This is a genomic window from Streptomyces sp. NPDC001663 (assembly GCF_042893105.1).
GTDB lineage: Bacteria > Actinomycetota > Actinomycetes > Streptomycetales > Streptomycetaceae > Streptomyces.
Window position 1 is genome coordinate 624052 of record NZ_JBIAUR010000003.1, and the last position, 54954, is coordinate 679005.

At 71.0% G+C, this 54954-nt stretch carries 57 protein-coding genes and 1 tRNA gene (2 of these 58 cut by a window edge); 31 read left to right on the forward strand and 27 right to left on the reverse strand.

Going from position 1 to position 54954, the window contains the following annotated elements:
- The 3 genes in view from ACFY1L_RS13390 to ACFY1L_RS13400 are tightly spaced (at most 32 nt apart) and all read left to right on the forward strand, a layout consistent with a single transcriptional unit that may run on beyond the window.
- Positions 1-1077: the 3' portion of an HpcH/HpaI aldolase/citrate lyase family protein gene (locus ACFY1L_RS13390; RefSeq protein WP_388822670.1), read on the forward strand. It extends 90 nt beyond the left edge of the window; 1077 of the gene's 1167 nt are visible here — the last part of the coding sequence; its start codon lies off the left edge, out of view; the stop codon is at positions 1075-1077.
- Positions 1078-1109: 32 nt separating this feature from the next.
- Positions 1110-3707, forward strand: coding sequence for a phosphoribosyltransferase (locus ACFY1L_RS13395; protein WP_388822672.1), 2598 nt, complete (start codon positions 1110-1112; stop codon positions 3705-3707).
- Positions 3707-4522, forward strand: coding sequence for an HAD family hydrolase (locus ACFY1L_RS13400; protein WP_388822674.1), 816 nt, complete (start codon positions 3707-3709; stop codon positions 4520-4522). The genes ACFY1L_RS13395 and ACFY1L_RS13400 overlap by 1 nt, the downstream gene beginning before the upstream one ends.
- Positions 4523-4536: 14 nt before the next feature.
- Here ACFY1L_RS13400 and ACFY1L_RS13405 read toward each other — a convergent pair whose 3' ends face one another.
- Positions 4537-4764: a zinc ribbon domain-containing protein gene (locus ACFY1L_RS13405; RefSeq protein ID WP_388822676.1), complete on the reverse strand. Its 228-nt coding sequence runs from the start codon at positions 4762-4764 to the stop codon at positions 4537-4539.
- A gap of 140 nt (positions 4765-4904) precedes the next feature.
- On the opposite strand from ACFY1L_RS13405, the gene ACFY1L_RS13410 reads away from it, so the two are divergent.
- From ACFY1L_RS13410 to ACFY1L_RS13420, 3 genes are all read left to right on the forward strand, one after another.
- Positions 4905-6923 (forward strand): transglycosylase domain-containing protein, encoded by a 2019-nt coding sequence (locus ACFY1L_RS13410; RefSeq protein WP_388822678.1) that lies wholly within the window; start codon positions 4905-4907, stop codon positions 6921-6923.
- Between the two features lie 54 nt (positions 6924-6977).
- Complete coding sequence (locus ACFY1L_RS13415) at positions 6978-8276, forward strand: hypothetical protein (protein WP_388822680.1); 1299 nt, start codon at positions 6978-6980, stop codon at positions 8274-8276.
- A gap of 83 nt (positions 8277-8359) precedes the next feature.
- On the forward strand, positions 8360-9460 hold the full coding sequence (locus ACFY1L_RS13420; RefSeq protein ID WP_388822928.1) for an amidase domain-containing protein: 1101 nt from the start codon (positions 8360-8362) through the stop codon (positions 9458-9460).
- 26 nt (positions 9461-9486) lie between these two features.
- Here the strand turns inward: ACFY1L_RS13420 and ACFY1L_RS13425 are convergent, their stop codons facing one another.
- Entirely contained in the window at positions 9487-10881 is a 1395-nt protein-coding gene (locus tag ACFY1L_RS13425) for a hypothetical protein (RefSeq protein WP_388822682.1), read from the reverse strand.
- An 81-nt stretch (positions 10882-10962) separates the two neighbouring features.
- Entirely contained in the window at positions 10963-11763 is an 801-nt protein-coding gene (locus ACFY1L_RS13430) for a DUF4097 family beta strand repeat-containing protein (RefSeq protein WP_388822684.1), read from the reverse strand.
- 200 nt (positions 11764-11963) lie between these two features.
- Here ACFY1L_RS13430 and ACFY1L_RS13435 point away from each other — a divergent pair.
- Positions 11964-12035: transfer RNA gene (locus tag ACFY1L_RS13435), tRNA-Val, on the forward strand.
- A gap of 45 nt (positions 12036-12080) precedes the next feature.
- On the opposite strand, the gene ACFY1L_RS13440 is transcribed toward ACFY1L_RS13435, so the two are convergent.
- Positions 12081-12407, reverse strand: a complete 327-nt coding sequence (locus tag ACFY1L_RS13440; RefSeq protein ID WP_388822686.1) for a hypothetical protein — start codon at positions 12405-12407, stop codon at positions 12081-12083.
- Positions 12408-12601: 194 nt separating this feature from the next.
- Here ACFY1L_RS13440 and ACFY1L_RS13445 point away from each other — a divergent pair, with 194 nt between their 5' ends.
- Both ACFY1L_RS13445 and ACFY1L_RS13450 read left to right on the forward strand, forming a co-directional pair.
- The gene (locus ACFY1L_RS13445) at positions 12602-13075 is read left to right on the forward strand and encodes a carboxymuconolactone decarboxylase family protein (protein WP_388822688.1); all 474 of its coding nucleotides are present in this window, start codon (positions 12602-12604) and stop codon (positions 13073-13075) included.
- A 54-nt stretch (positions 13076-13129) separates the two neighbouring features.
- Positions 13130-13645 carry a GNAT family N-acetyltransferase gene (locus ACFY1L_RS13450; protein WP_388822690.1) on the forward strand — a complete coding sequence of 172 codons (516 nt, stop codon included), beginning with the start codon at positions 13130-13132 and terminating at the stop codon, positions 13643-13645.
- A gap of 45 nt (positions 13646-13690) precedes the next feature.
- On the opposite strand, the gene ACFY1L_RS13455 is transcribed toward ACFY1L_RS13450, so the two are convergent.
- On the reverse strand, positions 13691-14599 hold the full coding sequence (locus ACFY1L_RS13455; protein WP_388822692.1) for a ketopantoate reductase family protein: 909 nt from the start codon (positions 14597-14599) through the stop codon (positions 13691-13693).
- A gap of 93 nt (positions 14600-14692) precedes the next feature.
- On the opposite strand from ACFY1L_RS13455, the gene ACFY1L_RS13460 reads away from it, so the two are divergent.
- Complete coding sequence (locus ACFY1L_RS13460; RefSeq protein WP_388822694.1) at positions 14693-14923, forward strand: DUF2277 domain-containing protein; 231 nt, start codon at positions 14693-14695, stop codon at positions 14921-14923.
- Between the two features lie 45 nt (positions 14924-14968).
- On the opposite strand, the gene ACFY1L_RS13465 is transcribed toward ACFY1L_RS13460, so the two are convergent.
- The 5 genes from ACFY1L_RS13465 to ACFY1L_RS13485 all read right to left on the reverse strand — a co-directional run bounded on the left by ACFY1L_RS13465 (position 14969) and on the right by ACFY1L_RS13485 (position 20794).
- On the reverse strand, positions 14969-15580 hold the full coding sequence (locus tag ACFY1L_RS13465; RefSeq protein ID WP_388822696.1) for a DedA family protein: 612 nt from the start codon (positions 15578-15580) through the stop codon (positions 14969-14971).
- 257 nt (positions 15581-15837) lie between these two features.
- Entirely contained in the window at positions 15838-16293 is a 456-nt protein-coding gene (locus ACFY1L_RS13470; protein ID WP_388822698.1) for a DoxX family protein, read from the reverse strand.
- Positions 16294-16386: 93 nt separating this feature from the next.
- Positions 16387-18276, reverse strand: a complete 1890-nt coding sequence (locus ACFY1L_RS13475; protein ID WP_388822700.1) for an FAD/NAD(P)-binding protein — start codon at positions 18274-18276, stop codon at positions 16387-16389.
- 158 nt (positions 18277-18434) lie between these two features.
- A complete protein-coding gene (locus ACFY1L_RS13480) occupies positions 18435-20063 on the reverse strand; it encodes an alkaline phosphatase D family protein (RefSeq protein WP_388822702.1) in 1629 nt (542 codons plus the stop codon).
- 86 nt (positions 20064-20149) lie between these two features.
- Positions 20150-20794 (reverse strand): HNH endonuclease family protein, encoded by a 645-nt coding sequence (locus tag ACFY1L_RS13485; protein ID WP_388822703.1) that lies wholly within the window; start codon positions 20792-20794, stop codon positions 20150-20152.
- Between the two features lie 384 nt (positions 20795-21178).
- Here ACFY1L_RS13485 and ACFY1L_RS13490 point away from each other — a divergent pair, with 384 nt between their 5' ends.
- Positions 21179-21760: a TMEM165/GDT1 family protein gene (locus tag ACFY1L_RS13490; protein ID WP_388822705.1), complete on the forward strand. Its 582-nt coding sequence runs from the start codon at positions 21179-21181 to the stop codon at positions 21758-21760.
- 190 nt (positions 21761-21950) lie between these two features.
- Positions 21951-22619 (forward strand): HAD-IA family hydrolase, encoded by a 669-nt coding sequence (locus ACFY1L_RS13495; protein WP_388822707.1) that lies wholly within the window; start codon positions 21951-21953, stop codon positions 22617-22619.
- Between the two features lie 39 nt (positions 22620-22658).
- Here the strand turns inward: ACFY1L_RS13495 and ACFY1L_RS13500 are convergent, their stop codons facing one another.
- Complete coding sequence (locus ACFY1L_RS13500) at positions 22659-23606, reverse strand: peptidoglycan-binding domain-containing protein (RefSeq protein ID WP_388822709.1); 948 nt, start codon at positions 23604-23606, stop codon at positions 22659-22661.
- Positions 23607-23786: 180 nt separating this feature from the next.
- Between ACFY1L_RS13500 and ACFY1L_RS13505 the strand changes: the two genes are divergently transcribed.
- The gene (locus ACFY1L_RS13505) at positions 23787-25886 is read left to right on the forward strand and encodes a DHA2 family efflux MFS transporter permease subunit (RefSeq protein WP_388822711.1); all 2100 of its coding nucleotides are present in this window, start codon (positions 23787-23789) and stop codon (positions 25884-25886) included.
- 42 nt (positions 25887-25928) lie between these two features.
- Here ACFY1L_RS13505 and ACFY1L_RS13510 read toward each other — a convergent pair whose 3' ends face one another.
- Positions 25929-26561 carry a dihydrofolate reductase family protein gene (locus tag ACFY1L_RS13510; RefSeq protein ID WP_388822713.1) on the reverse strand — a complete coding sequence of 211 codons (633 nt, stop codon included), beginning with the start codon at positions 26559-26561 and terminating at the stop codon, positions 25929-25931.
- Positions 26562-26662: 101 nt separating this feature from the next.
- Here ACFY1L_RS13510 and ACFY1L_RS13515 point away from each other — a divergent pair, with 101 nt between their 5' ends.
- From ACFY1L_RS13515 to ACFY1L_RS13530, 4 genes are all read left to right on the forward strand, one after another.
- Positions 26663-27382 (forward strand): helix-turn-helix transcriptional regulator, encoded by a 720-nt coding sequence (locus ACFY1L_RS13515; RefSeq protein ID WP_388822715.1) that lies wholly within the window; start codon positions 26663-26665, stop codon positions 27380-27382.
- 84 nt (positions 27383-27466) lie between these two features.
- Positions 27467-27871 (forward strand): nuclear transport factor 2 family protein, encoded by a 405-nt coding sequence (locus tag ACFY1L_RS13520; RefSeq protein WP_388822717.1) that lies wholly within the window; start codon positions 27467-27469, stop codon positions 27869-27871.
- 107 nt (positions 27872-27978) lie between these two features.
- Complete coding sequence (locus ACFY1L_RS13525) at positions 27979-28641, forward strand: hypothetical protein (protein WP_388822719.1); 663 nt, start codon at positions 27979-27981, stop codon at positions 28639-28641.
- A gap of 5 nt (positions 28642-28646) precedes the next feature.
- Positions 28647-29183, forward strand: a complete 537-nt coding sequence (locus ACFY1L_RS13530) for a hypothetical protein (protein ID WP_388822721.1) — start codon at positions 28647-28649, stop codon at positions 29181-29183.
- On the opposite strand, the gene ACFY1L_RS13535 is transcribed toward ACFY1L_RS13530, so the two are convergent.
- The gene (locus tag ACFY1L_RS13535; protein ID WP_388822723.1) at positions 29169-29600 is read right to left on the reverse strand and encodes a DUF1992 domain-containing protein; all 432 of its coding nucleotides are present in this window, start codon (positions 29598-29600) and stop codon (positions 29169-29171) included. The genes ACFY1L_RS13530 and ACFY1L_RS13535 overlap by 15 nt on opposite strands.
- Positions 29601-29680: 80 nt before the next feature.
- Between ACFY1L_RS13535 and ACFY1L_RS13540 the strand changes: the two genes are divergently transcribed.
- Complete coding sequence (locus tag ACFY1L_RS13540) at positions 29681-30073, forward strand: hypothetical protein (protein ID WP_388822725.1); 393 nt, start codon at positions 29681-29683, stop codon at positions 30071-30073.
- 21 nt (positions 30074-30094) lie between these two features.
- Here the strand turns inward: ACFY1L_RS13540 and ACFY1L_RS13545 are convergent, their stop codons facing one another.
- From ACFY1L_RS13545 to proP, 3 genes are all read right to left on the reverse strand, one after another.
- Positions 30095-30766 (reverse strand): O-methyltransferase, encoded by a 672-nt coding sequence (locus ACFY1L_RS13545; RefSeq protein WP_388822727.1) that lies wholly within the window; start codon positions 30764-30766, stop codon positions 30095-30097.
- A 30-nt stretch (positions 30767-30796) separates the two neighbouring features.
- The gene (locus ACFY1L_RS13550; protein WP_388822729.1) at positions 30797-31921 is read right to left on the reverse strand and encodes a DUF2330 domain-containing protein; all 1125 of its coding nucleotides are present in this window, start codon (positions 31919-31921) and stop codon (positions 30797-30799) included.
- Positions 31922-32255: 334 nt separating this feature from the next.
- Entirely contained in the window at positions 32256-33620 is a 1365-nt protein-coding gene (gene proP / locus ACFY1L_RS13555) for a glycine betaine/L-proline transporter ProP (protein ID WP_388822731.1), read from the reverse strand.
- A 277-nt stretch (positions 33621-33897) separates the two neighbouring features.
- On the opposite strand from proP, the gene ACFY1L_RS13560 reads away from it, so the two are divergent.
- From ACFY1L_RS13560 to ACFY1L_RS13580, 5 genes are all read left to right on the forward strand, one after another.
- On the forward strand, positions 33898-35943 hold the full coding sequence (locus ACFY1L_RS13560) for a bifunctional glycosyltransferase 87/phosphatase PAP2 family protein (RefSeq protein WP_388822733.1): 2046 nt from the start codon (positions 33898-33900) through the stop codon (positions 35941-35943).
- Positions 35944-36114: 171 nt separating this feature from the next.
- Positions 36115-37629 (forward strand): glycosyltransferase family 39 protein, encoded by a 1515-nt coding sequence (locus ACFY1L_RS13565; RefSeq protein WP_388822735.1) that lies wholly within the window; start codon positions 36115-36117, stop codon positions 37627-37629.
- Between the two features lie 70 nt (positions 37630-37699).
- Positions 37700-39358: a LuxR C-terminal-related transcriptional regulator gene (locus ACFY1L_RS13570; RefSeq protein WP_388822737.1), complete on the forward strand. Its 1659-nt coding sequence runs from the start codon at positions 37700-37702 to the stop codon at positions 39356-39358.
- Positions 39359-39460: 102 nt separating this feature from the next.
- Positions 39461-39784, forward strand: a complete 324-nt coding sequence (locus ACFY1L_RS13575) for a tetratricopeptide repeat protein (RefSeq protein WP_388822739.1) — start codon at positions 39461-39463, stop codon at positions 39782-39784.
- A complete protein-coding gene (locus ACFY1L_RS13580; protein WP_388822741.1) occupies positions 39688-40815 on the forward strand; it encodes a flavin-containing monooxygenase in 1128 nt (375 codons plus the stop codon). The genes ACFY1L_RS13575 and ACFY1L_RS13580 overlap by 97 nt, the downstream gene beginning before the upstream one ends.
- Before the next feature lie 69 nt (positions 40816-40884).
- On the opposite strand, the gene ACFY1L_RS13585 is transcribed toward ACFY1L_RS13580, so the two are convergent.
- Entirely contained in the window at positions 40885-42120 is a 1236-nt protein-coding gene (locus tag ACFY1L_RS13585; protein WP_388822743.1) for a cytochrome P450, read from the reverse strand.
- 279 nt (positions 42121-42399) lie between these two features.
- Between ACFY1L_RS13585 and ACFY1L_RS13590 the strand changes: the two genes are divergently transcribed.
- Positions 42400-43569 (forward strand): steroid 3-ketoacyl-CoA thiolase, encoded by a 1170-nt coding sequence (locus ACFY1L_RS13590; protein ID WP_388822745.1) that lies wholly within the window; start codon positions 42400-42402, stop codon positions 43567-43569.
- A 44-nt stretch (positions 43570-43613) separates the two neighbouring features.
- Complete coding sequence (locus ACFY1L_RS13595) at positions 43614-43853, forward strand: hypothetical protein (RefSeq protein ID WP_388822747.1); 240 nt, start codon at positions 43614-43616, stop codon at positions 43851-43853.
- On the opposite strand, the gene ACFY1L_RS13600 is transcribed toward ACFY1L_RS13595, so the two are convergent.
- Entirely contained in the window at positions 43837-44034 is a 198-nt protein-coding gene (locus ACFY1L_RS13600; RefSeq protein WP_388822749.1) for a DUF397 domain-containing protein, read from the reverse strand. The two genes, ACFY1L_RS13595 and ACFY1L_RS13600, sit on opposite strands and share 17 nt — an antisense overlap.
- Positions 44006-44842, reverse strand: coding sequence for a helix-turn-helix transcriptional regulator (locus ACFY1L_RS13605; protein WP_388822751.1), 837 nt, complete (start codon positions 44840-44842; stop codon positions 44006-44008). Before ACFY1L_RS13605 ends, ACFY1L_RS13600 begins: the two co-directional genes overlap by 29 nt.
- Positions 44843-44938: 96 nt before the next feature.
- Between ACFY1L_RS13605 and ACFY1L_RS13610 the strand changes: the two genes are divergently transcribed.
- A complete protein-coding gene (locus tag ACFY1L_RS13610) occupies positions 44939-45370 on the forward strand; it encodes an ATP-binding protein (protein ID WP_388822753.1) in 432 nt (143 codons plus the stop codon).
- 70 nt (positions 45371-45440) lie between these two features.
- The gene (locus tag ACFY1L_RS13615) at positions 45441-46028 is read left to right on the forward strand and encodes a GNAT family N-acetyltransferase (RefSeq protein WP_388822755.1); all 588 of its coding nucleotides are present in this window, start codon (positions 45441-45443) and stop codon (positions 46026-46028) included.
- A 47-nt stretch (positions 46029-46075) separates the two neighbouring features.
- Here ACFY1L_RS13615 and ACFY1L_RS13620 read toward each other — a convergent pair whose 3' ends face one another.
- Positions 46076-46534: a nitroreductase family deazaflavin-dependent oxidoreductase gene (locus ACFY1L_RS13620; RefSeq protein ID WP_388822757.1), complete on the reverse strand. Its 459-nt coding sequence runs from the start codon at positions 46532-46534 to the stop codon at positions 46076-46078.
- Between the two features lie 193 nt (positions 46535-46727).
- Here ACFY1L_RS13620 and ACFY1L_RS13625 point away from each other — a divergent pair, with 193 nt between their 5' ends.
- Positions 46728-47264, forward strand: a complete 537-nt coding sequence (locus ACFY1L_RS13625; protein ID WP_388822759.1) for a DinB family protein — start codon at positions 46728-46730, stop codon at positions 47262-47264.
- A 73-nt stretch (positions 47265-47337) separates the two neighbouring features.
- Here the strand turns inward: ACFY1L_RS13625 and ACFY1L_RS13630 are convergent, their stop codons facing one another.
- Entirely contained in the window at positions 47338-47559 is a 222-nt protein-coding gene (locus ACFY1L_RS13630; RefSeq protein ID WP_388822761.1) for a hypothetical protein, read from the reverse strand.
- A 123-nt stretch (positions 47560-47682) separates the two neighbouring features.
- Here ACFY1L_RS13630 and ACFY1L_RS13635 point away from each other — a divergent pair, with 123 nt between their 5' ends.
- On the forward strand, positions 47683-48162 hold the full coding sequence (locus ACFY1L_RS13635; protein ID WP_388822763.1) for a hypothetical protein: 480 nt from the start codon (positions 47683-47685) through the stop codon (positions 48160-48162).
- Complete coding sequence (locus tag ACFY1L_RS13640; RefSeq protein ID WP_388822765.1) at positions 48149-48607, forward strand: pyridoxamine 5'-phosphate oxidase family protein; 459 nt, start codon at positions 48149-48151, stop codon at positions 48605-48607. The genes ACFY1L_RS13635 and ACFY1L_RS13640 overlap by 14 nt, the downstream gene beginning before the upstream one ends.
- 10 nt (positions 48608-48617) lie before the next feature.
- On the opposite strand, the gene ACFY1L_RS13645 is transcribed toward ACFY1L_RS13640, so the two are convergent.
- Positions 48618-49286: a YoaK family protein gene (locus ACFY1L_RS13645; protein ID WP_388822767.1), complete on the reverse strand. Its 669-nt coding sequence runs from the start codon at positions 49284-49286 to the stop codon at positions 48618-48620.
- 111 nt (positions 49287-49397) lie between these two features.
- Between ACFY1L_RS13645 and ACFY1L_RS13650 the strand changes: the two genes are divergently transcribed.
- Positions 49398-50645, forward strand: coding sequence for an alpha/beta hydrolase family protein (locus tag ACFY1L_RS13650; RefSeq protein ID WP_388822769.1), 1248 nt, complete (start codon positions 49398-49400; stop codon positions 50643-50645).
- A gap of 30 nt (positions 50646-50675) precedes the next feature.
- On the opposite strand, the gene ACFY1L_RS13655 is transcribed toward ACFY1L_RS13650, so the two are convergent.
- From ACFY1L_RS13655 to ACFY1L_RS13675, 5 genes are all read right to left on the reverse strand, one after another.
- Positions 50676-51095: a transglycosylase SLT domain-containing protein gene (locus ACFY1L_RS13655; RefSeq protein ID WP_388822771.1), complete on the reverse strand. Its 420-nt coding sequence runs from the start codon at positions 51093-51095 to the stop codon at positions 50676-50678.
- Positions 51096-51375: 280 nt separating this feature from the next.
- Positions 51376-52206: an ECF transporter S component gene (locus ACFY1L_RS13660; RefSeq protein ID WP_388822773.1), complete on the reverse strand. Its 831-nt coding sequence runs from the start codon at positions 52204-52206 to the stop codon at positions 51376-51378.
- Entirely contained in the window at positions 52203-53873 is a 1671-nt protein-coding gene (locus ACFY1L_RS13665; RefSeq protein WP_388822775.1) for an ABC transporter ATP-binding protein, read from the reverse strand. Before ACFY1L_RS13665 ends, ACFY1L_RS13660 begins: the two co-directional genes overlap by 4 nt.
- Positions 53870-54940, reverse strand: a complete 1071-nt coding sequence (locus ACFY1L_RS13670) for a CbiQ family ECF transporter T component (protein WP_388822777.1) — start codon at positions 54938-54940, stop codon at positions 53870-53872. The genes ACFY1L_RS13665 and ACFY1L_RS13670 overlap by 4 nt, the downstream gene beginning before the upstream one ends.
- Positions 54933-54954, reverse strand: partial view of an SCO2322 family protein gene (locus ACFY1L_RS13675; protein WP_388822779.1) — the 3' portion only. Its footprint extends 617 nt past the window's final position; the window shows 22 of its 639 coding nt (coding positions 618-639); the start codon falls outside the window, past its right edge; its stop codon occupies positions 54933-54935. Before ACFY1L_RS13675 ends, ACFY1L_RS13670 begins: the two co-directional genes overlap by 8 nt.

A 54954-nucleotide genomic window follows, 5' to 3' on the forward strand; every position in this document is an offset into this window, starting at 1 on the left:
CTGCTCTCCGCGGCCCTGGGCGCCACGCTCTACAGTCCGGCCACCCGGCCGCGGCTCGCCGACGACATCGTCAAGCAGGCCGGACTCGGCGTGGTCTCGATGGTGCTGTGCCTGGAGGACTCGATCGACGACGCGGACGTGCCGGCGGGGGAGGAGAACCTCGTCCGCCAGTTCGCCGACCTGGACGCGAGAGCCGGCGCCGGCCTGCCGCTGCTGTTCATCCGGGTGCGGACGCCCGAGCAGATCCCCGACCTCGTGGCGCGCCTCGGGGCGACCGTACGGCTGCTGTCCGGATTCGTGTTCCCCAAGTTCACCGAGGAGCGCGGCATCCCCTTCCTGGAGGCCCTGGCGGCCGCCGAGACCGCGAGCGGACGGCGGCTGTTCGCCATGCCGGTGCTGGAGTCGCCCGAGCTGCTCTACCGCGAGTCGCGCGTGGAGAGCCTGGAGGGCATCGCCCGAGCCGTCGACAAGTACCGCGACCGCGTGCTCGCGCTGCGCCTCGGCGTGACCGACTTCTGCTCCTCGTACGGCCTGCGCCGGGCCCCCGACATGACGGCCTACGACGTCCATGTCGTCGCCTCGGTGATCTCCGACGTGGTGAACCTGCTGGGGCGGGCCGACGGCACCGGGTTCACGGTGACGGGGCCGGTGTGGGAGTACTTCCGGGTGCCGGAGCGCATGTTCAAGCCGATGCTGCGGACCAGTCCCTTCCTCGAGGGGCAGGCCGTCGAGCTGCGCGAGAAACTGATTGAGCACGCCATGGACGGGCTGCTGCGGGAGATCTCCCTGGACCAGGCCAACGGCCTGCTGGGCAAGACCTGCATCCACCCCTCCCACGTACTGCCCGTGCACGCGCTGTCCGTTGTCAGTCACGAGGAGTTCGGCGACGCCGCGGACATCCTGCGGCCCGAGCGCGGCGGCGGGGGTGTGTTGAGGTCGGCGTACACGAACAAGATGAACGAGGTGAAGCCGCACCGCGCATGGGCCGAGCGGACCATGCTGCGGGCCGAGGTGTTCGGCGTCGCGCGCGAGGACGTCAGCTTCGTGGACCTGCTCGCCGCGGGTATTCCCGGCTGAGCCGCATTATTCGGGCCTCTCTTTAGGGACACATGATCAACGCAGTGAACGACCGGGTCTGGTCCGGCAGCTGGGTCGCCGAGCGGCTCGGCGTCGAACTCCTGGGCGACGACAAGCTGACCGAGCTGCTGGGGCTGGCGTTGCGCCGCAACCCCAAGCGGGCGCATCTGCTCGTGTCCAACGTGCTCGGCAAGCATGTGCCGCAGTCGCCGTCCGTGGTGTACGGGTATGGCTTCGCCCTTGGCCGACGGGTACGGGAGCTCTTGGGTGCCGAGGAGGCGGGCCGCGCGGTCGTCCTCGGGTACGCGGAGACGGCGACGGGGCTGGGGCATTCCGTGGCCGACGGTCTGGGCCTCGCTCCCTATCTGCACTCCACCCGGCGTCCCGTCGCGGGTGTTGCGGCGGCGGGCGGTTTCGAGGAGTCCCATTCGCACGCCACGTCTCATCTGCTGCTGCCGGAGGATCCCGCGCTGCTTGTCGGTGACGGGCCGCTGGTCCTGGTCGACGACGAGTTCTCGACGGGCAACACGGTGCTCAACACGATCCGGGATCTTCACGAGCGGTATCCGCGGCGGCGGTACGTCGTGGTGGCGCTGGTCGACATGCGGTCTGCCGCGGATGCCGGGCGGCTTGAGGAGTTCGCGCGGGAGATCGGTGCGCGGGTGGATCTGGTGGCTGCGGCCTCGGGGACGGTGCGGTTGCCCTCCGGGGTGCTGGAGAAGGGGCAGGAGCTGGTTGCGCGGTACGAGGCCGAGAGTGCGGCGAGCGGTAGTTCGTCGTCTGCGGCTGAGTGGGGGCTGGTCGCGCAGTTCCCCGCGCCCCTGAAAGACAAGGGCGTTGCAGCCACCCCAGGGGCGCGGGGAACTGCGCGACCGGCCACAACGGACCCGCACCCGGAAGACGACCGCGCCCGGCAGACGCGCCCCCGCGGCCGCATCAGCCGCGTAGAACTGTTCTGGCCCCATGGCCTACCCGACGGCGGTCGCCACGGCTTCACGCCCGCGCACCGAACGCGCCTTGAGAACGCCCTCCCCGCCATGGCGGCGCGCCTTGCCGAGGCCCTGCCGGAAGACGCGCGCCGCGTGCACATCCTCGGCTTCGAGGAGCTGATGTACGCGCCGCTCAGGCTGGCCCGGGAGCTGGAGCAGGTCGTCGACGCCGAGGTGCGGTACTCCACGACCACCCGGTCACCCGTCCTCGCGGTCGACGACCCCGGGTACGCGATACGCAGCCGCATCGTCTTCCCCGCCCACGACGACCCCGCCGACGGCCCCGGCGAGCGCTACGCCTACAACGTCGCCGGCGCCGGATTCGACGCGGTCGTCGCCGTCGTCGACACCGTCGCCGACACCCCCGAACTGCACGCGCCGGACGGCCTGTTGGCCCGGCTGGCCGCGCACACCCCGCACGTCCTGCTCGCCGTCGTGCCCTCGTACGTGCCCGAGCCCCTGTACGTTCCCGAAAGGCCCCCCATGCTGCCCGAGCCCCTCCGCGGCCCCGCCTTCTCCTCGTATCCGCCCGAGGAGGTCGGCTGGCTGCTGCAGGACCTCTCGGACGTGACGCTGGAGGCGCCGACCGAGGAGCGCGAGGAGGCCATTCAGAGCGGGGGCGCGCACTACGCCGAGTCGCTGCCCGTCGAGTACCAGCCGAGCGAGCAGTACCAGGAGCTGTTCCACGCGGCACTGCGGGAGTCGTCGGCGCGGATCGCGCAGGCGGTCGGCGCGGTCACCGAGCTCGTGCTCGCCGAGCGGTCGCCGCGGCCGGTCCTCGTCTCGCTCGCCCGTGCGGGCACCCCGGTCGGCGTCCTGATGCGCCGCTGGGCGCAGTTCCGGCACGGACTCGACCTTCCGCACTACGCCGTCTCGATCGTCCGCGGCCGCGGCATCGACGCCAACGCGCTGCGCTGGCTGGCCGCGCACCACGACCCGTCCGACGTCGTGTTCGTCGACGGCTGGACCGGCAAGGGCGCCATCACCCGCGAACTCGCCGACGCCATCAAGGAGTTCGAGACCTCCGACGGCGTCACCGGCTTCGACCCGGAGATCGCGGTGCTGGCCGACCCGGGCTCGTGCGTGCGGACGTACGGCACGCGGGAGGACTTCCTCATACCCTCCGCCTGCCTCAACTCCACCGTCTCCGGCCTGATTTCGCGGACCGTCCTGCGCGCCGACCTCGTCGGGCCGAACGACTTCCACGGCGCGAAGTTCTACCGCGAACTCGCCGGCACCGACGTCTCGGTGGACTTCCTGGACGCCGTCGCCGCCCGCTTCCCGGAGGTCACGGACGCCGTCGACGCACAGGCCAAGGAGCTGCTGTCCGGTGACCGCGAGCCGACCTGGGAGGGCTGGGCGGCGGTCGAGCGGATCAGCGAGGAGTACGGCATCCACGACGTGAACCTCGTCAAGCCGGGCGTCGGCGAGACCACCCGTGTGCTGCTGCGCCGGGTGCCCTGGAAGATCCTGGCGCGCCAAGGTGCCGGCGCCGACCTGGACCATGTACGACTGCTCGCCGAGCAGCGGGGCGTACCGGTCGAGGAGGTCGGCGAACTGCCGTACACCTGCGTCGGGTTGATCCACCCCCGCTTCACCCGCGGTGCGACCGGTGCCGACGGCAAGGCGGTGAACGTCTGATGCCGGTGCTGGTGGCGAGCGACCTCGACCGTACGCTCATCTACTCCTCGGCGGCCCTCGCGCTGACCATGCCGGACGCGCGGGCGCCCCGGCTGCTCTGTGTCGAGGTGCACGAGAGCAGGCCGCTGTCGTTCATGACGGAGACGGCGGCCGGGCTGCTGACCGACCTCGGGGACGCGGCGGTCTTCGTGCCGACGACGACCCGGACGCGCAAGCAGTACCAGCGCATCAACCTGCCGGGCCCGGCACCGAAGTACGCGATCTGCGCCAACGGCGGCCACCTGCTGGTGGACGGCGTCTCCGACCTCGACTGGCACGCGCGCGTGACGGCCCGGCTGGCCGAGGAGTGCGCACCGCTGGACGAGGTGCGCGAGCACCTGCTGGCGACGGCGGACCCGGAGTGGGTGCGCAAGCACCGCGTCGCCGAGGACCTCTTCGCCTACCTGGTCGTGGAGCGCGAGCTGCTGCCCGAGGAGTGGGTGAAGGAACTCGCCGTCTGGGCGGAGAACCGCGGCTGGACGGTCTCCCTCCAGGGCCGCAAGATCTACGCCGTCCCGAAGCCGTTGACGAAGAGCGCTGCGATGCGGGAGGTGGCGCTGCGCACGGGCGCGGAGCTGACGCTGGCCGCCGGCGACTCACTGCTGGACGCCGACCTGTTGCTGGCGGCGGACCGAGGCTGGCGCCCCGGTCACGGCGAACTGGCGGACGCGGACTGGGCGGCCCCGCAGATCAGCGCACTGCCGGAGCGGGGTGCACTGGCGGGTGAGCGAATCCTGCGGGAGTTCCTGAAGGCAACCAGCACGGCAGCTTCGTAGGGACGCGGGTCGACCTAACCGCAGCACCCTCCACCACAACAACCGCCCCCGCCCCCGCCGCCGCCCCCTCGAGGAGCCGCAGCGGGGGCGGACGCCGTTTTGCCCACGGCCACCGTCGACAGAAGCTTCACCGTGTCCCCGTGCCCGGCAGGGCAGTCGGCGGGGGCGGAGGACTCCGCCATCGGTCGGCTCAGTTCAAACGTGTCGCCGCACGTCCGGCAGCGGTACTCATAGCGAGGCATGCGACCAGGTTAGCGGCGGTACGGAGCAGCGAGTGTGACCCAAGTCACGCGTCCATCATGTTATCTACTGCTCGGTATGTGATCGTTCCTGTCGGATTCTTATGTGGAGAAGCTGCGAAGATCGTTGATATTTTCCGGTGGTGACCGGGACAGCACAGCGCAGTGGCCGGCCGGCTGACCACCGCCGTCCACGCCGCCGACGCGCGGCACCGAAGTGGTTTCCCCGGGCGGCGTTACGCCGCTTACGCCCCGACTACCCCCGCCCCGGCCACACCGGCTGGCGCCGCTGGCTGCCCTCCTGGCGCCAGTGGCTGGGCGGCTTCCTGGGGGCCGTGGGCCTGAGCGGCCTCTTCCTGGTCGTGGCCTACGCCGTCACGGACATCCCGGAGAACCTCAACTCCTACGCCACCCAGCAGGACAACGTTTTCTACTGGTCCGACGGCACCCCCATGGCCCGCACCGGCTGGGTGCAGCGGCAGGCGATGCCGCTCAAGGACATTCCCGAGGACGTCCGCTGGGCGGTGCTGGCCGCCGAGAACGAGAGCTTCTACTCCGACCCCGGCATCTCCTTCAAGGGCCTGACCCGCGCACTGTGGCGCACCGTCGGCGAGGGGGACACCGAGGGCGGCTCGACGATCACCCAGCAGTACGTCAAGAACGTCTATCTGACGCAGAACCAGACGGTGAGCCGCAAGTTCACCGAGGCGATGATCTCCCTCAAGCTCGACAACCGGATGAGCAAGGACCAGATCCTCGAGGGATATCTGAACACCAGCTGGTTCGGCCGGGGGACCTACGGCATCCAGCGCGCCGCCCAGGCCTACTACGGCAAGGACGTCACGCATCTGAATGCCAGTCAGGCGGCTTTCCTGGCCTCCTTGTTGAAGGGCGCCGGACTCTACGACCCCACCCTCTCCAAGGCCAACCACAAGCGTGCCGTGGAGCGTTGGTCCTGGACCCTCGACCGCATGGTCAAGATCGGCAGACTGTCGCCGGCCGAGCGCGCCCAGTACAAGAAGTTCCCCGAACCGCTCAAGTCCGCCCGCGTCTACGACACCGGCAGGCAGAGCGACTACCTGGTGGAACTGGCGCAGCAGTACGCCAAGAAGGCCGCGCACATCTCGGACAAGCAGTTCGACCTCGGCGGCTACCAGATCTACACGACCTTCGACCGCAAACGGGAGACCGACCTCACCGACGCCGTCGCCAACGCCCGGAAGCAGGCGAAGAAAAACCAGCCCAAGGCCGCGAAGACCGTGCACTACGGCGCCGCCTCCGTCGCCACCGACGGCCGGATCCTCGCCGTCTACGGCGGCCCCGACCACCGTACGCAGGGCTACAACGAGTCCAACTCCAGTACCGTGCAGGCCGGTTCGGCCTTCCTGCCGTTCGTGTACGCGGCCGGCCTGGAGCACGGCGTGCGCAAGACACGCGGCGGGCCCACGACCCGGGTCACCCCACAGACCGTGTACGACGGCGACGACGGCATCCCGGTCACCACCCCCGAGGGGCCGTACTGGGACCGCAGCGGCAAACAGGTCCTCGCGCACAACGACGACGGCAGGTCCTACGGGCGGATCGGCCTCGGCAAGGCGCTCGCCGAGTCCGTGAACACGCCGTTCATGCAGCTCGGCATGGACACCGGCCTGGACAAGGTGCGCGACACGGCGGTGGCCGCCGGGCTGCTCTCCTCCAGCCTGGGACCGCAGGTGCCGGCGCTGTCGCTGGGCAGTTCGACGCCGAGCGCGATCCGGATGGCCGGCGGGTACGCCACCTTCGCCGCCGAGGGCATGCACACCGAGCCGTACTCGGTGCGCCGTATCACCCGCAACGGCTCGAAGGTCGCGCTGAGCACACCCATCGCCCGCCGCGCCGTCGACGCCCAGGTGGCCGAGGAGGTCTCCCAGGCGCTGACGGACTCCCTGCGCGCCGCCCACCCCACCGTCTCCGCCCTGAGGGCGACCGGGAAGTCCGGCACCACCGCGGACGACACCGCCGCCTGGTACGCCGGCACCGCCGACTCCGTGTCGACCGCGGTCGTCGTCTACCGCATGGACCTGGCCAGGTCCCTGGAGCCACTGCCGCTCAAGGGCCTCGCCGGCCCGACCGCCGACAGCGTCCCGTACGCCGTCTGGTCGGGCGCCATGGGCTTCGGCTGACCTACCGAGGCTCCTGGCACCAACCCCCCACCCCCCTCGCAGAATGAGCACCGCATGCCCCGCACCATGCAGCGCAAAGGACCCAACGGCCGTCGCAGGAAAGCGCGTGCCCCCCGCCGACCCGCCCGCCCCGAAGTCCGCACCCTGACCGCCCTCCTCGTCGTGGCCTCGGTCGTCGGCGGCTTTCTCGTCCTGACCCGCCAGGACCACACCCAGCCCACCGCCGTCGCCTCGAAACGTCCCGGCAGCGCCTCGACGAAGAGCACCGAGGAACCCGCCGGGGACGCAGAGATCAAGACTTTCGGAGACGGCTCCACGTCCTACACCGGCCCGCAGAAAGGCGAGTTGAAGGCCAAGCCGCTCAAACCCGGTGAGAAACCACCCCAGTTCGTCGTCTTCTCCTGGGACGGCGCGCTGGAGGGCAGCGACCATCTCTTCTCCCACTACCGGGAGTTGGCGAAGAAATACGACGCCCACATGACGTTCTTCCTCACCGGCATCTACCTCCTGCCCAAGAACAAGAAGACCCTCTACCACCCGCCGCAGCACAAGCCCGGCGCCGCCGCGATCGACTACCCCACCGACGAGCACATCCGCACCACGCTGGAGCAACTGCGCCTGGCCTACAACGAGGGCAACGAGATCGGCACCCACTTCAACGGCCACTTCTGCGACACCAGGACCAGCGGCAAGTACTGGAGCGTCGACGACTGGAAGCAGGAGATCGACCAGTTCTACTCCCTGGTCGAGAACTGGAAGACCAACACCGGCTTCAAGGACGTCCCCGCCCTGCCTTTCGACTTCAAGAAGGAGGTCGCCGGCGGCCGCGCCCCCTGCCTGGAAGGCCAGAAGAACCTCCTGAAGGCCATCAAGGGCCTCGACTGGAAGTACGACGCCAGCTCCCCGGGCGACTTCCAGATCTGGCCGTCGAAGAAGAACGGCATCTGGAACTTCCCGCTCCAACTGGTCCCGTACTCCGCCGACAACCAGGCCCTGTCGATGGACTTCAACTTCCTCTACAACCAGACCGGCGGCGAGGTCCAGGGCAACCCGGCGAACTACGCCCAGTGGGAGAAGCAGACCGTCAACTCCTACATGAACGGCTTCAACCGCGTCTACTACGGCAGCCGCGCCCCGCTGTTCATCGGCAACCACTTCGAGGACTGGAACGGCGGCATCTACATGAAGGCCGTCGACCGGATCGTCAAGAACGTCTGCACGAAGAAGGGCGTCAAGTGCGTGTCCTTCAAGGAACTGGCCGACTGGCTGGACGTGCAGAAACCGGAGACCTTGGCGCGACTGCGCGGCCTTGACCCCGCACAGGCGCCCGACTGGTCGACGGTCGTGAAATGAACCACCCCCCACCGCAAGGAGAAACCCCAGTGAGACCCAGCAAGTCCGGTGCGAGCAGAGGCCGTTGCACCGTCGTCGCCGCCATGTCCCTCTCGGCCGCCCTGCTCCCGCTCTCCGCCGCCCACGCGGCCGACAAGCCCGCCACCCCCGCCGTGACCGCGGCCACCACCGACGCCTTCGGCCGCATCGCCGACGCCGTCCTCACCGACCGCACGGCCGCCCTGGTCGAAGGGTCCACCAAGGCCCGTACGGCTTTGAAGGCGACCGCAGGCGTCCAACTGGCCACCGCCCAGGCCAAGTCCGAGACCGCCACCCTGACCGCCCTGCACGGCACCCGCTCCCGGCTCGCCGCGCTCGGCGAGGCCTACACCGGCGCCGACACGAAGGCGCACGTCGACAGCACCCGCCTGCGGGGCCGCACCGCCACGGTCCGCGTCACCGAGACCACCACACTGACGTACGCGAAAATACGCGGCGACGAACCCGCCACCACGGGCTTCACCGCCCACCACCAACTCACCTTCACCGCAGGCCCGGACGGCACCTGGCAGCTCACCCGCGAACGCCTCACCGACCAGGGCCCCCGCCCGGTCAACGCGCCCGCCCCGGCCGCCCCCGCGACCCCGGTCCGCCCGAGCGCCGTCATCGACGCGCCCCGCTCGGCCACCACCTACCCCGCCCCCGCCAACCCCAAGAACCTCGGCTCCGGGACGACGTACAACTACACGGCGATGGCGACGTACGCCGAGAAATACTGGAAGAACTACAACACCGCCTACCGCCGCTACAACAGCGCGGGCGGCGACTGCACCAACTACCTGAGCCAGTCGCTGTATGCCGGCGGCTGGAAGCAGGTCACCAACTCGGCCGAGGACTACGACACCTGGTATTCCAAGACCTCGGGGGAGTCCGACACCTGGATCGGCGTCAACGAATGGTCGTGGTTCACGCAGACCACCAAGCGGACGAAGGCACTGGCCAACGCGTACCAGATGGACGTCGGTGACGTGCTGCAGATGGACTTCGACAAGGACGGGTCGAAGGACCACTCGATGATGACGACGTTCCGGAGTTCGAGTGGGGTGCCGTATCTGACGTACCACGACGCGGACACGTACCGGCGGTCGCTGTCGAGCCTCATCGCGTCGTACCCGAACTCGGCGTACTACGCCTACCGCAGCTAGCGAACCGGCCGCGTGGGGGCGGCAGTTCAGTGACCGCCTCCACGCTCCTCGCGAATCTGCGAGACGACCCGCCCCACCGTCTGCCGCACCGCCTCGGTCTCCGTCAGGAAATGCCAGTAGTCCGGGTGGCGGCCCTCCAGGCCGGCGATCGCCTGCTCCAGCCTTGCCACCGAGTCGTCCAGCGGCCGGGCATGCCGCGGATCGGGCGTCGTCCGCCCCGTCATCGCCAGCCGCTGCGCGTCCCGGATCGCGAAACGCGTGCGGTCGATCTCCTGCTGGGGGTCCTTCTGCACGGCGTTGAGCCGCTGCAGCCGATCCCGCGCCGCCGACACGGACTCGTCCGTCGTGTTCAACAGCGCCCGTACCGTCGACAGCAGCGCCGTCGCGTCCGGCCAGCGCTGGGCATCCCGAGCCGCCTGCGCCTCCTTCAGCTTCAGCTCGGCCTGCCGGACGTTCTCCTCGGCCTGGTCCGGTACGTGCTGCAGGTCCTGCCAGCAGGCCGCCGCGAACCGGCGACGCAGCTCGCTCAGCACCGGCTCGACCTGCCCGGCACGGGTGGTCAGCGCCTGCGCGCGCGTGCGCAGCGACACCAGCCGGTGGTCGATCTCGGCCGCCTTCTCCGGCAGCCGCTCGGCCTCCACCCGGACCGCCTCGGCCTCGCGCGCCACCCGCTCGGCCCGCTCCAGGGTCTGCGGCACACCGTGCTGCCCGGCGCCCTGGTTGAGCTTGGTCAGCTCGGGACCGAGGGCGGCCAGACGGGCCGCGAGGTCGTCCGCCTTCAGCTTCGTCTGCCGTACGGCATCCAGGGCGTTCGAGGCGGCGAGCAGCCCTTGGCGCGCCCGCTCCACGGCGGGGGCGAGGCGGGCCAGCTGGGTCTCCGCCTTGCCGAGCAGCGGCCCGAGGCCGTCGCCGAAACGGTCCAGCTCCCGCTTGACGTTGGTGAGCTCGTCCTTGGCCCGGGTCAGCTCCGTACGCGCGCGGGCCGCGACCGAGGCCTCCAGCTCGTCACGGTCGAGGTCATAGGCATCGACGGCCTCGATGTAGCGCTGGCTTACCTCGTCGATACGGCGGCCCAGCGCCTCGAAGTCGGAGACCGCGCGCCGGGCGGCCGGGGTGGCGTCGACCGCCGTGATCGTCTCGATCGAGATCCGCAGGTCCCGCTGGGCGGTGTCCAGCTCGTAGAACGCGGCCGCCGCGGCGTCCTTCGCGGCCTGCGCCTCGGCCCGCTGGCTCTCGGCCCGCCCGCCGAACCACCGCCGGGTGCCGCCGCCGGCGAACGCGGCGGGCAGCGCGAGCGCGGCGACGAGGGGGAGGGCGAGGAGGGTGACGGTGTCCTTGAACGCCCGACGGTGTGCATGAAGCACCCGACGGTGTGCGCGCGGCACCAACGGCGAGTACGGCTGCGAAGGTGTCGCCGTCACATCCCTCTCCCGTGCTGTCATCCGTCCAGGCCGGTGCCTCGTTTCATTCTCCCACCGGTTAAGGACGAACACACGGGCCGGTTAGTTCGCGGTCTTGAGAGTGACTTTGCCGTCGCCGGTGCGCGCGGACACCACATGCGAGCTGGAGTCGGACCGCGGCACGGACACGTCCACCGAACCGTCGCCCGTCTCGGTCGTCACCCGGTACGTGGACTTGGGCAGCGCGATGGTGACGGAGCCGTCGTGGCTGCGGGAGTCCACCAGGTCCGGTACGGCGCCGAGTTCGAGGTGCACGGAACCGTCACCGGTCTCCGCGCGCACCTGACGCGAGGAGACGTCGGCGTGCACGGAGCCGTCGCCGGTGCGCAGCGTCAGCGGCCCGGTGGAGTCCGTGACATGCACGGACCCGTCCCCCGTACGAATGCTCAGCGCGTCCTCGAACCCCCGCGCCCGCACACTCCCGTCCCCGTCCTCGACCTTCACGGTGACCCCGCGCGGCACCTCGATCCGGTGCTTGGCCGAGCAGTCGGCGACGACACCGGAGCACTTCATGCGCAGCGTCAGCCGGTCGCCCTCCATCTTCCAGCTCACCTTCGGATCCTTGCCGATGGCGACCGACCCCTGGAACCACCGCGTGACCTCGACCTTCCCCGCCGGATTCCCGTCCGCGGCGACGATCTCCAGCGCCGAGTCGTCGGAGTCCACGGTCAGCGTCCGCCCCTCCAGCGCGAACGTCCGGTGATCGGGATCCTTGTCGTCCCCCGCGGAGGCACCACAGGCGCCGGCGGTCCCGACAAGAACCACGACGGCCCCGGCGGCGAGGGCGACACGGGCGGTGCGGGCGGTGCGTGTGGTGCCGGGACGGGTACGGATGCGAGCCATGGTGATCTTCCCCCTGGGACGGATTGTGAAGGCTCTTCGACCGTAGGGAGCGGGGGGCTGGAGGGGGATCCGGGATCCTCCCGGATCCGGGGTGGGGTAAACCCCCGGATCGGGCAGGGGCGCGATCCGGGTTCCCGATCAGGGGCCGATACGGGTTTGCAGGGCACTGCCCCTGGCAAGGTAGGCTGTCGACTCGTCTCGGGTGCGTAGCTCAGGGGTAGAGCGCCTGCCTTACAAGCAGGATGTCGGCGGTTCGAAACCGTCCGCGCCCACCGTCACGAGGAGACCCCGGCCGTCGCGGCCGGGGTCTTCTTCGTTCACTCCTCGTGTGCGTGCTTCAGCTTCATGCGGGCCTTAACGCGGTCCCCGGTCGTGACCTCCGCCCAGAAGCGGTGGGTGCTGACGAAGACCGCGAGTTCGTGTTCGCGCTGCCGGAGCTTTTCGACCTCGGCCTGTTCGTCGGCCGTCCAGCCGGGGGAGGCGGGGCGCTCCACCTTGCGCCAGCCGCCCGAGTCGCTGAAGGCGTCCAGGGGCTCGACCGACCAGGGCAGCCGCTTGAGCAGGGCCGACAGCTCGGCCCGGACCTGATGCAGCTCCTCCTGGCCGGCGAGGAGGTCACTGGGAAAGTCATAGGTCTCAGCCACGGCGCAATGCTACGCCTGTTCGAATTTGGGATGCGAGTTCCTTCTCGGGGTTCATGCGAACGGATGGCTCGACGGCTCCCGACCTGCCGTGGGTGGCGGGAGCTGAGACGCAGGTCACTTCTGTTTCTGTCACGGCTTGCGGGAGCTGCTCGGTCCAAGAGGTGCAAGTACCGACAACGACGTAGGAGTGCACCGTGGAAGCTCGGATGAACCTCATGGCCAGCCCGGTCGCCGCGAAGGCGTTCAAGCACATCGTGGCCGCGGCCCACGCGCTCGGGGAGTCGACGCTGCCGTTCGCGACGCGGGAGCTGGTCAACCTCCGTGCGAGTCAGATCAACGGCTGCGCGGGATGCATCGACATGCACACCAAGGAGCTCGCGCACGCCGGGGAGAGCGCGGTGCGCATCAACCTGGTCGCGGCGTGGCGTGAGGCCAAGGTCTTCACCGAGGCCGAGCGTGCCGCGCTGGAGCTGGCGGAGGAGGGCACGCGGCTCGCGGACGCGGCCGGTGGCGTCCCGGACGAGGTGTGGGAGAAGGCCACCAAGCACTACGACGAGGACCAGCTCGCCGCCCTGGTGACCCAGATCGCCGTGATCAACGCCTTCAACCGCGGCAATGTCATCACGCGGCAGCCCGCCGGCGACTACCAGGTCGGGCAGTTCGGCTGACCCCCGTCCTTGGCCCGGAGGCCGTTGTCAGACCCTGGTTCTACCGTTGGCGGCATGGACATCGCTGACGTGGAGCAGGTGCGGTTGGAGCCGTGGGGTGAGGGGGACTTCTGGTTGTTGCAGAGGATCAACAGCCCTGAGATGACGGCGCACTTGGGCGGGCCGGAGAGCGAGGAGAAGCTCGTCGCTCGGCACGGTCGGTATCTCGGGCTGGGGGCGGGGCAGATGTACCGGGTCGTGCTGGCGGGCAGTGGCGAGACCGTCGGTTCGGTCGGGTTCTGGGAGCGGGCGTGGCGGGGCGGCACGGTGTGGGAGACGGGGTGGGGCGTGCTGCCCGAATTCCAGGGGCGGGGGCTGGCCGTGGCGGCGGCCGGGGGAGTCATAGAAGCTGCGCGGGCCGCCGGTGGGCATCGGTACCTGCATGCCTTTCCCGGCGTGGACCACGCCGCGTCGAACTCCGTCTGCCGCCGCGCCGGTTTCACCCTGCTCGGCCCGGTCGACTTCGAGTACCCGAAGGGGCACTGGATAACGTCCAACGACTGGCGGGTCGATCTGCGGGCGGCCGGTTGACACCCGCACCCGCGCGGACGTCAACCGGCCCAAGACGCACGCCTGTCAGTGACCGGCGTCCCTCAACTCCCGTACCAGCCGCGCCGCCACCGGCACGCTCACCCCGTGCCGCTCCGCCGCGCGCAGCAACGCCCCGCCGATCGCGTCCAGTTCGAGCGGCCGGCCGGCCTCCGCGTCGCGTTGCATGGAGGACTTGGTCTGCGGTGGGAAGGCGTCGTAGCGGGCGAGTGCCTGTGCGGGATCGGCGGGGCCTCCGCTCGCGCGGCTGACCGCGGCCGTCTCCGCCACCAGGGCCGTCAGTTCGTCGCGATGCTGCGTGCGTACGTCACCCAGCGGGACCGCGTACCGGGTGGTGAGCAGGGCGAACGGCGCGAGGAACGACATCTTCGCCCACAGCGTCGACGCCTCGTCGTCGAGTACGCGGGTCGTCGGTCCGGCGGCGTCGAGCGCCCCCGCCAATGCGTCGAGCCGCTTGCGGTCGACTCCTGATCCTTCGCCGGTCAGGTCGATCTCGGCGAATGGGCTGCCGTGCTCGATCACGCCCGCCGCGACCCGGGTCGACTCGACGCGGATGACGGCCGGGGCGACCAGGCCGGGACGGTAGCGGGCGCGCAGGGTGGCCGGGTGTTCGACGCCGTTCAGGAACGGTACGAGGAGGGCGTCGCCCAGCGCCGCGGGCGGGACGCGGTCGAGGGCGGCGTCCAGGGCGGTGTGCTTGACCGCGACCAGGCACGCGTCGACCGGTTCGCGCAGGACGGTGTCCGCCTCGACGTGGGCCGTGAAGTCGCCGAACAGTCCGCTGCGGACGCGGATTCCGTCCGTGCGCAGCGTCTCGGCGGTCTCCTCGCCGGCCAGGCAGATCACGCGGTGACCGGCCCGGGACAGGAGCGCCGCGAGCAGGCCCCCGATGCCGCCCGGGCCGAGCACGGCCACGGTGAGTTCGTCGTTCGCCATGATTCATTTGTCCCTTCGTCGGTCGGCCCCGCATCGGTGGCCGCCTCGGAAAGGATCATCGCAGGGACAAGGGAGTTGAGCGAGACTTGTCTCATGTGCCGGAGCATCAAGACACTTCGCCCGCCCGCGTTGCCCGAAGAGGCGACGGAGGAAGAGATCAGGGCCGCGGCCCTGCAGTTCGTACGGAAGGTGTCCGGTTTCCGGGCGCCCGCCGCACACAACCGGGAGGTCTTCGACCAGGCGGTCGACGCCATCGCCGAGGCCACGGCGGACCTGCTCGACGGTCTCGAGATACGGGGACAGAGGGCGCCCGCCCAGGCCTAACCCGCCTGGAAGGCTGTGAATTCGCGGACCTGCGAATCTGCGGGCTTACGACGCCTTCGCCGGTCGCCGCATCACATACGCCGCCCCGGCCCCCGCCCCGAACAGTGCGACCACCGACACCCCCGTGGCCAGCCACGTCGTGCCGAGCCACTGGCCGCCGTAGTAGCCGAGGGCCACGCTGTACGTCGCCCAGGTCAGCCCCGCGAGGGCGGACCAGGGCAGGAAGTCGCGGGCGCGGCGGTGGGCGGCGCCCGCGCCGAGGGAGACGACCGAGCGGCCGGCCGGGGCGAACCGGGCGAGGATGACCAGGGGGCCGCCGCCCCGGGCGAGGGCCGCGCCGAGACGTTCCTGCGCGCTGGTCAGCCGGCGGGATCGGGCGATCGCGCGGTCCAGGCGTTCACCGCCGCGCCAGGCCAGCCGGTAGGCCACCAGGTCGCCGAGGACGGAGGCGGTGGCCGCGCAGAGGACGAGGGCCAGGATGTCGGGGACCTCGTGCGGCACCTGGCCGGTCGCCGAGCCCGCGGCCGCCGCGGTGGCGGCCGTGATCACCAGTACGCCGCTGGGCAGGACCGGCAGGAACACGTCCAGCAGGACCGACAGCGCCACCATGGCGTAGATCCATGGGCTGCCGGTCAGCGACCCCACACTCTCCAACACCGCATACTCCCCGTGACTCCCCCGTGGTCCGACCGTGCCGCGACGTCGCGAGGGAGCGGCAAGGGCGGCCGTAACAGCCATACAGCGTACGCCCGGGGTGTGACAGGGGATTCATGGGGGGCTCGTGTGATCGGCACAGTACGTTCACTCGCGACCGCCAAGACCGCCAAGACCGCCCCGACCGTTCAGCCGCCCTGCTGCCCGAAACGCGAAGGGCCTTCCCCCACCGGCGGGGGAAGGCCCTGTCGTGCGTCGGATCAGGCGGCGACCGGCGTCTGCTCGGCCACCCGCTTGCTTTCCGCCGTGGAGCGCTTGGCGAACAGCCGGTCCAGGCCGAAGGCGCCGGAGCCGGTGAACACCAGCAGGAGGAACGACCAGCAGAACAGCACGGACAGTTCGCCGCCGTTCTGGATCGGCCAGAGGTTCATCTGCTGGTGCACGTCGAAGTACGCGTACGCCATGGAGCCCGAGGCGATCAGCGCGGCGCCGCGGGTGCCGAGGCCGAGCAGTACCAGGCCGCCCGCGATCAGCTGGATCACGGCCGCGTACCAGCCGGGCCAGGTGCCGGCGTCGATGGTGCCACCCTTGGTGCCCATGGCTCCGCCGAGGACGCCGAAGAGCGAGGCGGCGCCGTGGCAGGCGAAGAGGAGGCCGACGACTATGCGGAACAGGCCGAAGGCGTAGGGCTGAGCGGTATTGAGACGTGCGGACATGGTGGGGGGTGCTCCTTCGGTGCGGTCGGACCGGTCGGGGACTGACCGGCTGTGGGGCGGCGGTACCGAACGAGCAACCCACGTTAGGTGGGCCTAATCGATGCTTACAAGTTCAACATTTGGCCACCGGTTTGCCTCCGTTTCCGGCTCCGTTTGGGCCGCAGCCGCACGTAGGAGGGCTCTCGCGACCGCATCCGCGTCCGAAAGCGTGACCGAATCCACCCCTGGTCGGGCTCCTGCCGCGGTCACCCAGTGCACGCCCTCCGTCGGCACCCCGAACGCGAACCTCCTTGGGTGTGCCCGGCCTTGACGGTCCATCAGACGGTACGGCCGCTCGGTGACGTCCAGTCCGCCGGTCTCGTAGCCGTCGACGGTGTGCGGCCGGCACTGTCCGGTCTTCAGCAGCCGGGCGAGGAGTTCGTCGGCCGTGCGGCGCAGGTCCGGTTCCGGAAGACGGGCCTCTATGAGGGTTGTCACACGGACCTCGGAGCCGGGTATCTCCGGCGAGCGCGCCACCCACGCCCCGTCCTGCTCCCGCACCTCGAGGCCGGGCCCGAGCACGTCCACCACCCCCGCCGTCACCAGCGCGGCCAGCTCCTCGATGCGCCGCCGGGGCGGGCCGATGGACAGGAAGGCGTTGAGCGGGGTGTACCAGCGGTCCAGGTGCTCGCGGCGGGAGGCGCCGGTGAGGCCGCCGTGGTCGACGGTCAGCCTCAGTTCGTTGCGCAGGTCGCGCAGGACGTCCAGGGCCGCCTTGAGCGGGCCGTCCACATTGCCCAGGGCGGCCTGCGCCGCGTCCTCGCGCAGATACGCCAGCAGCCACTCCCGCCACTGCCCGGGATCCGCGAACTCCCGTCCCGTATACGGCCGGGAGATCCGGTCCCAGCTCCAGCGCTCGGCCGCCGGGACGCCGAACTCGTCGAGTACGTCCGCCTCTTGGGGATCCCGGTGCGGCACGGCGAGGAAGCGGTCGGTGAACTCCGGGCGTCGTAGGAGAGCCGTGTAGTAGACCGTCTCCACCTCCTTCGCCACCAACGGCCATATCTCGGCGAGGAAGTCCGGCGCCTCGCCCGAGTCCGCGCGCTTGCGGAAGCCCGCGATCACCTCCGGGGTGAGCACGAGCGGGGTGTGACGGCCGTACGGGCCCTTCGCGTTGTCGCCGCGCGCCTGGTAGGGGATGCCGCGCCGGGAGCCGGCGTACAGACGGGGTTCGCGGCCGGAGGGGAGGTAGCGAAGGCCGCGTCGGCCGTGCACGAACCGTCCGCCGCGGCCGGTCGTCAACAGGGCCGTGTGGTCGAAGAAGTTGAGGCCCAGGCCGCGCAACAGCACCGGTTCGCCGGGGGAGACGGGCGAGAGGTCCACGTCGGCCGGGTTGGCGGGCGGGTAGTGGAGCAGGCCGTGGCTGTCGGCGTAGGCCGCCAGGTGGCGCTGGGTGGCGTCCGCGGCCGTCGGGAGGTGGCCCTGGGCCAGGACGACGGCGGACAGGCCGGGCAGGGTGCGGCCGTCGTCGAGGGTGAGGGTCTGGTGGCCGTCGGGGGTGTCGTCGAGGCGGGCGGCCCGGGCTCGGTGGGTCACGACGTGGACGGCGGGCGGGGCCTCCCGCACCACCTTCGCGAAGACCCACTCCAGGTAGCGGCCGTAGTCGGCGCGGGTGGGGTACTCGTCCGCGCCCAGTTCGCCGGCGGCCCACTCGTGCAGGCTGGGGCCCGGCCGCACGGGACCCGAGCAGTCCACGCTGTCGTCGGTGAACAGGGTTACCTGGCAGGCCACGGTGTTCATCAGCAGCTCGGGGGACTGGGCGGCGCGCCACACGCTGCCGGCGCCGGGCGGTGCGGGGTCGATCACGTGGACGGTCAGCTGTACGCCCGGCGGGAGGAGTTCGGGCACGGAGGCGCAGAGGCGTTCCAGGACGCTGGTGCCGCGCGGTCCTGCGCCGACCACGGCAAGGGAGACGGGCAGCTGTTCCGCGGTCGGTGCAGACAAAAGGGTGACTCCCGGGCGTGTGGGGCGCTTGGCAGCAAACCACCCGCTGGAAGCGGACGGTCCGCCTCATCATGCCGTCGCCGGTCACGGAAGCCAACGCGGGTCCCAGACACCCCGTTTGTCAGGATGCGGTGGTGAGAGCGGACTCCTCCCCCGACTCACGGGGTGGTCAGGACGGACTCCTCCACGGTCTTCAGCGACCCGTCCGCCCGCGCCTGCTCCAGCCGCAGCCGCGCCGAACGCCCCCGCAGGGTCAGCGTCATGAGCTGGTTGCCGAACCAGGGCCCGCCCTTCTTGCGCCACTTGACCGGCGGCGGAGCACACCGCCCGTGCCGGGCGAACCGGCGGCCCAGCGCGCGGGCCGCCGCGCTCCAGCCGAAGCGGAAGCCGAGCCGTATCGACAGCGGGACGGAGTTGTGGACGGGGGAGCAGGTCAGCTGCAGCACCCGGGCGTCCGGGACGTCGGACGGCCACGTCGCCTCGGCCACGTACGCGTGGTGCACGTCTCCCGACAGCACGAGCACCGTCGCCGGCGCTCCCGCCCCCGAACCGACCTCGGCGATCAGTCCGGCCAGCGAGGCGAAGGAGGCCGGGAAGGCGGCCCAGTGCTCGAGGTCCGCCTTGCGCCGCAGGTCCTCCCCGAACCGCGCCCAGCGCGCCCCGCGGTCCCCCCGGCACAGGACCGCGTTCCAGGCCTCGGCGTCGTGCACCAGGTGCGGCAGCAGCCAGGGCAGCGAGGTGCCGACGAGGAGGTGGTCGTAGGAACCGGGCGCGTCGAGTGCCTGTTCGCGCAGCCACTCGGCCTCCCCGGGGTCGAGCATCGAGCGGTTCTGTTCGTCCAGCACGCGGGCCGCCCGGCTGTCCACCATCAGCAGGCGTACGCGGCCGAAGTCGCGCCGGTAGCTCCAGCGCACGGAGGCCGCGTCGGCGTCGGCCTTGCAGGCGAAGGCGCGCAACTCGTCGGTGCCGTCGGGGAGTTCGCGTACGGCGGCGTAGAGCGGGTCGGCGGCGAGCTCGTCCGGCGAGAGGTTGCCGAGGTGCTGGTGCACCCAGTACGACATCAGGCCGCTCAGCAGCCGCTCCCGCCACCACGGGGTGGCGCGCATGTCCTCGAGCCAGGCGGCGGAGGTGTTCCAGTCGTCGATGACGTCGTGGTCGTCGAAGATCATGCAGCTCGGCACCGTGGACAGCAGCCAGCGCACCTCTGGGTCCAGCCACGATTCGTAGTAGAGACGGGTGTACTCCTCGTAGTCCGCGACCTCGTTGCCCGGCGGATCGCTCAGGTCGCGGCGGGCGGCCAGCCAGCGCCGGGTCGCCTCGGAGGTCTCGTCGGCGTACACCTGGTCGCCCAACAGCAGGAGGACGTCGGGGCGTTCGGCCTCCGGGTCGGCCGCGATCCGGGCGGCGAGCGTGTCCAGGGCGTCCGGGCCGACCGGGTCGTGCTCCTCGGCGGCAGGAGTGGCCCAGCGGCAGGAGCCGAAGGTGACGCGGACGTCGTCGCCGTCGGCCCGGGTGCGGATGACGGAGGGCGGGAAGCGGGAGTCGGGCAACGGCCACACGCGGGTGCCGTCGAGATGGACCTCGTACGCCGTCTCGGTCCCCGGAGTCAGACCGGCGAGGGGCACCAGCGCGTAGTGATGGCCGGCCACCTGGAAGGTGCGGGCCTCGGCGCGGGTGCCGTCCGCGCAGCGCACCTCGGCGGTGCTCGGACGGCTCGTCTCGACCCACACGGTCGCGGTCGAGCCGTCGGCGTACCTCAGCAGCGGACCCAGGCGCAGTTCGGCCACGTCATGCCCTCCTCCGTCGCCCCGTACGGTACGGAACGACGGAGGTGAGGGGGGAGGTTCCTTGCGTAACGATCAGCGCAGGGTGATCAGCAGCCGGCGAGGTAGCTGGTGAGCGCGGACTTCTCGGCCGAGTCGACGGAGAGGTCGTAGTAGTACTTAACCTGGACCCAGGCGCGGACGTAGGTGCAGACGTACGCGGACCGGGACGGAACCCAGGTGGAGGGGTCCTGGTCGCCCTTGGACTGGTTCACGTTGTCCGTGACGGCGAGCAGCTGCGGGCGGGTGACGTCGTTGGCGAAGCCCTGGCGCTCGGAGGTGGTCCACGCGCTGGCGCCGGAGTCCCAGGCCTCGGCCAGCGGGACGAGGTGGTCGATGTCGAGGTCGGACGCGGCGGTCCAGGTCGCACCGTCGTACGGGGAGTACCAGCTGCCGCTGGTGGCGGTGCAGGCGGAGTTGGTCACGACGTTCGTACCGTCCCGCTTGAGGATGTACTCACGGGTGTTGCAGGTGCCGCTGATGGTGATCCAGGTGGGGAACAGGTCCCGGTCGTAGCCGGTGCGGCTCTCGGTCGCCACGGTGAGGGAGGCGAGGTAGGTGCGGGCGGTGGCGGCGCTGACCGGGGTGGGGAGAGCGGCGGAGGCGGTCGGACCGTTGAAAAGTCCGACGGAAGCTATGAGTCCGGTAAGAGCCGCGAGTATGCTGAGCCGTCGACGCGCGTAGAACTTCGGCATGCGAACTCCCTTGGGGTGTGGGGGCGTTGGGGTGCGAGCCATGGAATGCTCGCGGCGCCGTGTTGCGCGGAGGTGAGTGTCGGGTAAGAAGTTAGTGACGTGTTCATGACACGACAAGGTTCACGGTCGAACTTTCTCCCGCATCCAGGTCGCGTACGATGGACGGCGCAGAAGGGGAGTAGCTCTTCGCCGGACCGTCGACATACTGCTCAGCTCGTCTGAGCCGGCGCCCGGAGGCGGGTCCCTGTGGACCTCGCCAGCGAGACCTTCGGCAAGCAGTGCACGCCCGTGCGTACGGCACGGGCGCCGAGTGTGCTGCCATGCCGAGGTGTCCGCACACGCAAGTCGCACTCTCGGTGGGGCAGCCCGACCGATTGAGGAACCTTGATCAGCATCACCGTCACGGCACTCGTCTTCGGCGTCGTCTTCCTCGCCGAACTGCCGGACAAGACCGCGCTCGCCGGGCTCGTGCTGGGCACCCGCTACCGCGCCTCGTACGTCTTCGCCGGCGTGGCTGCCGCGTTCGCGCTGCATGTCGCGCTCGCCGTCGCGGCCGGCAGCGTGCTCACACTGCTGCCGCAGCAGATCGTGCACGCGCTGACGGGCGTCCTGTTCCTCGGCGGAGCCGCCGTTCTGCTCCTGAAGAAGGGCGAGGGCGAGGAAGAGATCCGCAAGCCCGAGAACCAGTCCTTCTGGAAGGTCACGGGCGCCGGATTCATGCTCATCCTGGTCGCCGAGTTCGGTGACCTGACCCAGATCATGACGGCGAACCTCGCGGCACGGTACGACGACCCGCTCTCCGTCGGGCTCGGTGCGGTGCTGGCGCTGTGGGCGGTGGCCGGGCTCGGCATCGTCGGCGGGAAGGCGCTGATGAAGCGGGTGCCGCTGGCTCTCATCACGAAGATCGCGGCGCTGCTGATGCTGGCGCTCGGCGTGTGGAGCCTCTGGGAGGCCGTGGCCGGCTGAGCTGAACGGCCGGTGAACTGTTGCCCAAGGCGGTGGCGGATGCGGCCCCTGTTTTGTACCGTAGAGAAACAAAGTGGCTCCCGCCCGTTTTCCCTGACCGGCGGGCGGGGCCGCCTTGTCCCTCCGGGCGCCACCCGTACGCCCACTCTTCGAGCTCTTCCCACGAGCCCTTCGCGCCTTGGAGCTGCCGATGACGGTCACCACCGTGCCCACCGTCCTCACCGCCCGCGCCCTCCTGCTGGACATGGACGGCACCCTCGTGAACTCCGACGCCGTGGTCGAGCGCATCTGGCGGCGCTGGGCCGAGCGGCACGGGCTGGATGCGGGGGAGGTCATGAAGGTGGTGCACGGGCGGCAGGGCTATGCGTCCATGGCGGTGCTGCTGCCCGATCGGCCGATGGAGCAGAACCTGGCCGACAATGCGCGGATGCTGGCCGAGGAGACCGCCGACGTGGACGGCGTCGTCGCCATTCCCGGGGCGCCGGAGTTCCTTGCGTCCTTGCGGGGGTTGCCGCACGCGCTCGTGACCTCGGCGGATGTTGCTCTGTCCGCGGCGCGGATGGCGGCCGCCGGGTTGGAACTGCCCGAGGTGCGCATCACCGCGGAGAGCGTCGGCGCGAGCAAGCCGGATCCCGAAGGGTTTCTGAAGGGCGCGGCGGAACTGGGTGTCGACCCCAAGGACTGCATCGTGTTCGAGGACTCCGCGGCCGGGATCCAGGCGGGGCGGGCTGCTGGGATGCGGGTTGTCGGGGTCGGGGCACGGGCCGACTTCCATGACCCGGACGTGGTGGTGCGGGACCTGACGCGGGTGCGGGTGGAGGCTGCCCCGGACGGGCAGATCCGGCTCTCCGTACGGTAAGCGAGATCGGCCCGTCCGGGGGCGGCAGCCCCCGGCACGTCACGGCTCGGTTGTTTCCGACTCCAGGCGCGACCGTGTCTCCAGGCCGTACACCCCCAGCTCGTCGTCCGTGATCCCCCGCGCCCACTGGTAACGGCTGACCGCGTCCTCCACGCCCTCGTTGTAGTGACCGCTCGCCTTGCGCGTGTACAGGCCGAGTTGGGTCAGGCGCAGTTCGAGTTCGGTGACCTCCGGGCCGTTCGAGCCGCGGCTCAGGACGGGCGGTGCGGTCTGGCGGCCGTTGTCGGAACCCGACGAGATCGTGCCCGTCGCCGTGGCCGTCGGCGGGGTCCCTGTCGGCTCGGCCGAGCGGGACGGGCTCGGCGAGGCGCTCGAGAGCGACGGGGACGGCGAGAGCGACGGGCTCGCGCTGACCACCGGCGCCGGCGGTGCGGGCCGTACGGACGTGGTGCGGGCGGACGGCGACTCGGACGCCTCGCTCGGCGACGCGTCCGGCACGCTCGCCCGTACGTCGTCGGGCAGCGCCGTGTCCCGCGTCGGCTTCTCGTAGGAGAACAGTCCGCTCGCCAGCCCGGCCGCCGCCATCACCGCGGCGAAGGCCCCGCCGACGCCGAGCAGCACGGTGCGGCGTCTGCGGCGCGACCTGTACGCCGCGTCGTCCTCGGCGTCTTCGGCGACCTCGTCGTACACGCCCTCGAACAGTCTCAGGTCGTCGCTGCTCGGCACCTCGGCGCTCACGGGCCGTAGCGGCATCGTCACCTCGACCGCAGGCGCCGCAGGCGGTACCGGATGCCCGGTCCCATCGGCCTCCAGCTCGACGTACGGCCGTATCCGCAGCGGATCGAAGTCCTCCGCCGCCGCCTGCTCGGCCGTGCGGGCGTCGCGCAGGGCGTCGGACGCCCGCTGTGTGCAGCTGCAGGACGGGGTGTTGTCCGCCCCTCTGGGCGTTCCACACTCCGGGCAAAGGTGACCTTTCGGGTCTGTCACGCGTTCGTCCCTCCCTTCACGCTCCCCTCGCGAACTCCAGACTTTATCCAGATCATCTCCGCCCCGTGGCCGGTGACCCCCGGAATATCGGCTTCCAACAGGACTCAACAGGCCATAACCGGTCACACCGATCACCATGGACTCACCACGAACGTGTAACCAGAGCCGCTGGAGGTCTTCATGGCCGAGGATGCGCACGGTATGACGGGGAATGTGCGAGACGCGCAGTCGCCCGCGAGGCCCCCGCAGCAGGGCGGCGCCGCCGACGAGCACGTGTCCGGGAACGTCCTCGTCTCGATCGGCGCCCTGCTCCTCGGGCTGCTGCTCGCCGCCCTCGACCAGACCATCGTGTCGACCGCGCTGCCCACCATCGTCAGCGACCTCGGCGGTCTGGAGCACCTGTCCTGGGTGGTCACCGCGTATCTGCTGGCCTCGACCGCCGCGACCCCGCTGTGGGGCAAACTCGGCGACCAGTACGGGCGCAAGCGGCTGTTCCAGATCGCGATCGTGATTTTCCTCATCGGCTCCGCGCTCTGCGGAATGGCGCAGAACATGCCCCAGTTGATCGCCTTCCGGGCCGTCCAGGGCCTGGGCGGCGGCGGGTTGATCGTGCTGTCGATGGCGATCGTCGGGGACGTCGTCTCGCCGCGTGAACGCGGGCGCTATCAGGGGCTGTTCGGGGCCGTCTTCGGTGCGACGAGCGTCCTGGGACCTCTCCTCGGCGGGCTGTTCACCCAACACCTCAGCTGGCGCTGGGTCTTCTACATCAACCTGCCCGTCGGCGTCGTCGCGCTCGCCGTGATCGCCACCGCCCTGCACATCCCGCGCAAGACCGCCCACCATGTCATCGACTACCTCGGCACGTTCCTCATCGCCTCGGTCGCCACCTGTCTGATCCTGGTCGCCTCCCTCGGCGGCACGACCTGGGGCTGGGGCTCCACACAGATCGTCGGGCTGATCGTCCTCGGCGTCGGACTGACCGTCGCGTTCGTCGCCGTGGAACGCAGGGCCGCCGAACCCGTCCTGCCGCTCAAGCTGTTCCGCATCCGCACCTTCACCCTCTCCGCGGTCATCAGCTTCATCGTCGGCTTCGCCATGTTCGGCGCGATGACCTATCTGCCGACCTTCCTCCAGGTCGTCCAGGGCGTGACGCCCACAATGTCCGGCGTGCACATGCTGCCGATGGTGTTCGGCATGCTGCTGTCGTCCACCGGGTCCGGGCAGATCGTCAGCCGCACCGGCCGCTGGAAGGTCTTCCCGATCGCGGGCACCGGCGTCACCGCCCTCGGGCTGCTCTTCCTCCACCAGCTCGACGAGAACAGCTCCACCGTCGAGATGAGCACCTACTTCTTCGTCTTCGGCCTCGGACTCGGCCTGGTCATGCAGGTGCTGGTGCTCATCGTGCAGAACGCGGTCGCCTACGAGGACCTCGGCGTCGCCACCTCCGGCGCGACCTTCTTCCGCTCCATCGGCGCCTCGTTCGGCGTCGCGATCTTCGGCACGGTCTTCGCGAGCCGCCTCGGCGACAAACTGACCGACGCCTTCCGCGGCGCCCGGCTCCCCGCCGGCCTCTCGGCGGACTCGCTCAAGGCCGACCCGCGCGGCATCGGCTCCCTGCCGCCCGCCCTGCGCACGCCGGCGCTGCACGCGTACTCGGCGTCCATCACCGACGTCTTCCTCTACGCCGCCCCCGTCGCCCTCGTCGGCTTCGTACTGGCCTGGTTCCTCAAGGAGGACAAGCTGCGCGGCTCGGTCACCGCGCCCGACGTCACGGAGACGCTCGCCAGCAATCCGGTCCAGAGGTCCTCGTACGACGAGGTGTGCCGCGCGCTGTCCGTGCTCGGCACCCGGGAGGGCCGGCGCGAGATCTACCGGACGATCACCGAGCGGGCGGGCTACGACCTGCTGCCCTCGGCGAGCTGGCTGCTGCTGCGCATCAAGAAGTACGGCTCCGCCGAACCCGGCGTGCTCGCCGAGCGCAGCTCCGTGCCGCTGACCGTCGTCATGGAGGCCGCCCGCCAGGTCGAGGAACGCCACCTCGCCACCCGCGAGGGCCTCGACCTCACACTGACCGACTCCGGACGCGAGGTCGCCGAGCGGCTCGCGATGGCCCGCGAGGAGTCCCTCGCCGACCTGCTCGGCGACTGGTGGGGTCCGGACCGCCCGACCGACCTGGCCCAACTGGTCCATGAACTCAACGACGAACTGTGCGGCTCGGACCGCGAGCAGCCCCACAACGGGGCGTCTCTTACGGGGCGTTCGCCCACGGGGACGCCTTAGCCGGGGCTCCGCGGCTCCGGCGCGATCGTCCAGGTCGTCCGCTCATGCTGCGGAGACGGTGTGCGGGGCGCGCAACCGGATGTGGGTGACCTCCGGCGAGTCCAGCACCTGCGTCTTGTGCCACTCGATGTGCTGGTCGCCGAGGTCGTCGAACAGCCGCCGGCCGCCGCACGCGAGGACCGGCACGACGTGCAGCAGCAGCTCGTCCAGCAGACCCTTGCGGATGAACTGCTGCACCAGATCCGCCCCGCCCGCCAGCGACACGTCCTTGTCACCGGCCGCCTCCCGGGCCAGCTCCAGTGCCCGCTCGGGCCCCTCGGTGACGAAGTGGAACGTGGTGCCGCCCTCCTTCACCAGGGACTCGCGCGGATGGTGGGTGACGACGAACACCGGTGCGTGGAAGGGCGGGTTGTCGCCCCAGGGGATCTCGCCGGTGATGTACATGCCGTGGCCCATCACCACCGCGCCGGGCCGTGCGGCGTGCTCGGCGACCAGCTCGTCGTCCGGGCCGGTCGACCCGCCCTTCATCCCCTGCATCTCCCGGAACGTCCGCAGCCCGTAGACCCATGAGTGCAGCCGCTCACCGCCGATGCCCAGCGGATGCTCGCGCCCGGACTCCGGGCCCGCGATGTATCCGTCCAGCGACATGGCCAGCCGTGCGATGACCTCACCCATGACAACCTCCTCGATCGCTTGAGAGCTTCTTCACCCCTGCGTCGATCGGGCCCGCCGCCGAATCGACACACCGGTTGCGCGAATTCCGGAGACTGGTCGTCATGAACCGCACCGACCGCCTCTACGCCCTGGTGGAGGAGCTCCGCGCCGCCGCGCCGAGCCCGCGCAGCGCCCGTACCCTCGCCCGGCGCTTCGAGGTCAGCGTCCGCACCATCGAGCGCGACCTGGCGGCGTTGCAGCAGTCCGGCGTCCCGGTGTACGCCGAGCCGGGCCGCACCGGCGGCTACGTCCTCGACCGGCGGCGCACGCTGCCCCCGCTGACCATCACCCCGGCCGAGGCGACCGCCCTCGCGGTGGGGCTGCACGCGCTCGCGGGCACGCCGTTCGCGGCGGACGCCCGCAGCGCCCTGCACAAGGTGCTCGCGGTGATGCCGGAGCGGGAGCGGGCGGCGGCCGCCGAGATGACCGGCCGGGTGCAGCTGCTCGTACCGGCGGCCGCCCCCACGCGGTCCGCCGAACCCGTCGTACCGGAGCCGCTGCGCGAGGCGCTGACCGCCGGGCGGGTGCTGCGGCTCGAGTACGCGGACGCCGAGGGCACCATCACCGCGCGGGACGTCGAGCCGCTGGCCTTCCTCGGCGGGGCGGAGCACTGGTACCTGGCCGCCTGGTGCCGGCTGCGCGAGGCGCCGCGCGGCTTCCGGCTGGACCGGATACGCGCGGTCGAGGCCCTCGCCGAGAGCCCTCCGCGGCGTCCCGTCGACCTGAGCGCGCTGGACACCCTGGGCTCGGACCTGGTGCCGCTGGCCGAGTTCGGGATGTGACGGCAATCACCGACAGGGGGTTGTCGCACAAGCCGCCGAGTCTGGTGCCCGACCTCGACGGACGCACCACGAAAGGCGACAGACATGTCCCAGGCCACCACCGTCTCTCTCACCCCCGCGACCGGCATCGCCCTCTTCGACCGCTGGACGGCCCTGTGGAACGGCGACTTCGCCGACCCCGACAGCTTCCTCGCCCCCGACTTCCGCATCCGTTTCGGCAACGACCCCGAGCAGGCGGGAACCGACTCCCTCCACGGCCCGCAGGGCATCGTCGACTTCATCGCCCGCCACCGCGAGGCCATCCCCGGACTCGTGTACGCCGTCGACGGCACCCCGCTGGTCGACCCGGCGCTCGGCCAGGTCGCCTCCTGCTGGTACGTGACGCGCGAGGACGGCACGCAGAAGAGCGGCATCGACCTGTTCGAGGTGGTCCAGGGGCGCATCGCGACCGTGTGGTCGGTGACCGGCCTGCGCCGCTTCGCGCCCTGAGCGCACCGAAGGACGGTCACAGGACGACAGTTGACCGTTTGAGGGGTGCCGTCCGGGCAACCCGGTCGGGGAACCGGCCCGTTGGGCCGACCCACCGGAAGGCACCCATGTCCACAGGCATGATCATTGCTCTGATCGTGATCGTGGCGGCCGTGGTCGTTGTCGCGGCCGCCCTGATCCTGCGCGCCCGGGGTCCGCACGGCGGCCGGGACCTGAAGCGGCGCTTCGGTCCCGAGTACGACCGGACGCTGGCCCGGCACGACGGGGACGCCAAGGCCGCCGAGCGCGAGCTCACCGAGCGGGTGGAACGGCACGGATCGCTGCGCGAACAGCCGCTGGAGCCCGGCCGGCGCGAGCAGTTCGAGGCGCGCTGGACGGCCGCGCAGGAGCGGTTCGTCGACGCGCCGCGGGAGGCGGTCGCCGAGGCGGACCGGCTGCTCGCGGAGGTCGCCGCCGACCGCGGCTTCCCCGACGGCGGCCAGTACGAGGAGCAGCTCGCCGCGCTCTCCGTCCATCACGCCGACCACGTCCACGGCTACCGGCATGTGCACCGGGTCGCCCGCGTGGGCGCGGGCGGGCAGGACGGCGACCGGGCCGACACCGAGGAGATGCGCGAGGCGCTGGTCGAGGCCCGGGCCCTCTTCGAGGACCTGATGAGCCCGACCCGCGAGGACTCCACTAAGCCCACCAAGCCCGAGCAGCACACCCGCACCAACGGCCGCACGCGCCTGCCGTGGGCCGTCAACCGGCACCAGGCGAAGGGGAGTTGAGCGACATGGCGGACGCGAAGGCCAACCCCGGCGTCGGCGCCGACGGTGCCGAGACCGACGACAGGACCAAGCAGCACACGGTGGCGCCCACCGCGCCGCAGGCGACCGAGAGCGAGCCTGCGGGCTTGAAGGGCGCGTCGCCGACCCCGCCGAAGGCGACCGGGGCGGCGGACCGCGAGGGCGCGGAGCCCGGCCCCGGCAGCACCTCCGGCCGCGACGCCACCGGCCACCGCACCGGCACCACCACCCCCACTGCCCGCCTGCTTCCTAACGACGAGTGCGACAAGCTCGAACTCCGCCTCCGCCAGGCCGTCTCCGAGTTCGTCGACGGGCCCCGGGAAGCCGTCGAGGAGGCCGACCACGTGGTCGAGGAGATCGCCGGGCGGTTCACCGAGGCCCTGACCCGGCGCCGCCGTACCCTGCGCATGTCCTGGCAGGAGGGCGAGCGGTCCGGGGCGCAGGCCACGCACGCCGACACCGAGCAGCTGCGGCTGGCCCTGCGGGACTACCGCGCGCTGGCCGAGCGCCTACTGCACAGCTGACCCCGACCCACCGGCCGCCGTCCGGCGCTCCCGCCACTCCCGTACGACCTCCTCGACGTCGTACGGCTTCATCCCGAGCGGGGGACCGGGCGGCGGCTTGAACATCATGTCGCGGATCTTGACGTTGACGTCCGTGATGATCTTCCGGGCGAGCCGCTCCGAGGGCGCCGCGTACGCCGCCGCGAGCGCGTCCTCCGCCTCCTTGCGCAGCGCGAGCGTCGGCGGCAGCACCGAGAGGCCCTCGCGGGCCATCTTCTGCTTGATCCACCACAGTTCGTCGTACGACGTGTCGGTACCGGCGGGCAACGGCCTGCCCGCGCCCGGCAGTTGGGCGAACTCGCCGCGGCGCTCGGCGTCACGGATCTGTTTGTCGACCCAGGACTCGAACGGCACACCCGGTGGCTTTCGCTCGGTCATGAGTCCATTGTGCCGGACGCGACCTGGCCGGGCGATTTATCATGCGGCGGCTGTGTAATGACACTTCAAGAGGAGCGCACGTGCTCGAACTGACCATGGCCACCGTCTCCGGGGCGGAAGAGGGGGCCACGGCCGGCATGCAGATGGCCGACGCGCCCAGTGAGCCCGGCGCCGTGCTGCGGGTGGGCCGGGACAAGTCGGTGTGCCGTCTGTCGACGCCCGACGACTGGCTGTTCGTCTCGCGGGTCCACCTGGAGTTCCTGTGCGGCCCGGAGGGGACCTGGCAGGTGACCTGGCTGCGCGGCTCGCAGGCCGACCCGTCCTCCGAAGTCCGGCTGATCGTCGGGGAGTACGCGCAGGCGCTCGTCTACGGCGGGACCGTGGCACTGCCCAGGGGCGGCAACGGCGAGATCGTCGTCCGGGACCGCACCGCCCCGCGCAGCGTCAACGTCGGCTTCTACCACGAGTTCTGATCGGGAGGACGGCGGCGGGGGTCACCCGAGGACGCGCGCCAGTGCGAAGCCGTCGTGGCCCTTGCTGCCCACCGTCTGGACCGCCGTGCCGCTCAGCCTCGGGTGCGAGCCGATCAGTTCGATCGCGGCGCGGCTGCCCAGCACGTCCAGGTCGGTGCTGTCCGCGTCGGCGACCCGGCCGCTGCGTACGACGTTGTCGACGACGATCAGGCTGCCCGCGCTGGTGAGCTTCAGGGCCCACTCCACGTAGCGCGGGTTGTTGACCTTGTCGGCGTCGATGAAGACCAGGTCGAACGGGGCCGGGTTCTCGTCGGCCAGCTTGGGCAGCGACTCCAGGGCGGGGCCCACCCGCACCTCGACGATCCGGTCCAGGCCCGCGCGCGCGATGTTGCGGGTGGCGACCTCGGCGTGCCTGGCGCTGTACTCGAGCGAGATCAGCCTGCCGTCCTCGGGCAGGGCGCGGGCCAGCCAGATGGTGCTGTAGCCGCCGAGGGTGCCGATCTCCAGGATGGTGCGGGCGCCCTGGATCTCGGCGAGGAGCTGCAGGAACTTGCCCTGGGGCGGGGTGACCGCGATGGCCGGCAGCCCGGCCGCCTCGCTGTCGCGCAACGCCGCGTCCAGGACGGCGTCGTCCGGCGAGAGGTGGGTGGTGAAGTAGTCGTCCACGTCGTGCCAGAGCTGCGACTCGCTCATTCACCTGCGCCTTTCATATGGTTAACGCTGCTAACTAGTTGGCCTAACGAACGTGGGTGTCTGCTGGTTCCGGGCGCGTGAGCGTCGTACGGCGAAGACGGTCGCCGCGGTGACGGCCAGAGCCAGTGTGCCCACGACCGTCAGCAGCCACGCCGGGACGCCGGCCACCGTGCGCAGGTGGTCCTCGTAGATCACCTGCTGGAACGGGGTGTCCTCGGGCGCCGGGCGCAGCACGTGGTCGCCGGAGATCGAGGCGGGGTCGGGGAACTCCTGGCCGATCGCGGTGAGATACGGGGTGCCCTTGGCGAGCCCGGCGAGCGGGCCCCGGGTGGTGGTGACGCGTCCGGCGAAGGTGGTGCGGGGGCGGTCGCCGCCGATCGCGGTGCGGGTCTCCATGCGGTGGTCGGCGAGGACGTACAGGCCGAGGGACTGCGGGGTGCGGGCGAGGCGGGACAGGCGCATCGGGTAGACGGGTTGGCCGGCCGCGAAGGTGAGGTGGAGGGGGTCGAGGGTGCCGCTCAGGGCGGTGGACGCGGTGGCGGGGGTCAGGCGGACGGCGACGTACTCCCAGCGGCGGTCCACGTACGGCTGGAGGGCGTCGGTGAGGCGGGGCGGCATGACGAAGCCGTTGCTGTCGAGCCAGCCGTTCAGGGCGGCGGGGTCGGTGGCGGTCAGACGGGCCACGTCGAAGGGGCCGAGCTGCTGGCGGCCGACCACGCCCACGCCCGGTGCGGCGGCGCCCGGCGGTGGGGCGCCTGCGCTCGTGCCGTCGCCGGTGACGAGGGGCCAGTCGCCGTCCTGCGGCCAGAAGTGGTAGCGGTCGCGGTGCACGGGGGCGGTGGCGGCCGCGAGCTGGGTGAACAGCTCGGGGTCACCCAGCTTGACGGTCGCGCGGTGCGGAACGGGCATGATCCACGCGGCCTTCTGGGCATCCCCGTCCACCGTCAGGCTCATCACGATCTGTTCCTGGCGGCCGTCCCAGCGGACCATGGACTCCTCACGGCCGACGGTCACACGCTGCTGGGCCCCCGGGATCATCGCCCCGCAGCCGCACGCGTACGCGGGCGCGATCAGCGAACCCAGCTGCACCGCGAGCAGCGCCCCGACGACCGTCAGCACGCGCACCCGCGCACATTTCCGCAGGAACCAGCCCATTCCCCGAAGCCTCCCGGATGCCGTGGACAGGGCTTCAGACGGTACGGGGGAGGGGCTGGTTCCAGGGCGTGTTTGAGACGTTGCGGTGGGTGGGGGAGGACCCGAGTGCGCCGACACGGGCCGGCTGCGCGCCTGCGGGCCCGAGCGGGTGTGGCCTGCAGCCGCTGGTGTGGGGCCGCTGTCCCGGAGTCGGTGCTGGGATTGCCGCCGCGGCCGCGGGCGGGTGGCTGCTGGTCCCGTGGCCCGAGGCCGTCAGGGGGCCGACGGTGCTCGATGCGCCGCTTGCGCTGTGCCGTGCGGCCTTCGCCTCACCCGCCGCCCGCCGTCCGCGGCCCTACCGCTCCACGGCCGGCGCCGACCCGGGCAGGGGCTTGCCCGCCGACTCGGTCATGAACCAGACCGCCACCCCGCCGATGATCGCCGCCGCCATCATGTAGTACGCGGGCATCATCATGTTGCCGGTCGCTCCGATCAGGGCCGTCACGACCAGGGGGGTCGTGCCGCCGAACAGGGACACCGAGACGTTGAAGCCGATCGACAGGGAGCCGTAGCGGACGCGGGTCGGGAACAGGGCCGGGAGGGCCGAGGGCATCGCGGCCGTGAAGCAGACCAGGAGCAGGCCCAGGGCGCCCATGCCCAGCGCGACCGCCGCCAGGCTGCCCTGGCGGATCAGGAGGATCGCCGGGACGGACAGGGCGAGGAAGCCCACGCAGCCCGCCGCTATCACCGGGCGGCGGCCGATGCGGTCGGTCAGGGCCCCGGTGAAGGGTTGCGCGATCATCATCAGGACCATCACGGCGAGGACCACCAGCAGACCGTGCGTCTCGTCGTACTTGAGCTCGCTCGTCAGGTAGCTCGGCATGTACGACAGCAGCATGTAGTCCGTGACGTTGAAGACCAGGACCAGGCCCATGCACAGGAGCAGCGCCTTCCACTGGCCCGTGATCATCTCGCGCAGGGGGACCTTCGGGCGGGCGGACTCGGCCTTCTCCAGCTCCGCCGCGAACGCCGGGGTCTCCTCCAGGCGCATCCGCAGGTACAGGCCGATGATGCCCATCGGACCCGCGATCAGGAACGGGATCCGCCAGCCCCACGACACCAGGTCCGCCGGCGACAGCAGCGCGGTCATGAGCGTGACCAGGCCCGCGCCGCCGATGTAGCCGGCCAGCGTGCCGAACTCCAGCCAGCTGCCCAGGAACCCGCGCCGCTTGTCCGGCGCGTACTCGGCGATGAAGGTCGACGCGCCCGCGTACTCACCGCCGGTCGAGAAGCCCTGCACCAGGCGGGCCAGCAGGAGCAGCAGCGGCGCGCCCACGCCGATGGTGGCGTACGAGGGGATCAGGCCGATCGCGAACGTGCCCGCCGCCATCATGATCATCGTCAGCGCGAGAACCTTCTGGCGGCCGATGCGGTCGCCCAGCGGGCCGAAGACCATGCCGCCGAGCGGGCGGACCAGGAAGGCCGCGGCGAAGGCGCCGAACGTGGACAGCAGCTGGGCGGTGGGGTTGCCGGACGGGAAGAAGACCTTGCCCAGCGTCACGGCGATGTAGCTGTAGACACCGAAGTCGAACCACTCCATCGCGTTGCCCAGTGCGGCGGCCTTCACGGCACGGCGCACCAGGGCCGGGTCGGTCGCGGTGACCTCGGGAGTGCTGTGGACGGGGGACGGACTGTGGGGGGATTTTTCGAGAAGGGACATATCAAAGCGACCATAGGGGGCCTTGTCCCCCTTACGGGGCGCGCACAAGTCGTTGCGGTGTGCACGTAAACGTCGCGTATGCAGGCTCGTATGCCCGCCCGGCTGCGGTTTTCGTACGCCGCCGCTGTGATCCATCTCGCGCCCCGCGGAGGCGACCTCACTCGCGTCGCACTATCGTCATCCAGACAAAAGGGAGAGGGACGACAGGTGAAGCCCGGGTAGCCTGCGTCTCTCTCGGGGGGCCCAGAGAAACTGCGGGGCGGGAGGCCGACGCGGCGTGGCGGACGTGGAGCACAGCGGGCGACCGGCGGGAACCTTCGGAGCGACGGCTGTCGGTGCGGGCAGAAGACGCCTGCGCGTCGCACGTCTGGGGCTGTGGCTGATCGCGGCTGTGCTCGCCGTACGTCAACTGGCCGTCGTTCTGCGTACTCCCCGGGGTGAACGGCTGACGGACCTGGAGACCTGGGTCGGCCCGAACGGCGTCCTGCATGTGAACGGTTCGCTGTACGACTCCACGCAGTTCACCGGTACCCCGTTCGGCGGACTCGTCCTCAAGCCCCTCACCCGTGCGGCCGAGCAGGCCCTCGGCTGGGGCTGGACCTTCGGCACGCTGCTGCTGGTGGCCGCCCTCGGCCTGGTCGTGGCCCGCGCCCTGCCCCAGCCGGTGAGCCGCCGGGCCTCCCTGCTCGCCGCGCCGGTCGCGATCAGCCTGCTGATGCTGTCGCTGCCGGTGCGCAACGCCCTCTGGCTCGGCCAGATCAGCATCCTGCCGGTGCTGCTCGTGCTGCTCGGCTGCTTCATCGTCCGCGGCGAGCGCACCAGCGGCCTGCTGATCGGACTCGCCGCCGCCCTCCAGCCGACCGTGCTGCTCTTCGCGCCGCTGCTGTGGTTCACCGGGCGGCGCCGGGCGGCGCTGTCCACCGGGGCCACGTTCGCCGCGTGCACGGCGCTCACCTGGGCGGCGATGCCGCACGACTCGTACATGTACTGGGTGCACCACATGGCGGGCACCGGCCTGGGCGGCCCGGCCGACGACCTCGCCAACCAGTCCCTGCACGGCGCGCTCCTCAGGCTGGGCCTGGCGGGCCCGCTGGAGATCGCCCTCTTCTTCACGCTCGGCACGGCGGTCGCGGTCCTGGGCGTGCGCCGCGCGGTGCGCTACGCGCGCGACGGGCAGCTGCTGCTCGCGGTCGCCGTCACCGGCTGCGCGGCGATCGCGGTGTCGCCGACCACCTGGCAGCACCAGCTGCTGTGGGTGCTGCTCGCCGTCGTCGGGCGGGTCGGCAAGCGGGCCTCCGACCGGTTCGTGTGGCCGGTCGCAGTCGTCCTGGTGATGACGCTGCCGGCGAAGATGATGCTGCCGAACATGCCGCAGCTGTACACGCTGCGCGACGACCTGGTGCTGCTCGCCGCCCTCGCCGCGGCCACCGCCGTCCCGTTCCTGTCCCGCACCTCGCCGTACTACCGGATGCCGATCCCGACCGAGTACGCCGCCCCGGTCCCGGCGAGATGGCAGCGCGTACCGCTGGTGCCCTTCCTGCGCCGGGTCATCACCCGCCCGAACCTGCTCCTCGAACTCCTCCTGATCCGCGTCACCTACGCCGCCTACCAGCGGGTCCGCGTCTCGGTGACCGCCGACCGGGCCACCGCCGAGCACCACGGCCACCAGGTCCACACGCTCGAGCGCTGGCTGCACATCGACATCGAGCGCTGGGCCAACCACACGGTGGTGGAGATCGACTGGCTGCGCCAGTTCCTCGACTACTACTACAAGTCGTTCCACTTCGGCGTCCCGCTGACCATCCTGGCCGTGCTGTACATCCGCCGCCCCGCGGACTACCGGTGGGCCCGCTCGGCGCTCGGCCTGGCCACGGTGTTCGCCCTGGTCGGCTTCTGGCTGTACCCGCTGGCGCCGCCGCGGCTGATGCCGGGGCTCGGTTTCATCGACACGGTGCACGGCGTCCAGGACTTCGCCAAGCCGAACTACGGCGCCCTGACCGCGGTCACCAACCAGTACGCGGCGATGCCCTCGCTGCACTTCGGCTGGTCGCTGTGGTGCGGCATCGTGATCGTGGTTCTGGCGCCCCGGTGGTGGATGAAGGCACTGGGCCTGCTGCACCCGCTGTTCACCGTGTCCGCGATCGTCGCGACCGCCAACCACTGGGTCCTCGACGCGGTCGGCGGCGCCGCCATCGTCGGCGCGGGCTTCGGGCTGACGTACCTGCTGTCGGGACCGCGCGTCGCCATCGCGACCGCCCGCAAGGACGACCCGGTGCCCGAAGCCCTGGCCGCTTCGGCGGGCCGGACCTCCTCGCGGCACTGAGTACCGCCGGATGAACCGGAGGCGGATTCTGCGCGTCTCACGGAGCGCGGGTGGCCGCGAACAAGGCTGTTGACTCCGGGGGCACCCGTTTCGCAAGGACCTGCACGGTGCGTCCGTGACCAGCCCGTCAGCCCACCGGCCCCGTCTCCGGAGGACGTCATCACTCAACAAGTGGACACGGCGAGGCTGCTCCCGGTCCAACGCGGCCCCCGACCCGGACAGGCACCGCCCGCCCGGCACGTGGGCCGGACGAAGAGAGCGGCGCCCCTTGCCGCCCCCGCCGTGGCCGCGCTCGCCCTCGGGCTGTGGGGCATCGACCGGCAGGACAGCATGTGGCGCGACGAGTCCGTCACCTACCAGGTCGCCCACCGGTCACTGGGTGAACTGTGGGGCCTGCTGGGCCACATCGACGCCGTGCACGGCCTGTACTACCTGTTCATGCACGCCGTCTTCGCCGTGTGGGACGGCGGCCCGACGGCGCTCCGGCTGCCCTCGGTGCTGGCGACCGCCCTCGCGGCGGCGGGCGTCGGCGCGATCGGCACCCGGCTCGCCGGACGCCGGGCCGGCACCCTCGCCGGACTCGTCTTCGCCCTGCTGCCGGCCACTCAGCAGTACGCGCAGGAGGGCCGCTCGTACGCCCTGGTCACCGCGGGGGTGACCTGGGCGACGTACTTCTTCCTGCGCGCCGTCGGAGACCCGCGGGCCCGCCGCTGGACGGCGTACGCCCTCACCCTCGGACTCGCCTGCTGGCTGCACGAGTTCGCTGCGCTGGCGCTCGCGGCGCACGGCATGACGCTGGCGGGGTTACATGTGCCGCGCCGGGTGTGGCGCGGCTGGGCCGTCGCCGCGGCCTGCGTGGCGGCGGGCTTACTGCCGCTGATGCTGGCGAGTGCGGGGCAGGCCGAAGAGCAGCTCGGCTGGCTCGGGCGTCCCTCCCTGAGCATGTGGCTGCAGTTCCTGGCGGTCGCGGCCGCGGGCGTGCTGCTGTGCCGCCTCCTGGTGCGCGCGGGCGCCCCCGGGGCCGTGGCCCTGACCCGTCTGTCCCTGCCGCTGCTGATCGCCCCGGCCGGACTGCTGATGACGATCTCGCTGGTCAAGCCGTGGTACGTCGACCGGTACGTGCTCTACGGCCTCACGGGACTGGCACTGCCGGCCGGTGCACTGCTGGCCCATGCGATACGGCGGCGACATCGGCTCGCCCTCACCGCCCGGCTGCTGACGGCCTGCCTGCTCGCCGCTGCCGCGGTCGCCGTCCTGCTGCCGTGGTCGCTGATGGTGCGCGAGCCCGACAGCCGCAAGGACGACGTCGTCGCGGTCGCCCGCGCCGTGGAGAAGTCGGCGCACAGGGGCGACGGAGTGCTCTTCCTGCCCGCCCGCCGCCGCGAATGGCTCCTGTCCCACCCCCGGATCTACGACCGCCTCGACGACCTCGCGCTCGCCAGGTCCCCGGCGGCCTCGCGCACCCTCCAGGGCACCGAACTGCCGGCCGACGAGATCCGCCGCCGCATCCTCGCGGCCGACCGCATCATCGCCCTGACCGACCCACCGGACCAGCCGCTCGACGCCTTCCCGCAGGAGAAGGTCAAACGGCAGATCCTGAAGACGTATTACGAGCCCTGCGAGCGAACCCGGGTCCTCGGCGCGCAGATCGTCGTCTACGCCCGCAAGGGCCACTGCACGCCCTGAGCGCCACGGACCGGGCCGCACCGGGTGACAGCCCCGCCCCCTTCGGGGTGCAATGTTGTGCGGAGGCGGCATGGACTGGGATACGGAGGTCGGGCGGGGGCGGGAGGCCGTGCTGGGGCAGGCCTGGGGCGAGGCGTACGACGTGCTGGCGCGGGCCGATGCGGTGCGTCCGCTCCATGCCAGTGATGTCGAGCTGTTCGCCGAGGCCGCCGACATGCTGGGGCGCTGCGACGACGCCGTGGCTCTGCTGCGGCGGGCCTACACCGCGTACGCCGAGGCCGGGGCCGTGGGAGCGGCGCTGCGGTGTGCGTACTGGCTGTGCAAGGCGCTGGCCTGGGGCGGCGAGTTCGCGCAGTCGGGTGCCTGGCTGGCCCGTGCCCGGCGGCTCGCGGCCACCGAACCCGGCTGCCCCGAGTGCGCCTACCTGCTCATGCTGGAGGCCGAGCTGCACTTCCGGGCGGGCGAACCGGAGCAGATGCTCGACACCGCGCGCCGATTGGCCGAGGCCGCCGCGCCCCGCACGGATGCCGACCTCGCGGCCGGTACGGCGATGACACTGGGCCTCGCCCTGGTGAGCAACGGGCAGGTCGCCGCCGGGCTCGCCGAACTCGACGAGGCGATGGTGGCGGTCGCCGACCGTGCGCTGTCCGCACGCTGCACCGGGATGATCTACTGCGTCGTCATCGGCACCTGCCAGGAGCTGCAGGAACTGCGCCGCGCCCAGGAGTGGAGCGAGGCACTGGCCGAGTGGTGCGCGGCCCAGCCCGAGTTCACCGGCGCCTACCGCGGGCTGTGCCGGGTGCACCGCGTCGCACTGCTCCAGCTCGGCGGTGCCTGGCCGGACGCGGTCCGCGAGGCCCGCCTGGCCTGCACCCAGCTCACCGCCGGCTACGGCGAACAGGTGGCGGGCGGCGCCTTCTACCAACTGGCCGAACTACACCGTCTGCGCGGCGAGTTCACCGAGGCCGAGCAGGCCTACCGGGACACCCTCCAGCACGGCTGGGACGCCCAGCCCGGCCTGGCGCTGCTCCGGTTGGTGCGGGGCCGGCGTGATGCGGCGACGGCGGCGATCCGCCGGGCACTGGCGGAGACGACGGAGCCGATGCGCAGGGCGCGTCTGCTGCCCGCGGCGGTGGAGATCCTCCTCGCGGAGGGCGAGCAGACAGAGGCCGAAGCCGCCCGGGCCGCCGACGAGTTGGCGGGCATCGCCGATGCGCACGGCGCCGTCGCCCTGCGCGCCATGGCCGCGCAGGCCCAAGGGACGGTGCGGCTCGCCGAGGGTGCGGTGGGGGAGGCCCTGCCGCTGCTCCGGGAGGCCGGACGGCTCTGGCGGGAGCTGGAGGTGCCGTACGAGGCCGCGCGCGTCGGGGTGTCGATCGGCCTGGCCTGCCGGGCGCTCGGCGACGAGGACTCGGCGGGGTGGGAGCTGGACTCGGCGCGGCAGGTCTTCGAGCGGCTCGGCGCCGCTCCGGACGCCGCACGCGTCGGGCGCCTCACCGGCGACGCCAAGGACCGCCATCCGACGCTCTCGCCCCGTGAGCTCGAAGTCGTACGGCTGATCGCCCGCGGCCGCACCAACCACGCCATCGCCGCCGAACTGTTCCTCAGCGAGAAGACCGTCGCCCGGCACGTCAGCAACATCTTCGGCAAGCTCGACGTCACCTCCCGCACCGCGGCGGCGGCCTACGCCTTCGAGCACGGGCTCGTGGAGCGCGACACGCCGGCGTAGGGGGAGCTGCGCAGAACCACCCATGCGCCCGCTCCGGCGAATGGGCATCGATGGGCATTCCTCTCGATGCGGCCGCCCCCGCCCCGGCACGAGCATCGACATGTGTCCGACGACCAGAGCGGTACAGACGGCCTCCACGGTCTTCGCGAACAGGTCCGCGCAGCGCGCCTGCGGCTCGCCGACAGCGCCGCCGACCTGGGCACCCTGCTGCGGCTGCTCGGCGAGCACACCGAGGCCGAGCGGATGCTGCGCCAGGCCGTGGAGATCTACGAGGCCGACCGGCGGACACGGCCCACCAGCAGCGGCACGGACGTCACGGAGGAGCTGTCATGGACACCCAGCGCATCGAAACCGTCGTCATCGGCGGTGGCCAAGCGGGCCTGGCCACCGGATACCACCTCGCCCGCACCGGCCGGCCCTTCGTGATCCTCGACGCCGGTGAGCGCATCGGTGACGCCTGGCGCGGGCGCTGGGACTCGCTGCGGCTGTTCAGCCCCGCCAGGTTCGACGGGCTGCCCGGGCTGCCGTACCCCGGCCCCGCCTGGTCGTTCCCCACCCGCGACGAGTTCGCCGACTACCTCCAGGCGTACGCCGCGTGGGGGGAACTCCCGGTCAGGACGGGGGCCGCGGTGCGCAGGCTGTCGTACGAGGACGGCCGCTACGTCGTCGAGACGAAAGGTGATCTGCGGTACGAGGCCGACAACGTCGTCGTCGCGGCGGGGTACGACCGGCTGCCCAAGATCCCTGCCTACGCCGATGAACTCGCCCCCGGGATCACCCAGTTGCACGCGGTCGACTATCGCAACCCCGACCAGCTCCGCGACGGCCCCGTCCTGATCGTCGGCGCCGGCAACTCGGGCGCCGACATCGCGCTCGAACTCGCCCGCACCCACCGGGTGTTGCTCTCCGGCCCGCACCCCGGACAGATCCCCTGGCGGATCGAGAGCCGAAAGGCCAGGTTCCTGACCCCGGTCCTCTTCTTCCTCTTCCGGCACCTGCTGACCGTGCGCACCCCGATGGGCCGCAAGGTCCGTCCCAAGGTGCTCGCGCACAGCGCCCCGCTGATCCGCGTGAAGTCGTCGGACCTGAAGGCGGCCGGTGTCCGGCGGGTGGCGCGCACGACGGGGGTGCGCGACGGCCGGCCGGTGCTCGCCGACGGGTCGGCGCCCGAGGTCGCCAACGTTCTGTGGTGCACGGGGTTCAGGCCCGACATCTCCTGGATCGACCTGCCCGTGTTCGACGCGGACGGTGAACCGGCGCAGCGACGCGGGGTGGTTCAGGCACAGCCCGGCCTGTACTTCGTCGGCAGGCTGTTCCAGTACGCGATGGCCTCGTCGATGATCCAGGGCGTCGGAAGGGACGCGGAGTTCGTCGTACGACACCTCGCGGCGCGGTCCGTTCCGGCACACGTCGACGTGGACGCGGCGGTCCTCGGGGGAGGCAGGGGCGAGGCGTAGGGGGGATGCTCCTGCCTCCCCCGAGCCGAGACGGGCCGGCGGCGCCGGGATGCCGCCGGCCCGAGATCGTCAGCCGGCCTGGACCTGAAGGTGTTTCACGCCGTTGATCCATGCCGAGCGCAGGCGGTCCGGGTCGCCGGACAGGGTGAGGTTCGGCAGGGCGTCGGCGATCGCGTTGAAGATGAGGTCGATCTCCAGGACGGCCAGGGACTTGCCCAGGCAGTAGTGCGGGCCGCCCCCGCCGAAGCCGAGGTGGGGGTTGGGGTCGCGGGTGATGTCGAAGGTGTCGGGGTCGGTGAAGACCTCCGGGTCGTGGTTGGCGGAGGCGTAGAAGATGCCGACCCGGTCGCCCTTCTTTATCAACTTCCCGCCCAGTTCGGTGTCCTGGGTGGCGGTGCGCTGGAAGGAGTTGACGGGGGTCGCCCAGCGGACGATCTCCTCGGCCGCGGTCTCCGGCCGCTCCCTCTTGTACAGCTCCCACTGTTCGGGATGGGTGAGGAAGGCGTGCATGCCGTGGGTGATGGCGTTGCGGGTGGTCTCGTTGCCCGCGACGGCCAGCATCAGCACGAAGAACCCGAACTCGTCGGAGTTGAGGTTCCCTTCGTCCTCCGCGGCCACCAGCGTCGTGACGATGTCCTTCGCAGGGCACTGCTTCCGGTCGGCGGACATGTTCATGGCGTAGGCGATGAGTTCGGTGGCCGACTCGGCGCCGACCTCCTCGGTGATCGCGTACTCCGGGTCGTCGTACGAGATCATCTTGTTGGACCAGTCGAAGATCTTGGCCCGGTCGTCCTGCGGGATGCCGATGAGCTCGGCGATGGCCTGCAGGGGCAGTTCGCAGGCGACCTCGGTGACGAAGTCGAAGGGGCCGGGCTGGGCGAGGGCGGTCTGCGCGATGTTGTGGGCGCGGTCGCGCAGTCGCTCCTCCAGCGCCCGGATGGCGCGTGGGGTGAAGATGCGCTGCACGATCTGGCGGACGCGGGTGTGCTCCGGCGGATCCATGTTGAGGAGGATCAGCCGCTGCGCGTCGATGGCATCGCGCTCGATGTGCTCGTTGAAGCGGATGATCGCCGTGTTGAGGTACGAGGAGAAGAGTTCCGGGTGCGTCGAGACGTACTTGACGTCGGCGTGCCGGGTGACGGCCCAGTATCCCTCGTCCTGGAAGCCGGCCAGGTTGGCCGACTGCGGGATCCAGCGGACCGGTTCGGCCCGGCGCAGCTCGGCGAACTCCGGCAGGGGCACACGGGCGTGCAGCAGGTCGGGGTCGGTGAAGTCGAACCCGTCGGGGAGAGCCGGACAGGGCATGGGCAGCTCCAAGCCTGTGTTCTGAACAGTTCTGACGGTCTCTGAAGGTCTTCTGACGGTCCATCAGGAATCGGGCTGCCGTGAAGGTAGTAACGGGTTCTACAAGGTGCAAGGGGTACGGCAAGCCGAATTGAAGCCGAATAGCGTGCACGACCCTTGCGGTTGTGGTTGAGCTGTCAGCAGACTGCTGACAGAACTAGAACACGTACTAGTTCAGCGTGGCGGGGCCGGCCGGGACGCCCCCGCGCCGCGCGGGAACCGAGGAGAGGATCTCCCCCCATGGCCGCGGAACCCGTGATCGTAGAAGCCGTACGCACCCCCATCGGCAAGCGCGGCGGCGCGCTCGCCAACCTCCACCCCGCCTATCTCCTGGGCGAGACGTACCGCGAACTCCTCGGCCGCACCGGCATCCCCGCCGACGCGGTCGAACAGATCGTCGGCGGCACGGTGACGCACGCCGGCGAACAGTCCATGAACCCCGCGCGCACCGCCTGGCTGACCATGGGCCTGCCGTACGAGACGGCGGCGACGACGGTCGACTGCCAGTGCGGTTCCTCGCAGCAGGCGTCGCACATGGTGGCCAACATGATCGCGGCGGGCGTCATCGACGTCGGGATCAGCTGCGGTGTCGAGGCGATGTCTCGGGTGCCGCTGGGGTCGGGGTCGAAGCACGGCCCCGGGAAGCCGTTCCCCGACGAATGGAACGTGGATCTGCCGAACCAGTTCGAGGCGGCGGAGCGGATCGCGCGCCATCGCGGGCTGACGCGCGAGAACGTCGACTCGCTGGGCCTCATCTCGCAGGAGCGGGCGGCGATCGCCTGGTCCGAGGAACGCTTCAAGCGGGAGACCTTCGCGGTCCAGGTACCGACGACGGAGGACGAACAGCGCGCCGGGCAGGGCATGTGGCGGCTCGTCGACCGCGACGAGGGCCTGCGCGACACGTCCATGGAGGCGCTGGCCCGCCTGAAGCCGGTCATGCCGACCGCAGTCCATACGGCGGGCAACTCCTCCCAGATCAGCGACGGTTCGGCGGCCATCATGTGGGCGTCGAAGCGGATGGCACGGGCCCTGAAGCTGAAGCCGCGGGCGCGGATCGTGGCCCAGGCGCTGGTCGGGGCCGACCCGCACTTCCACCTCGACGGCCCGATCGACGCGACGCGGGCGGTGCTGGGCAAGGCGGGCATGTCCCTGAAGGACATCGACGTCGTCGAGATCAACGAGGCGTTCGCGTCAGTGGTGTTGAGCTGGGCGCAGGTCTTCGAGCAGGACCTGGAGAAGGTGAACGTGAACGGCGGCGCGATCGCGCTCGGGCACCCGGTGGGGGCCACGGGGGCGCGGCTCATCACGACGGCACTTCATGAACTGGAGCGGACGGACAAGGAGTTCGCGCTCATCACGATGTGTGCGGGCGGTGGACTGGCCACCGGGACGATCATTCAGCGGCTCTAGGGCGGGGCTTGCAGGGAGTTGACGCGAACTGGTCAACTTACCCAATGCTGATCAATGTAATCCTCCGCGTCCTGCCCTTCTACATCCGCGAACCCATCATCATCGCCATTTGCCTGTCCTTCGGCGGCCTGGCCCTCTACTGGTTCGTCCAGGTAGGGGGCCTGGGCCGGGGCGGCTTCGGGCTGCTGTTCCTGGCGATCGCGGCGCTGCGCGTGTACTTCTTCCGCAAGGAGTGGAGATCCCACCAGGCGGCGAAGACGGGGGGTGTCAGACCTCAGGCGTAGCGCCGCTCCAGGAGACGAAACGACGGAATGCGTCGGGCCGGAAGGAGAGTGCCGGCCCGGCGGGGGTCTTTGAGTCGCGTACGGCGACGGTGGCGCCGGGGAGTTCGGCGATCTCGATGCACTCGCCGCCCTGGTCGCCGCTGTAGCTGGACTTACGCCACTGAGCCGTCTGGTTCTCCATAGCGTTCCTCCATTACTCGCCGGATCAGATCCGCCGAATCCTTGAGGGAGAGAGCGGCGGCCCGGAGATGATCGTAACGGAGTGAACAGTCCTTGACGGTGTCCGGGTTCGCGGTCGGATGCCCGCTGCCGTATCCCTCGGTGTAGACAATGGTCGGGTCGCTCGCGAAGCGGAAGACGGTGAACGAGCCTTGCGAACCGGCATGCGCTCCTGCCGAGAACGGCAGCACCTGGACGTTGATCCGCGAGTTGTCCTCGAAGCTCAACAGATGGGCCAGTTGGCCGCGCATGGTCTCCCGCCCGCCGACCTCCTGGCACAATACGCCCTCGCTGATCGCCATCCAGAAGACCGGCGGCTCCTCCTTCTCGAAGATGCGCTGCCGGGACAGTCGAACGGCGGTGCGGTCGTCGAGCTTGGTCCGGTCGAGTGCGCCGAGGGTAGCCCGGGCATACGCATTGGTCTGAAGGAGACCGTGGATCATGCCCATCTGGAAGGTGCAGACCTCGATCGCCCGAGCCTCCAGCTCGGCCACCTGCCTGAACCACGCCGGAAGTTGACTCCGCATCACCAACTCGACCAGCCGCGACAACGCCCCGTCCGTCCCCAGCGCCGCATCCGCCCGCTCGCTGAAGTCCTGTGTCGGCAGCTTCCTCGCCGTCTCGATCTGGCCGACCATCGAGCCCGTGTAGTTCACGATGTCCCCGAGTTGACGCTGCGTCAGCCCCGCGGTCTCGCGATAGCGGCGCAACTCGTAGCCGTAGTAGTCGAGCGGCGAGGCGCCCGGGTCCAGGGTGTTGATGTGGGTCACGCACGGCCCCCTTGGGTGCAACGATTGCCGCGGACTGCGGGACTGGTTGTATCCGCCTTGTAGCCCAGAGTAGTTGCGCCGGATCAAGCTCGTCGTGTGAACGGATACTTTCCCCCCACGTACCGGCTGAGCCTCACCGCGGGTGAGCATTCTGCCCGTCACATCCGCCGCATCGTCCGCTCGTTGCTCGACGAGTGGGAGTTGGCGGAACTGTCCGACGCCGTGGAACTGGGCGTGACCGAGCTGGTCGCCAATGTCGTACGACATGTTCCGGACCGGCATTGTGTGCTGATGGTGCTGCGGTCGGCGGCGGGAGTCAGGGTGGAGGTGGCGGACGGCTGCCCTCAACCGCCGTGCTCCCCGGCGGAGTTGTCGCTGGAGGCGGAGGGCGGTCGCGGGCTGCTGCTCCTGGACGCGGTGGTCGACAAGTGGGGGGTGTCGGCCGCGTCCGGGGGCGGGAAGACGGTGTGGTTCGAGTGCGGTGGGTCGGACGGGCTCCTGGAGTGTCCTGAGTACGAGTTCGAGTGACGACACGGTGCAGACTTGGCCGCCTTCGCCGCTGCCGCGTTGCGACCGAAGGCCGTGGCACGATGCGGCAATGATCTCCAACTCAGGCGTTCCCGCCGTCGTTCCCGCAGGTCAGATGGCCCGGAATGCCCAGCCGACACTTGGTCTTGCGAACGGCCTGGAGCTGCGGCCCTGGCGCCTGTCCGACGCCGACGCCTTGGTGGCAGCCAGCCACGACCCGGCGATTTGTCAATGGAACCTCCTGCCAGTGGAGACGCCGGAAGGCGCCCGCAGGAGGATCGAGCGTATGCACGAGCGTTGGCAGGCCGAGCGGAGCGCGATCTGGGCCATCGCCCGCCCCGGTTGCCAGGCCATGGGGCTCATCGGGTGGGGCGACATGGACCTCGAGGGCGGCAGCGCCGAAATCGTCTACTGGATTCTGCCCTCGGCCCGCGGCGGCGGCGTCGTGGTCGAGGCCGTGAAACGCGTCAGTGAGTGGGCCCTCAACGACCTCGGCCTGCATCGCCTGCGGCTGTGCCACTCGGTTGCCAACCCGGCATCCTGTCGGGTGGCCGCCAAGGCCGGGTACTCCCTCGAAGGCACCATGCGCAGCGCGCTGCTGCACACGGACGGATGGCATGACCAGCATCTGCACGCCCTTGTCCAGGGCGATATCTGATCCCGCGGCGGCGGTGGGGGCTGTGGCCGACGCGGTGAGGCGTCACACTAGCGGGGTCCGTCCAGCGGGGTGAGCAGGACGATCGGGATCTCGCGGGCGGTCTTCTGCGCGTAGTCGTCGTAGAGCGGGAAGATGTCCACCATCCGGGCCCAGAGGGACGCGCGCTCGGCCGAGGACGCGACGCGGGCGCGTGCGGTGAACCGGCGAGTCCCGACCTGCACCCCGACGCCCTGGTCCGCCTCGAGGTTCATGAACCATGCCGGGTCCTCCTCGGCACCGCCCTTGGAGGCGACGACGACGTACTCGCCGTCGTCCGTGGTGCCGTAGATCAGGCAGGTGCGGCGCGGCGTACCGGTCCGGCGTCCGGTCGTGGCGAGCACGAGGGTGCGCACGCCGTTGCTCTCGTGGCCTTCGGTGCCGCCCGAGGCGAGATACGTGCGGGTGTGCTCGGCGACCCAGTCCCACTGCGAGTCGGTGGCGCGGTCGAGGTCCTCGGCGATGGCCATGGCGGCTGTCCTTCCGGTACGAGCGGTGGTGCGGCCACGCCGGCCGCATCTGCCCCTGGGACGGAGCCGCCCCGCCGGTCTCGACATCCCGGCCGCATTTCGTCGAGCGATGAGTTCCGATACGAAGCGAGGTCTTCTCGGGCGGACGGGCTCGAACTCGACCGAGCTTGATGACCGGTAAGGGGACTCCAGCGTGAGCGACATCGTGGTCCAGAAGATCGTCCGGCCCGAGCGCGCAGTGTCGGGGCCGTGGCTGGAGGTGATCGCCTCGAATCTCGACTACCACCGAGCGACGTTCTTGTGGAAGTGCGAGGGCCTCTCGGATGCCCAACTGCGGCTACGTCCTGTGCGGTCGTCGGCGTTGACCCTGCTGGGGCTCATGCGCCATCTGCAGGGGGTTGAACGTGCCTGGTTCCAGCGGACACTGGCAGGCACGACGCCTCGCTTCTTCCCTTATCGGACCTACGTCACCGCTGACGGTGACGAGTGGTACGACGAGTCGGACGTTACGCCGGCCAGGGACGTCTACGAGGACTACCTGAAGGCGTGCGAGGAGTCGCGGCAGGTGTTCGCGAAGGTGACCGTCGACCTCGCGCGTATCGTGCCGAACCCGGAATTCGGTGACACCGATGTGCGGTTCGTCCTCGAGCACGTGATCGAGGAGTACGCCCGCCACGTCGGCCATGCGGATCTCCTCCGCGAGGCCATCGACGGCGCCACCGGCGAGTAGCCGACGATCAGCGGTCGCCGGCGGGGACGCGGCGGTCCCCGCCTTTGCCCGGCTCCGCGGTGCTCAGGTGCCGCTAGAGCACCCGGCCCACGAGGCTCGCAAGGAGCCCTTCGCTGTCCGGGTCCGCTTCCGTGTCGACGGCTGTGGGGTTGCTGTTTCCGGAGTTGGCCACGGAGCTGGGTGCGCTCTTCTGGCCGGTCTGGTGAGTCCCGGGGTCCGGGTCCGCGGAGGCTGGGAGGGCGACAGTCAGGACGAGGGTCGCGGCGGCAAGCGCGGCGGGAACGATGATCTTCATGACCAGCCTAACGACGCCCCTGGCATCAGGGTGCGCGTCCGGGAGCGCCGGCTGACGCGGGTGCCGGACCGATGAGTTTTGCCCGCCGCTGCCGTCTTCACTGATGACAGGGAGGTGCATGTCATGGGTGCAGTGGCACGGCAGGAAGCCCTGAAGCGGCTGGAGGTGCTGGTCGGGGAATGGGTGGTGGAGGCCGAGTTTCCCGGGCTCGAGGTGCCGCCCGGGCGCAGTGTGTTCGAGTGGAGCCTGGACGGGCAGTTCCTGGTGCAGCGCTCCGAGGCCCCGAATCCCGTACCGGACAGCATGTCGATCATCGCGGTGGACCCGGAGACGGGTGCGTACACGCAGCACTACTTCGACTCGCGGGGCGTCGTACGGACGTATGCGATGGCCTTCGACGGCGAGGTGTGGCAACTGCTGCGCGAGACACCGGACTTCTCGCCGCTGGACTTCCGGCAGCGGTTCCTCGGGCGGATCGGCGACGACGGCGACACCATCCGCGGCGCCTGGGAGAAGCGGACGGACGAGTCGGCGGGCTGGGAGCGGGACTTCCCGCTCACGTACCGCAGGCGTACCGCAGGAGCCGTCGATGAACCCCGGTGAGATCGTGCGCGCCGTCGTCGACGCCAACCTGTACATGGTGCTCGCCACCGCCGACGGGCAGGGGCGGCCGTGGAGTTCTCCGGTCTACTTCGCCCACGAGGGCTACCGCGAGTTCTTCTGGGTCTCCTCGCCGGACGCCCTGCACTCCCGCAACATCGCCGTACGGCCCGAGGTGGGGATCGCCGTCTTCGACTCGTCGGCAGTCATCGGTACCGGTCAGGGTGCGTACATGTCCGCCGTCGCCGCCCGTGTGGCGGGACCGGATGTCGCGCACGCGCTGGACGTCTTCTCCCGGCGGTCCGTGCAGCACGGCGGGCGGGTCTGGACCGCCGACGACGTCCAGGGCGACTCCGGCATACGGCTGTACCGCGCCGTCGCCGACGAGCACTCGATCCTGGCCAAGGACGGGCAACCTGATCACCGGGTTCCGGCCGATCCCGGCTGACGTACGTCTCCTACTCCCGCCCTGAGGCCACGAGCGCCAGCACTCCCGCCGCCCCCGCCGCGACCAGCAGCGGAATGCCCAGGCCGTGGTGGAGCACCAGCCACGCGCCCAGGCAGGCGCCGGCGGCCATCGCGACGACCGCCGCCGAGCGGCGCGGTGAGTGGCCGCCGGAGCCGCCGCCGGCCCGGGAGTCGGCGGCCAGGCCGGTCAGGGTCATCGTCAGGACCGTGGTCGTGGTGAGGCCGGGTACTTCGAGCTTGCGGACCGTCGCGTTGCGCAGGCCCATCGCGACGGCGGTCAGGGCGATCACGGTGTAGCGGGTGGCGGTGGCGTGCGGGGCGGCGAAGGCGGCCACGGCGGACGCGCCCACCAGGGCCGCCTCGACGGCCAGCGTGAGCCGGGCAAAGGTACGGCGCGAACCCTCGCCCAGCCGTCGCGAGACCCGTCCTCCGGCCACCGCACCCAGCAGGAAGCAGCCCAGCGAGGTCGCCGTGTGCCGCACCGAGAAGCCCGGCGCCCCGGCGGCGGCGAAGCCCAGCACCACCACGTTGCCGGTCATGTTCGCCGTGAAGACATGGCCGAGGCCCAGATAACTCACGGCGTCGATGAGCCCGCTGACCACCGTGAGCCCCAACAGCACGAACACCAGGCGCAGTCCGCGTGTCTCGTATTCACTCATTGACTCTCCGGGTCTCCGGGCGGCCGGACGGGCATGGTGCACTCAAGTCCACCACGGACGCGGGGGATTCTCGGATGTCGACATGAACTGCGCGTCCGTAGCGTCGGGGACATGAGTGATGAGACGCGTAAATCCCATGAAACACGGACCAGTTGGCGGACGCGGAGGGGACTCGCCGGAGCGGCGGCCCTGCTGCTCGCCGGGCTCGCCGTGGCCCCGGTGGCGGCCGCCGGTGAGCAGACGCAGCAGGCGCGGCGCGGGGACCTCGTCTCCGTCACGCCGGTCGCCGACCGCGATGCCGGGCAGGTCAGGGAGTTCCTGACCGGGCGGGACGTCTCCGCCGACCCCGTGCGGTACGGCGTACGGGCGTACCGGCTGACGTACCGGACCGTGGACCCGCACGGGAAGCCGACGACGGCGACCGGCCTGCTCACCCTCCCCAAGGGAGGACCCCGGCACCTCGACCTGGTCTCCGACACCCACGGCACCATGGTCACGCGCAGCTACGCGCCCTCCGCGAGCGAGGACTTCGGCCGCATCCCGTCGTATCTGAACGCCTCCGCCGGGCGTGCGGTCGCCGCGCCCGACTACCTGGGGCTGGGCAGCGGCCCCGGCCTGCACCCGTACATGGACACCGCCTCGTCCGTGACGGCCTCCGTCGACATGCTGCGTGCCGCCCGCACGGCCGCGGACCGGCTGGGCCGCCCGCTCAACGGGGACGTGTACGCGACCGGCTTCTCACAGGGCGGCCAGGTGGCCATGGCGCTCGGGCGGGCACTGGAAGGGGGCGCCGACGGGCACTTCCGGCTGAAGGCGCTGGCACCGGTCAGCGGGCCGTACGACCTCGAGGGCCAGGAGGTCCCGGCCCTGTACGACGGCCGGGTCAACGACATCAGCGGCGTCCTGTACATCTCGTACTGGCTGGTCGCGCAGAACCGCCTGCACCCCATCTACAAGGACCCGTCCGAGGTCTTCCGCGCCCCGTACGCGAGCCGCGTCGAGAACCTCTTCGACGGGAGCCACGACGAGGAGGAGGTCGTCAAGGGACTCGCCCCGGACGTGAAGAACCTGCTCACGCCCTCCTTCTACGAGCGTCTGCGGCACCCGTCGGGCCCGCTGCTGGACGCGATGCGCGCCGCCGACCACACCTGCGACTGGAAGCCGGACGTGCCGGTGCGGCTGTACGCCGGGGACGACGACACCGACGTGCCCATCGGCAACACCCGCACATGCGCCCGCACCCTCGCAGGTCAGGGAGCGAGGGTGCGGGTGGTCGATCAAGGGGCCGTGGACCACTTCGGGTCGTTCGCGGTGTCGGCCCCGCAGGTGGTGCGGTTCTTCGACGGCCTACGACGGTGAGGTGCGCGGCGGCCCGGAATCGGCTGTGGCTCAGTACCAGCCGTTGGCCTGCCAGAAGGCCCAGGCGGCGGTCGGGCTGCCGTAGCGGGAGTTCATGTAGTCCAGGCCCCACTTGATCTGGGTCTTGGCGTTGGTCTTCCAGTCCGAGCCGGCGGTGGCCATCTTGGAGCCGGGCAGGGCCTGGACCAGGCCGTAGGCGCCGGAGGAGGCGTTGGTGGCGGTGACGTTCCAGCCGCTCTCGTGCTCGACGATGTTGCTGAAGGCGTTGTACTGGGCCGCGCTCGGGATCATCTTGTGCGCGATCGCCTGTGCGCTGGCGGCCGAGTCGGCGGACGCGGCGTGGGCGGGAGCCGCGGTCAGCACCATGCCGGCGGTGGCGGCGGCCAGGGCGGCGGTGGTGAGGGCCTTCTTCGGGGACGCGATGCTGCGGACGATGCGGGAGACGGACACGAGGAACCTTTTCTTCGGGGACAGGGGGTCGCCGTATGCAGGTCCGGAACCCCGGTTGCATGCGTCGGCGCCGATGCCCTGGGGCAGGTCGGCGCCGTGCGACGTCGTCCAGAGAAGCAGGCTCGGAAGGGGTCCGCAATGACCCTATTTGCTAGTTGTGGTCGTATCTGGGAGGGGCGGGGTTCGTGTGACCTGGCTCTCAAAGTGCAGGTCAGAGGCGCTTATGGCGTGGACATGGCGTCCGAAATGTACTACTAGGGTGAATAGTGGGTGATGTGGGTCATGTGGGGTGCTTCACCGGTCGGTGGGGCTCGAATGTGACCGCGGTCTCGAACGCGGCCCGGCGGGTTGCTCTGCGTAGTGCCCTGAGCACCGCCGGGCCGAGCGTCAGCGTCAGGACGACGGTGACGACGGCCCGGCCCAGGTCCCAGCCGAGCGAGGTGGCCACGCAGTACGCGAGGAAACGGGCCAGGTTGGCGGGGACGGCGGCGTGCGGGTCGAAGGCGATGCCCGACGCCAGTGTGCCCATGAAGGGCCAGCCGGCCAGGTTCATGATCGTGCCGTAGGCGAAGGCGGCGAGGAAGCCGTAGACGGCGAGGAGGGCGAGTTCGGCGCGGCCGCGCAGGCGGTCCGGGCCGGGCAGCAGGCCCGCGCCCATCGTGAACCAGCCCATCGCCAGCATCTGGAACGGCATCCACGGGCCCACCCCGCCCGTGAGCAGCGCGGAGGCGAACATCGTGAGCGAACCGAGGGTGAAGCCGAAGCCCGGGCCCAGGACACGGCCGCTCAGCACCATCAGGAAGAACATCGGCTCGATACCGGCGGTACCGGCGCCGATGGGGCGCAGGGCGGCACCGGTGGCGGCGAGCACGCCGAGCATGGCGACCGCCTTCGGGCCGAGGCCCGACTCCGCGATGGTCGCGGCGACGACTGCGACGAGCAGTACGAGCAGGCCGGCGAAGAGCCAGGGGGCGTCCTGGGCGTGCGTGCCGATCTGCGAGGAGGGCGGGGCGAGGAAGGGCCAGCCGAATCCGGTGATGCCTACGGCGCTGACCAGGAGGAGGGCGGCGACCGAGCGGGGGCCCAGGCGGATGGGCGGCGTTCCGGTCATCGCAGCGCCTCCCGTACCTGGGCGACAGTCAGCCACTCCTGCGGTGCCAGGATCTTGGTGACCTGCGGGGCGAACGACGGGGACGAGACGACCACCTCGGCCGTCGGGCCGTCGGCGATCACCTCGCCGTCGGCCAACAGCACGACTCTGTGGGCGAGTTCGGCGGCGAGTTCGACGTCATGGGTGGCCAGGACGATGGCGTGGCCCGCGGCGGCGAGCGTGCGCAGGACGGCCACGAGGCGGGTCTTCGCCGCGTAGTCCAGTCCGCGGGTCGGTTCGTCCAGGAGCAGCAGGGGTGGGCGGGCGGTGAGGACGACTGCCAGGGCGAGGGTGAGGCGCTGGCCCTCGGAGAGGTCGCGGGGGTGGGTGTCGTCGGGGACGCCGGGGAGCAGCTCGGACACCAGTGCCCGGCAGGTACCGGGGTCGGCTCCGGCATCCCGGTCGGCGGCGGCGCACTCCTCGGCGACGGTGTCGGCGTACAGCAGATCGCGGGGTTCCTGGGGGACGAGTCCGACGCGGCGCACGAGGTCGGGGGGCGCGGTGCGGTGGGGCGTGACGCCACCCACGCGGACCGACCCGGCGGACGGTTCCACGAGCCCGACGAGGGTGTTGAGCAGCGTGGACTTTCCGGCGCCGTTACGGCCCATGAGGGCGATGGTTTCGCCGTGGGTGACGGCGAGGTCGATGTACCGCAGGGCGTCGACACGGGCGCGGCGGACGGCGAGTGAGCGGACCTCGGCCAGCAGCCGGGGAGCCGGAGCGGCCGGGTCCTTCCTGCGGAGACGCCGACGGGAAGGGGCGGGCGCCGGACGGTACACGGATGCGGGAGGTTCGTGAGACGGCGCCGCACGACCGGACAGGCGCTCCCGAAGGTCACCCGCCCGCCGCCGCGCGTCCCGCACCGTCAACGGCAGCGGTGACCAACCGGCAAGTCGCCCCAGGTCCACCACCGGCGGACACACCGGCGACACGGCCATCATGTCGGCTGGGGCGCCCAGTTGAGGCGGCGCTCCAGGGGCCGGCAGCACGGCCACCTGGTCCGCGTACTGGATGACCCGTTCCAGGCGGTGTTCGGCCATCAGGACCGTCGTGCCGAGGTCGTGGACCAGGCGTTGGAGGACGGCGAGGACTTCCTCCGCTGCTGCCGGGTCCAGGGCTGATGTCGGTTCGTCGAGGATCAGGGCCTTGGGGTGTGGGGTGAGGACCGAGCCGATGGCCACGCGTTGCTGCTGGCCGCCGGAGAGGGTGGCGATGGGGCGGCCGCGGAGGTCGGTCAGGCCGAGGAGGTCGAGGGTTTCCTCGACCCGGCGGCGCATCACGTCCGGTGCCAGCCCCAACGACTCCATGCCGTACGCGAGTTCGTCCTCCACCGTGTCCGTCACGAAGTGGGACAGCGGGTCCTGGCCCACCGTGCCCACGACGTCCGCGAGTTCGCGTGGTTTGTGGGTACGGGTGTCACGGCCCGCCACCGTCACCCGGCCCCGCAACGTACCGCCCGTGAAGTGCGGCACCAGGCCGCTCACGGCACCGAGGATCGTCGACTTGCCGACCCCCGACGGGCCGACCAGGAGCACGAGTTCGCCTTCCGGGACCTCGAAGTCCACGCCCCGCACGGTGGGTTCGGCCGCCCCGTCGTACGTCACGGAGACATCCTCGAAGCGGATCACGACGGCTCCTTGGGGGCGACGAGTGAGGGGAGCAGGCCGAGGAGTACGGCTGCGGCCGGCCAGAGCGGGAGCGTGGGGGACATGAGCGGTACGACACCGGGGTGCAGGGCCGCCGGGTTGTCCGCGGCGGCCAGGGTGAGCAGCGCGGCGACCGTGGCGCCGGACCCGGCGACCAGCCAGGCGCGCACGTCCCAGCGGTCGGGCCGGTAACGCGTGCGCAGGCTGCGGCGGCCGCCCAGCCGCAGGCCGGCCAGGGCCGCGGCGACTCCGGCGAGCAGAAGGGGCAGGCCGTAGGTGCCGCCCTCGGCGGTGAGCAGCCCGTACGTTCCCGCGCAGACGCCGAGCAGGCCGCCGAGGGTGAGGGCGGCGGTGGTGCGGCGAACTGCGGTGGGGACCTGGGCGGTTCGGCCGTAACCGCGGGCGTCCATGGCGGCGGCGAGGGCGACCGAACGCTCCAACGCGCCCTCCAGCACCGGGAGTCCGACCTGCAGCAGGCCGCGGATGCCCTTGTCGGGGCGGCCGCGCAGGCGCCGGGCGGCGCGCAGGCGCTGGACGTCGGCGATGAGGTTCGGCGCGAAGGTGAGGGCCACGACCACTGCGACGCCCGTCTCGTAGAGGGCGCCGGGGAGGGACTTGAGGAGGCGGGACGGGTTGGCCAGGGCGTTCGCGGCGCCGACGCAGACGAGGAGCGTGGCCAGCTTCAGGCCGTCGTAGAAGGCGAAGACCAGGGACTCGGCGGTGACCCTGCCACCCAGGCGGATGCCCTGGGCCCAGTGGGGGAGCGGGAGTTCGGGGAGGGTGACGATCACATGCGTGCCGGGGATGGGGGAGCCGAGCGCCACCGCGAAGACCAGGCGGATGAGGAGGACGGCCAGGGCGAGTTTGAGGAAGGCGGAGTAGGAGTGGGACCAGGGGGTTCGGGGGCGGCAGGTGGCGACCACGTAGGCGGATGTCGCGATGAGGAGGGTCAGGAGGAGGGGGTTGGTGGTGCGGGTGGCCGCGGTGCCGAGGCCCAGGGACCAGAGCCACCAGGCGCCGGGGTGCAGCGACGTGGGCCGACTAGCCATGCCTGCGTCGCCGT

What these genes read in the sequence shown, in the direction of transcription:
- ACFY1L_RS13510 (WP_388822713.1), bottom strand. Translation starts at nt 26,561, where the DNA reads ATGGGTGAGGTCATCGCACGGCTGGCCATGTCGCTGGACGGATACATC.
- ACFY1L_RS13430 (WP_388822684.1), bottom strand. Translation starts at nt 11,763, where the DNA reads ATGGCTCGCATCCGTACCCGTCCCGGCACCACACGCACCGCCCGCACC.
- ACFY1L_RS13550 (WP_388822729.1), bottom strand. Translation starts at nt 31,921, where the DNA reads ATGGGCTGGTTCCTGCGGAAATGTGCGCGGGTGCGCGTGCTGACGGTC.
- ACFY1L_RS13595 (WP_388822747.1), top strand. Translation starts at nt 43,614, where the DNA reads ATGCTGATCAATGTAATCCTCCGCGTCCTGCCCTTCTACATCCGCGAA.
- ACFY1L_RS13505 (WP_388822711.1), top strand. Translation starts at nt 23,787, where the DNA reads ATGGCCGAGGATGCGCACGGTATGACGGGGAATGTGCGAGACGCGCAG.
- ACFY1L_RS13520 (WP_388822717.1), top strand. Translation starts at nt 27,467, where the DNA reads ATGTCCCAGGCCACCACCGTCTCTCTCACCCCCGCGACCGGCATCGCC.
- ACFY1L_RS13455 (WP_388822692.1), bottom strand. Translation starts at nt 14,599, where the DNA reads ATGGCGAACGACGAACTCACCGTGGCCGTGCTCGGCCCGGGCGGCATC.
- ACFY1L_RS13650 (WP_388822769.1), top strand. Translation starts at nt 49,398, where the DNA reads ATGAGTGATGAGACGCGTAAATCCCATGAAACACGGACCAGTTGGCGG.
- ACFY1L_RS13585 (WP_388822743.1), bottom strand. Translation starts at nt 42,120, where the DNA reads ATGCCCTGTCCGGCTCTCCCCGACGGGTTCGACTTCACCGACCCCGAC.
- ACFY1L_RS13580 (WP_388822741.1), top strand. Translation starts at nt 39,688, where the DNA reads ATGGACACCCAGCGCATCGAAACCGTCGTCATCGGCGGTGGCCAAGCG.
- proP (WP_388822731.1), bottom strand. Translation starts at nt 33,620, where the DNA reads ATGTCCCTTCTCGAAAAATCCCCCCACAGTCCGTCCCCCGTCCACAGC.
- ACFY1L_RS13395 (WP_388822672.1), top strand. Translation starts at nt 1,110, where the DNA reads ATGATCAACGCAGTGAACGACCGGGTCTGGTCCGGCAGCTGGGTCGCC.
- ACFY1L_RS13545 (WP_388822727.1), bottom strand. Translation starts at nt 30,766, where the DNA reads ATGAGCGAGTCGCAGCTCTGGCACGACGTGGACGACTACTTCACCACC.
- ACFY1L_RS13450 (WP_388822690.1), top strand. Translation starts at nt 13,130, where the DNA reads ATGGACATCGCTGACGTGGAGCAGGTGCGGTTGGAGCCGTGGGGTGAG.
- ACFY1L_RS13515 (WP_388822715.1), top strand. Translation starts at nt 26,663, where the DNA reads ATGAACCGCACCGACCGCCTCTACGCCCTGGTGGAGGAGCTCCGCGCC.
- ACFY1L_RS13630 (WP_388822761.1), bottom strand. Translation starts at nt 47,559, where the DNA reads ATGAAGATCATCGTTCCCGCCGCGCTTGCCGCCGCGACCCTCGTCCTG.
- ACFY1L_RS13525 (WP_388822719.1), top strand. Translation starts at nt 27,979, where the DNA reads ATGTCCACAGGCATGATCATTGCTCTGATCGTGATCGTGGCGGCCGTG.
- ACFY1L_RS13615 (WP_388822755.1), top strand. Translation starts at nt 45,441, where the DNA reads ATGATCTCCAACTCAGGCGTTCCCGCCGTCGTTCCCGCAGGTCAGATG.
- ACFY1L_RS13620 (WP_388822757.1), bottom strand. Translation starts at nt 46,534, where the DNA reads ATGGCCATCGCCGAGGACCTCGACCGCGCCACCGACTCGCAGTGGGAC.
- ACFY1L_RS13420 (WP_388822928.1), top strand. Translation starts at nt 8,360, where the DNA reads ATGTCCCTCTCGGCCGCCCTGCTCCCGCTCTCCGCCGCCCACGCGGCC.
- ACFY1L_RS13600 (WP_388822749.1), bottom strand. Translation starts at nt 44,034, where the DNA reads ATGGAGAACCAGACGGCTCAGTGGCGTAAGTCCAGCTACAGCGGCGAC.
- ACFY1L_RS13495 (WP_388822707.1), top strand. Translation starts at nt 21,951, where the DNA reads ATGACGGTCACCACCGTGCCCACCGTCCTCACCGCCCGCGCCCTCCTG.
- ACFY1L_RS13485 (WP_388822703.1), bottom strand. Translation starts at nt 20,794, where the DNA reads ATGCCGAAGTTCTACGCGCGTCGACGGCTCAGCATACTCGCGGCTCTT.
- ACFY1L_RS13570 (WP_388822737.1), top strand. Translation starts at nt 37,700, where the DNA reads ATGGACTGGGATACGGAGGTCGGGCGGGGGCGGGAGGCCGTGCTGGGG.
- ACFY1L_RS13535 (WP_388822723.1), bottom strand. Translation starts at nt 29,600, where the DNA reads ATGACCGAGCGAAAGCCACCGGGTGTGCCGTTCGAGTCCTGGGTCGAC.
- ACFY1L_RS13640 (WP_388822765.1), top strand. Translation starts at nt 48,149, where the DNA reads ATGAACCCCGGTGAGATCGTGCGCGCCGTCGTCGACGCCAACCTGTAC.
- ACFY1L_RS13470 (WP_388822698.1), bottom strand. Translation starts at nt 16,293, where the DNA reads ATGTCCGCACGTCTCAATACCGCTCAGCCCTACGCCTTCGGCCTGTTC.
- ACFY1L_RS13405 (WP_388822676.1), bottom strand. Translation starts at nt 4,764, where the DNA reads ATGCCTCGCTATGAGTACCGCTGCCGGACGTGCGGCGACACGTTTGAA.
- ACFY1L_RS13635 (WP_388822763.1), top strand. Translation starts at nt 47,683, where the DNA reads ATGGGTGCAGTGGCACGGCAGGAAGCCCTGAAGCGGCTGGAGGTGCTG.
- ACFY1L_RS13660 (WP_388822773.1), bottom strand. Translation starts at nt 52,206, where the DNA reads ATGACCGGAACGCCGCCCATCCGCCTGGGCCCCCGCTCGGTCGCCGCC.
- ACFY1L_RS13590 (WP_388822745.1), top strand. Translation starts at nt 42,400, where the DNA reads ATGGCCGCGGAACCCGTGATCGTAGAAGCCGTACGCACCCCCATCGGC.
- ACFY1L_RS13530 (WP_388822721.1), top strand. Translation starts at nt 28,647, where the DNA reads ATGGCGGACGCGAAGGCCAACCCCGGCGTCGGCGCCGACGGTGCCGAG.
- ACFY1L_RS13460 (WP_388822694.1), top strand. Translation starts at nt 14,693, where the DNA reads ATGTGCCGGAGCATCAAGACACTTCGCCCGCCCGCGTTGCCCGAAGAG.
- ACFY1L_RS13670 (WP_388822777.1), bottom strand. Translation starts at nt 54,940, where the DNA reads ATGGCTAGTCGGCCCACGTCGCTGCACCCCGGCGCCTGGTGGCTCTGG.
- ACFY1L_RS13415 (WP_388822680.1), top strand. Translation starts at nt 6,978, where the DNA reads ATGCCCCGCACCATGCAGCGCAAAGGACCCAACGGCCGTCGCAGGAAA.
- ACFY1L_RS13645 (WP_388822767.1), bottom strand. Translation starts at nt 49,286, where the DNA reads ATGAGTGAATACGAGACACGCGGACTGCGCCTGGTGTTCGTGCTGTTG.
- ACFY1L_RS13400 (WP_388822674.1), top strand. Translation starts at nt 3,707, where the DNA reads ATGCCGGTGCTGGTGGCGAGCGACCTCGACCGTACGCTCATCTACTCC.